Raw genomic sequence first — 55,981 nt, 5'->3', positions numbered from 1 at the left:
GGTCCTCTTCAACACCTGGCGCGGCACCGCGTTCTCGATGATGCTCTACTCCTCGGCGCTCCAGGCCGTCCCGCCGTCGCAGCTCGAATCCGCCCGCATGGTCGGGGCATCGGGTTGGCAGACCCTGCGCGACGTCGTGTTCCCGCACATCCGCGGCCACGTGCTGACCAACACGCTGCTGATCTCGCTGTGGACCGCGAACGACTTCTCGCCGTTCCTGCTCACCAAGGGCGGCCCGAACCACGAGTCCGAGACGGTCCCGGTCTACATCTACAACGTCGCGCTGCAGGGCGGTGAGCTCGGCTACTCGTCGGCGATCTCGTTCCTGCTGCTGATCGCGAACCTGCTGGTCGCGCTGCTCTACCTGCGACTGCTGAGGAGGCGCTCGTGAACCCCGCCGACGCGCTGAGGAGGCGCTCGTGAACCCGGCGTACGTCGTACGGCGGATCGGCTTCTACGTGCTGATCTGCGCGATCACGCTCTTCTTCGCGGTCCCGATGCTCTGGATCGCGTCGGCGCCGTTCGACGCCTCCCCCGGGCTCGGCGTCCGGTGGCCCGACTGGACGCTCGACAACGTCCGCAAGACCCTCGACCACCCGTACGCGCTGCACTCGATGGTGAACTCGCTGCTGATCTGCGTCACCACCGCGGTCGCGGTCACCGCCTTCGCGGCGCTGGCGTCGTACGCGCTGTCCCGGGTCCGCATCCCCGGCCGGGACGCCCTGCTGTACGGGCTGCTGCTGCTCTCGTCGGTCGTCACCGGCACCGCCGCGATGGTGCCGATCTTCGTGATGATGTTCCAGCTCAGGCTGATCGACTCCCGGTTCGGCGTCGCGCTGGTGATGACCGGCGGGTTGTTGCCGGCGGCAATCTTCATCCTGAAGGACTTCGTCGACGCCGTCCCGAAGTCGTACGAGGAGTCCGCCCGCGTCTTCGGCGCCTCGACCTCGCAGATCCTGCGCGACGTCGTACTGCCGGTGGCCCGGCCGGGCCTGGCGACGATCCTGGTCTGGGCGTTCGTGAACTCGTGGGGCAACTTCCTGGTGCCCTTCCTGCTGATCCGGTCGATCGACAAGCAGCCCGGCGCGGTGCTGCTGCAGACCTTCACCGACGAGGGCGGCAGCGCCAACCTCTCGGTGATCCCGGTCTTCTCGCTGCTGTTCTCGATCCCGGTCGTCGTGCTGTACCTGTTGGTGAACTCGAGGTACGGGTTCCGCTTCCACGGAGGAATCAAGAGCTGATGGCTGGCATCGACATCGAAGGCCTGGCGACCGTCTACCCGAACGGCGTCCGCGCCGTCGACGGACTGGACCTGAGCGTGGCCGACGGCGAGTTCTTCGCGCTGCTCGGCCCGTCCGGCTGCGGCAAGACGACGCTGCTGCGCACGATCGCCGGCCTGGAGAACGCCTCCGAGGGCACCGTCCGCATCGACGGCACGGACGTGACCCGGGTCGAGCCCGGCAAGCGCGGCGTCGCGATGGTCTTCCAGGACTACGCGCTGTTCCCGCACATGACGGTCTCGGAGAACATCACCTACCCGCTGAAGGTCCGCCGGGTCGCCGCGTCGACCCGCTCGACGGTCGCCGAGAAGACCGCCGGCGAGCTCTCGCTGCAGGGCTTGCTCGAACGGCGCCCCGGGCAACTGTCCGGCGGCCAGCAGCAGCGCGTCGCGCTGGCCCGCGCGATCGCCTCGGAGGGCAAGGTCCTCCTCCTCGACGAGCCGCTCTCGAACCTGGACGCGCGGCTGCGCCTGGAGGCTCGGACGTTCCTGAAGAAGCTCCAGCGCGACCTCGGCATCACCACGGTCTTCGTCACCCACGACCAGGCCGAAGCGCTCGCTCTGGCGGACAAGATCGCCGTCATGCAGACCGGCAAGCTGGTCCAGCTCGGCTCCCCGCGCGAGGTCTTCGCCCGCCCCGCCAACACCTTCGTCGCCAACTTCATCGGCTCCACCCCGATGAACCTGCTGGAGGGCGTCGTCGGCCCCGCCGACGACGGGTCCCACGGCGTCGTCGAAATCGCCGGCGGCCGCTTGCCGGTGGCAACCGGCTCGGTCCCCGCCGGCGCGAAGGTCACCGTCGGCGTCCGCCCGGAGTACCTGACTCTGTCTGTTGAACCGGCCGCCGGCCCATCGATCCCCGGCACGGTGGTCGTCGCCGAAAACCTGGGCACCTCGTCCCTGGTCTCCGTCGACTGCGCCGGCACCCTGATCGGCGTCACCGTCCCCGAGGAAGACGAACCGGCCCCCGGCACCCCGGTCGCCCTGACGGCTCCCGCCCAACGAGTCCTCCTGTACGACCGCGACACCGGCGAACTCCTCGCCCGCCAGCCCACACCGACCACCCAGAACATCTGATGGCTCTCACCTCCTTCAAGCGCACCTGGACGCTCGACGACCGCGCCGAGTCCGTCTGGCACTCCCTCCCCGTCGACATCCCCCCAGGCTGCGAGGGCCTGCTCGTCACCCTCACCGCCCCGGCCCTCGACAGCGTCGTCATCGACATCGGCTGCGAGGGCGCGGCCGGCTGGCGCGGCTGGTCCGGCGGCGCCCGCAACACCTTCGCAATCACCCCCGACGCCGCCACCCCCGGCTACGTCCCCGGCGAGCTCGAACCAGGCACCTGGTGGATCATCCTCGGCCTCCACCGCCTCCCGGTCGAAGGCGCCGAGCTCCTCGTCGAAGCAGTCACCGGCAAGGTCTCCACCATCCCTGGCCTCGCCGAGTACGCCGCCGCAACCGAAGCGGTCGTCGTACCGGCTCGTCCTCCGCGCCGAATCCTCCCCGCCTCCGACGGCCTGAAGTGGATCGCCGGCGACTTCCACGCCCACTCCCTGCACTCCGACGGCTCCACCCCGATCGCCAACCTCGCCGCCCTCGGCGTCGCCGCCGGCCTCGACGTCCTGGCCTGCACCGACCACAACACCGAGGCCCACCACCCCGAGCTCCCCGGCCTGAGCGACCGCTTCGGCATCGGCCTCATCCCCGGCCAGGAAGTCACCACCGAGTCCGGCCACGCCAACGCCTTCGGCCAGATCGGCGTCATCGACTTCCGCCGCTCCGCCCACGAGTGGATCCCCGAGGTAGCCACCCGAGGCGGCCTCCTCTCCATCAACCACCCCCTGAGCGGCGACTGCTCCTGGCGCCAACCCCTGTACGGCGTACACCCACCCCTGGCCGAAATCTGGCACTCCTCCTGGCTCGACCGCCGCTGGGGCGGCCCCATCGCCTGGTGGGAATCCTGGAGCCTCACCACAACCCCCATTGGCGGCAGCGACTGGCACAACCCGTCCTCCCTCTCCCTCCCCGGCACCCCCACCACCTGGCTGGCAGTAGACGCCACCGCCGAAACCCCCAACGAACTAGCCGAAGCCGCCCTAGAAGCCCTCTCCGCCGGCCGAACCTCAATCTCCGCCGACTACAACGCCCCCGTAGTCCTCCGCAACACCAACGAATTCGTAATCCTCAACGCCCCCAACACAGTCCTCATCTCCCCCGACGGCACCCGCCAAGCCGTCCGCACCGCCACCGAAACCCTCCCCGCCCTACACCCCGGCGGCCACGTCCTCGCCACCCACACCGGCGAATTCGTCTCGGTCACCCACTAGCCGGCGCATCCACCGCGCCCACTCGCGTCATCCACCAAACACCACGTAGCTTCACCACCCACACACCACTCCGCCAACCCGCCCCCGCACCACCGCGAGAGTCCCTCCGTCCGCTGGCATCACCGCGCGAGCGCCCCACTCTTCCTCTCTCCCGGCCGCCGCCACCTCAACCACCACCAACCGCCCCGGCCGCATCGTCACCAACCTCCACCCTCGCCGCCGCTGGCAACGCCCCTCGCCCACCAGCCCGCGTGTCCACCGCGCCCACGCACGTCATCCCCCAAGCGTCACGCAGCCTCACCACCCACCCGCCACCACCACCCAGGCTCACCACCCGCCTCGGCACCACTCCAACAACTTTCCACCGCACCCCGCCCTTTCCCGGCCGCAGCGACCTGACCACAGGCAACCCCACCGCCCGCATCACCACCAGCTCCAGCCAACGCCGATCAACCGACCGCTGGCAGCACCTCACGCGACCATCGGTCCGCGGCCTGTCCGTCCCACCTGAGTCGCCCGCCGTACAGAGCGGCTTCTATCAACCCCGTCCAGGACCCCTCATCTGCCTGCTGCAGAAGCGGTTGTGACGTCAGGTGCGAACCCGTCTCGAGCTGACCGCGGGGTGGGTGGATCGCGATCTGGTCGCAATCTGGTAGAGATACCGCGTTGATGTGGACGCCGTCCCGCGGGCGGCTCCATGATCTTCAACCGAAGTCCTGCTCATCCTCCCGGACGCACTTCCCCGGCGCCCGGACGGAACCCCGGAGGCTCGTTTGCCCGACCGCATCCGGCTGCTGCTGGTCGACGACCAGATCCTCAGCCGTGGCGTCCTCAGAAGCGGCCTCGAACGCGAACGCGACCTGGAGATCGTCGCCGAACTGAAGCGCACCGACGACGTCGTCGCCGCCGCGAAACGGCACCGCGCGAACATCGCCCTGCTCGACGCCGCCGGTTCCGGCCACGCCAGCATCACCGTCACCACCCAGCTGCGCTCGTCGATGCCCGAGTGCCGCGTCGTCATGCTCACGACGTACGGCCGCCCCGGCCACCTCCGCCGCGGCCTCGAAGCCGGCGCCAAGGGCATCGCCCTGAAGAACAGCCCCACCCCGCAACTCGCCGACGCCCTCCGCCGAGTCCACCTCGGCCTGCGCGTCGTCGACACCAACCTCGCCGCCGAGACCCTCCACTACACCCAGACCCCGCTCACCGAAGGCGAAACCACCACCCTCCGCGCCGCCCGCGAAGGCGGCACCGTCGCCACAATGGCCGAAAAACTCGCCGTCTCCGAACGCGTCGTCCGCACCCGCCTCTGGTCCGCCATCGGCAAAACCGGCGCCCGAACCCGAGCCGACGCCATCAAGATCGCCGACCAGAACGGCTGGCTGTACGACTAACCACCCGGCCACACCACCAACTACGACTGACCGCGCGACCGCCACCCCGCAAGCTCTACGACGAACCGCACGGTCGCCGCGCAGCGGCCTGTTCCACGACCAACACCCCGCTGTGCTCGGCTGTCGAACCGACGACAGCTGGTGCGGGCTGGCAACCGGCAACCTGATGCTGGCGGCGGCGGCCAGAGAGACCGGCATCGTCGCGCTGACCACAACCGAACGCCGCGACCACAACTCGTCGTCGCGGACCTGTGGGTTGCGGCCGGTTCGCCGTACCTGCCGTTCGCGCGGCGCAGCTCGGTCGTCACACGTCGGCTGCAACTAGGGCGCCGGCCAGCGGATCACGGTGCTGGTGGGCTTGGGTGGTGCCGGCGGTGGTTGCGGGGTCGGGGCAGTTGGGCAGCCTTGGGGTTGTGGTGGGTGTGCTGGCTGCGGCGTCCGGGGTGTGCTGGGTGGCTGCGTTGGTTCAGGTGGTAGTGGTTCCGCGGCGGCTTCGGGAGCGGGTTCGGTTACTTCGGGTCGATGAGGGCGTAGAGGGTGTTGGGGCCGGTGGTTCGGGCTCCTAGGGGTTCTACTCGGGCTCTCAGGCCTCGGTCTGCTGTGACGACGGTGACTTCGCGGTTCGGGGTTTGGGCGAAGGCGTCGGCTACTACGTCGACGATGGTGTCGTCGCCGGAGTGGGGGGCCAGGACTACCTGGAGGGTCGGGGTGGTGGGGATGGCGTCCGCGGCTGGGCGAGCCGCGCCTTCGAGGATGACGGCGATGTCGGTTTCGGCGCCTTCTGTCTGGTGGTAGGCCGCAAGGTTGGTGAGGAGGCGGCGGGCGGCACCGGCTCGGTCCTTCCACCAGCCGTCTGGGCGGGAGCCGATGACGTTCGCGGCATCGACTACCAGGAGAGGGCGCGTGCCCGAGGAGGCTGGACTGTTCTGCTCGGCTGAGGCCGCGGAACGCTCTTGGTCCGCAGCGTCGGCTTCGACAGCGCTGGTGAAATCGGGGGCCTGAAAGGTCGGGGTGGTTGGGGGTTTGGGATCGGAGGTCACCTCGTCAGTTTGCGCTCTGGGTGGGGGTCGTGGTGGGACCTGCTCGGGACGTGGTGGTGATGGTGGGGGTGCCGAGGACGCCCAGGTTCAGGGGGACGGCGACTTCGATGGTTGCTGTTTCGGGGGTGAGGGTGCAGGTGATGAGGGTTGCTTCGTTGCTGGTGGCGATGTCTCGGGCCAGCGCGCAGGGATCGGGTGAGCCGGACTGGAGTGCCTGGGCCGTGCTGAGGGCGGTCAGGTCTGCGGCTGCCTTGGCTCGGTGAGTGGCCAGGGAGACTGCCGACCAGAGGGTTGCCATGGTTCCTGCTGCGAAGAGGAGCACGGCGGTGCAGAGGACCAGGAGGGTCGCGCTGCCCTGTTCTGTGCGGGAGGTGGTCATGGTTCTCCTGGTTCGGATTGGAGGGTGGCTTCAGCCTCGACTGGGATGTTGGGTAGGGGTGCGAAGAGAGGCCAGTCGACGGCGCGGGCGGTCTTGACCGTGACTTGGATCTGGCCGTTGGTGGTCTGGATTTCGATGGTGGCGTTCTTGGGCGCTGCTTTCTTGCCGATGGATTGGGCTGCTGCTTCGGTCTCTCCTCTGGCTACGGCTCTTGCCACGTCGCGGGCGGCGTCGACGCAGCGGATGTTGGTGATGACCAGGCCGACGCACCACACGCCGGCGATGATCGTCGCCATCAGGACGGGGAAGAGCAGGGCGAACTCGGCGGTGACGGTGCCTTGGTCGGTACGACGGCGGGTGGGCATGGGTGCGGGGGCGGCCGGCCCGGACCGTCAGGGTCCGGGCCGGGGGCGCCTCAGACCTGAACGCCTTCGATTCCCGCGGACTGCAGAGCCCAGTTGATGATTGCCTTGAGCACCGACATCATCGCGTCGGACTTCAGCAGGGCGATCAGGATGCCGCCGAAGCTGCAGGCGGCGACGGTGGCGACGGCGTACTCGGCGGTGGCTGCTCCTCGTTCGGTACGGCGACGGCGGCGGAGGGCGGGGAGCTGGTGGGACATGAGGAATCTCCTGATCTGCGGCCGGGCTGTCCGGACGGCTTACTGAAAAGATGCCGTCGTCAGAGGCCTTGTAGAGAAGGAGATTCCGGGCTGGGGACAACTTCAGGTGATGGCGTCTAGTCGGCTCAGCTGGGTTGGGGTGAGCCAGAGATCGGCTGCGTTGGTGTTCTCGATCAGGTGGGTTTCGGAGCTGGCGCCGGTTTCGGTGGACAGGTCGGCCAGGAGCTTCGAGGAACCGTGGGTACCGCCCGCGATGGGGAGCCAAGGGACGAAGGTGATTCCTTCGGCTTCGCAGTACTTCGGTACGTCGTCGTGGTGGCGGTCGGTCAGGTTGTAGCGGCTCTGGACGCTGACGACGGCGGCCTGGCGGAGGTACTCGGGGCGGCCGACGGGCTTCCACTCCCCTGGTGACGGGCGGGTGTGGCCGATCTTGGTGGCGATCAGCAGGTGGTCGGCGTACGGGGAGGCCTCGGCGAGGAGCTCCTCGTTGGCGCCGACGCCGTACGCGTCGGCGGTGTCGATGAATGAAGTCGATGCCTAGGTCGATGGCTCGGCGGGGCTACCGGATGGCGGCGCTGCGGTCTGCGGCAGGGCGGTAGCCGGTGAGGCGCATGGCGCCGAAGCCGAGGCGGTGGATAGTGAGGTCGCCTAGCTGGGTGGTCTTCGTGGGCATGGTGCGGGGTTGGTGACGGGGCATCGGGTGGGGGCGGGTGGTGCTCGATGCGCGGACGCGGTTGGCGGAGGGGTTGTTGGGGTCAGGGGGTTAGGTCGGCGAAGACGGTGGAGAAGGTGGTGGCGACTGTGGGGACCACGCCCAGGAGGACGAAGGCGGGGAGGAAGCAGAGGCCCAGGGGGAGGACTGCTCGGGTTTCGACGGATCTGGCTTGTGCTTCGGCTTTCCAGTGACGGGCGTTGCGGAGGTCTTTGGCTTGGGACTCGAGAGTGGTGGCCAGGGGAGCGCCGGAGCGGAGGGCTCGTTGGACTGCTCTGGCGAAGGGGGCGCAGATGGGGTCTTGGCGGAGAGGCTCCCAGGCTTCGATGGGGTCTGTGCCTAGGGCCAGGCGGTGTTCCAGTTCGGTGAGGAGAGTTGAGAGCGGGCCGTCGATGGCTTGGCTGACGGTGGCGATGGCGGCTTGGGGTGGGCGGCCGGCTCTTAGGCAGGCGGCCAGTAGGTCTACTGCCATGGGGAGGTCGGCTGATAGGCGGGCGTTGCGTTTTCTGGTGGCGGCTGGTTCCAGGCGGCTGAGGATCGTTGGCGTTGCCAGGTAGATGGCGGTGGCGGGGATGAGGCTCCAGGGGAAGGGGGCTAGGAGGAGGGTTGCTGCTGCTAGGAGGGTGGCGGCGAGGCGGTGGAGGCGTTTGGTGCGGGGTGGGACGGGGTTGGGTTTGAGGCGGGCGGTTAGGCGTCGGTAGGTGGTGGGCGTTGGCCGGCGGAGGCGGTGGGGTCCGGGGCGGCCTCTGGTGAGGAGTGCGGCGGCGAGGGCGGCGCAGAGGGCGGCGGCGACGGTCGGCGCGGCAAGGGTGGGCACGCGAAGGCTCCTCGTACTACGGGGACTTGGTCAGGTGGTTGGTCCAGTGGAGGCCGGCTAGGGCTAGGGCTGTGCCTGTCAGGAGGCAGAGGGTGCCGGGGAGGGTGGTGGTCAGGAAGGTGATTGGGGTGGCTCCGAAGGATTGGCCTAGGAGGGTGGTGGCGATGGGGAGGATCGCTAGGAGGCGGGCTGTGGATTTGGCGGCTGAGGTGTTGGTTTGCCGTTGGTGATGGAGGGCTTGGTTGGCTCTGAGGGTTGTGGTCAGGCGGGTGAGGATGGTGGCCAGGGCGGCGCCGGAGTGGTCGGCGACTTGCCAGGCTGCGGCCAGGGGTTTCAGGGATTCGGCGCCTGGGGTTTCGGCGGCCAGGTGGAGGGTGGCGGGGACGTCGCCGCCCAGGCGGGCGGCGGCTGCGGCGGGGCGGAGGTCGGGGCAGGAATCGGCGGCGGCCGTCAGGGCTTCTTGGGGTGGGCGACCAGCGGTGAGGTCGGCGGCCAGGAGGTCGCAGGCTTCGATGATTTGGGATTGTTTTCGGGTCGCTTTGGAAGATTGGATTGATTTCTTGCGGTGGCTGAGGGTGGTGAGCAGGGCCGCGGAGAGGGCTGTGGTGGTGGCCAGGGCGTAGGGGCCGAAGGCGATGAGGATGCTCAGGGCAACTAAAAGGACGAGAGTCAGGTAGAGGAGTTTTCGGCGAGGTGGGCGGGAGGGTCGGGCGGTCAGGCGGTGTAGAGGGCGGGGGTTGTTGGGGAAGAGGGTGAGGGTTGCCAGGAGGGTGAAGGTGGCGGCGATGGCGAGGGTCATGCGGCTGCTCCTCTGGTGAGGAGTTGGGTCAGGTGGCGGGATGCGGGGCCTTCTTCGATGGCGCCGGTGGGGGTGAAGAGGACGGCCGGAGTGGTGGTGATGGTGCCGCGTGGGGTGAGGGTGACGGCTTGGATTTCGGTGATTCTGCGGCGGCCGGTGGGGTCTCGGGTCAGGTGGATCACGGCATGCAGGGCCGAGGCGATCTGGGATTGGATGGCTTGAGGGGTCAGGCCGGCCAGGGAGCCGAGGGCTTCCAGGCGGGTGGGGACGTCTGCTGCCGAGTTGGCGTGGACGGTGGCGCAGCCGCCTTCGTGGCCGGTGTTCAGGGCGATCAGGAGGTCCAGGACTTCCGGGCCTCGGACTTCGCCTACAACTAGGCGGTCTGGGCGCATGCGTAAGGCCTGGCGGACCAGGTCTCGCAGGGTGATCTCGCCGGTGCCTTCGTTGTTGGGTGGGCGGGATTCGAGGCGGACCACGTGCGGGTGAGCTGGGCGGAGCTCGCTGGCATCTTCGACGATGACCAGGCGTTCGGTGGTGGGGACGGTGGAGAGGAGCGAGTTGAGGAGGGTGGTCTTGCCGGTTCCGGTGCCGCCGCTGATGAGGAAGGCGAGGCGGGCGTCCAAGAGGTCTTGGAGGATGGCGACTCCGGATGGAGGTAGGGCTCCTGCGGTGACCAGGTCTTGCAGGGAAAGGACTTTGCGGGAGGGGACTCTGAGGGACAGGCAGGTGCCGGGGGACGCGATGGGGGCAAGGACGGCGTGGAAGCGGGTGCCGTCGGGGAGGCGGACGTCGACGTACGGCGTGGAGTCGTCGAGGCGGCGGCCGGCTGCTGCTGCCAGGCGGGTGGCCAGGCGGCGGACGGAGGGCTCGTCGCCGGTGCGGAGGGGGATGCGTTCGAGACCGGCACCGCGGTCCACGTAGACCTCGTTGGGGCCGTTGACGAGGACGTCGGTGATGCCTGGTTCGGTGAGGAGACGGTCGAGGGGGCCGGCGCCGATGGCCTCGCGGCGGAGCGCCTCGACGACTTCGAGGATGGTGGAGTCGCCGAAGACGGCGCCGTCGGCGCGGAGGGCTGCCGCGACGCGGGCGGGAGTCGGGTCGGCGCCCTGGCTGGCGAGGGTGCCGCGGACGCGGTCGAGGAGTTCGAGGGAGACGGTCATGCGGCCAGGAGTCCGTGCAGGTTGAAGAGGTCGAGGAGCTCGTTTGCCGTACGGCCGAGGGCTCCCCGTGGTCGGGGGTCGAAGCGGCCTCTGTCCATCAGAGCGGGGAGGTCACGGTCGAAGCGGAGCTTGGCTGCCAAGGGCAACGACAGGTGTTTGGCGACGTCGACTGCGGACAGGCCGCCCAGGCCAGGTTCGCGAGCGACGACGCGGAGGTCAGTGGCGACTTCGCGGAGTGGGCTGACCAAGCGAGCAGCGGCGGCGCAGGAGCGGACGTCCCGCGGTACGACGAGGAACGTCGCGGTCGAGCGAACCAAGGCCTCCTCGGCCGCAGGGTCCGTACGGCGGGGAAGGTCGATGACGACCAGGTCGCTGCTGCGCTGAGCGGCCCCGAGGACCGATCGCATCGCCTCGGGTGGCAACGCGGTGACATCGGAGCGGTCCCACGACAGCACGGCCAGGTCGTCGACCGTGGGCAGGGCGGCCCGGAGCGCGGCAGCGTTGACGCGGCCCGAGGCGTTCAGGAGGTCCGGCCAGCGGGCTCCCCCGCCGGTCTCGCTGCCGAGGGTGAGGTCGATGCCCCCGCCGAGCGGATCGCCGTCGATGAGCATCGTCCGGATGCCGCGGCGGCTCGCGGTCACGGCGACCGCCGCGGCCAAGGTGGTCGCGCCGGCGCCGCCGCAGCCGCCGACGAAGGTGAACGTGGTCGCGGCCCGCACTCCCCCGTCGAGTGTGTCGGCCAGCCGGTCGCCGAGGGCGGACTCGTCCCCCGGCAGCAGGTAGACGCCTTCGGCACCGATCGTCAGGGCGCGGCGGAACACCGAGCCGTCGTCGGGATCGGCGCCGACGACCACGACACCTGGCCGGCGGGTGGGCTGCGTCCGCGCCAGCGGGGTGACGAGATCCTGGCCCACCACGACCAGGCTCGCGGTCTGCCAGTGCCGGCGCAGGGCAAGCAGGTCGGACTCCAGGTGCGGTGTCAGTTCGGCGGCGGCGGACAGGCGGAGCAGGGCTTCGCGGAGGGCTTCGTCGGCGGTGGCGATCAGGACCGGGGTGAGGGGTGAGGTCTCCATACCCAGAAGGTGCCGTGAAAGCGTTCGCCGGGCCGATGTCAACGAAAGCCCTGTGGACAAAGGGATTGGCGGTTTCCCGTCAGCAGCGGCAACCCGCCAGCCCGAGCCGGAGACCGGCGGCGATCCAGGAGTTACCGTTCCTTTCGAAGCGTCTTTAACTAAATGCTTCCCGCTGGACACCCGTGCACTGCTTTCCGCTCCGGAGGACCGCCCATGCCTCGACTGCCTCTACTCGCCAGCACGGCGACAGTCGCCGCCACCGCCCTGATCGCCGCCGCGGGGATCTCGGTGGCGACCGCCCAACCACCAGGCCAGACCGCCGCCGCTCCCCAGGCGACCAGTGGTGGCGTGAAGACCGCGTACTTCGCCCAGTGGGGCATCTACGCCAACGCCTTCTACCCCAAGAACCTGTCCACCACCGGCGCCGCCGCGAAGCTCGACTTCGTCAACTACGCGTTCGCCAACGTCCACCCGACCAGCCACACCTGCTTCATGGCGAACAAGGCCGCCTCCCAGGACGAGAACAACCCGAACGCCGGTGACGGCGCCGGTGACGCGTTCGCCGACTACGGCAAGTCCTACGGCGCCGACATCAGCGTCGACGGGGTCGGCGACGTCTGGAACCAGCCGATCCAGGGCAACTTCAACCAGCTGAAGAAGCTCAAGGCCAAGCACCCGAACCTGAAGATCCTGATCTCGATCGGCGGCTGGACCTACTCGAAGTACTTCTCCGACGCGGCCTCGACCGACGCCAAGCGCAAGGCCTTCGTCAGCTCCTGCGTGGACATGTTCCTCAAGGGCAACCTGCCGGTGATCGACGGCTTCGGCGGCCCGGGCAGCGCGGCCGGGATCTTTGACGGGATCGACATCGACTGGGAGTACCCCGGTTCGCCGAACGGTCACGTCGGCAACCACTACAGCCCGGCCGACAAGCAGAACTTCACCCTGCTGCTGGCCGAGCTGCGCAGCCAGATCGATGCCTATGGCAACAGCATCGGGAAGAAGATGTGGCTGACCGCGGCCACCCCGGCCGGCCAGGACAAGATCGCGACGATCGAGACCAACAAGATCGGCCAGTACCTCGACTACAACAACGTGATGACGTACGACATGCACGGCGGCTGGGACGCCACCGGGCCGACCAACTTCCAGGACCCGCTCTACCAGGCCCCGAACGACCCCAGTACGCCGATCCCGCCCGGTACGGCGAAGTACTCGGTCGACGGCGCGGTGAAGGCGTGGACCACCGGCGACCCGGCGTACGGCATTCCCGGCGGCTTCCCGGCGAACAAGCTGACCATCGGCTACCCGTTCTACTACCGGGGCTGGAAGGGCGTCCCGGCGACGGCGAACGGCAAGTACCAGACCGCGACCGGACCGGCCGACGGTGGCGCCGCGAGCGGCAACGTGCCCGGCGTCTCGTTCTACAAGGAGCTCGTCGGCTTCGTCGACAACCCGGCGTACAGCTTCTTCGACGACACCACGAAGGCGTCCTGGTTCTACCGCAACGGCACCTTCTGGACCGGTGACAACGCCCAGTCGATCAAGGCGAAGGCCGACTACCAGCACTGCAACGGGCTGGCCGGCGCGATGATGTACTCGATGGAGGCGCTCGACCCGCAGGTCACGCTCTTCAACGCCGTCGTCGACGCGGTGAACGCGTCCACCCCCGGCTGCAGCGGCCCGAACCCGACGCCTACGCCGACCCCGACGCCGACGCCCACCCCGACGCCCACGCCGACCCCGACACCGACGCCGACTCCCACGCCGACGCCGACCCCGACGCCTCCGACGGCGACCCCCTGGGCCCCCGGTACGACGTACGCCACCGGCGCGCTGGTCTCGTACAACGGCGTCACCTACCGCTGCATCCAGGGCCACACCGCGCTGGCCGGCTGGGAGCCCCCGAACGTACCCGCCCTGTGGGGAAAGGTCTGATCGCCATGAAATCCAAGCGTCTGACAGTCGCCTTCGCGGCGGCCGTCGCAGTCATCGCCTCGTTCCTCACCGCCCAGGCGGCCCAGGCAGCACCTGTCACCGCGTCGTTCACCAAGGTGTCCGACTGGGGCAGCGGCTTCGAGGGCAAGGTGACCGTCACGAACGGCACCACCAGCCCGCTCAGCACCTGGTCGATCGCACTGGACTTCCCGTCCGGCTACTCCGTCAGCAGCTCCTGGGACGCCGTACGGTCCAGCAGCGGGCAGACGCACACGTTCACTCCGCCCAGCTGGGCCGGGCCGCTCGCTCCTGGTGCCAGCGTCACCTTCGGCTTCAACGGCAGCCCCGGCAACTTCCCGGGGATCGCAGCCTGCCGGCTCAACGGCGGCTCCTGCAGCGGCGGGGGTGGCGGCACTGTCCCGGGCGCACCCTCCGGCCTGACCGGTACGCCGGCCGCCACCTCCGTCAACCTCAGCTGGTCAGCAGCGAGTGGCGCGACCAGCTACAACGTCTACCGCAACGGTACGAAGGTCGGCAGCCCCTCCGGTACGTCGTACACGGACACCGGGCTGACGGCGAACACGACGTACAGCTACCAGGTCAGCGCCTCCAACAGCGTCGGTGAGGGCGCCAAGAGCAGCGCCGTCTCCATCAAGACCACTACTGGTGGCGGCACCGAGAACCCGGCCCGCCGGGCGGCGCCGTACCTCTACATGGGCTGGGGCAACCCGCCGAGCCCGACCACGGTCATGAACGCCACCGGCATCAAGTGGTTCACGATGGCGTTCATCCTGTCGTCCGGCGGCTGCAACCCGGCCTGGGACGGCGCCCGACCGCTGCAGGGCAGCGCCGACGCCACGGCGATCGCCCAGATCCGCGCGGCCGGTGGCGACATCGTCCCGTCGATCGGCGGCTGGAGCGGCAACAAGCTCGGCCCGAACTGCAGTACGCCGGAAGCACTGGCCGGCGCCTACCAGCAGGTGATCAACGCCTACAACCTGAAGGCGATCGACGTCGACATCGAGAACAGCGACGAGTTCGAGAACGAGGTGGTCCAGGACCGGATCCTGAACGCGCTGAAGATCGTCAAGCAGAACAACCCCGGGATCCAGACGATCCTGACCTTCGGCACCTCGACCACCGGGCCGAACTACTACGGCAACCGGCTGATCGAGCGCGCGCAGGCGCTCGGCGCGAACATCGACATCTTCACGCTGATGCCGTTCGACTTCGGCAGCTCGAACATCTACAACGACACGGTCGGCGCGTCGCAGGGCCTGAACAACAAGCTGAAGGCGACCTTCGGCTGGACCACCGCGCAGGCCTACGCCCACCAGGGCATCTCGGGCATGAACGGCCTGTCCGACCAGCAGGAGATGACCACCACGCAGACCTGGCAGAACATCACCAACTGGGCCAAGAGCAACGGCCTCGGCCGGCTCGCGTACTGGTCGGTGAACCGGGACCGCGGCTGCGCCGGCGGCGGTGTGGTCGCGCACTGCAGCGGCATCGCCCAGCCGGACTGGGAGTTCACCCGCATCACCGCGGGCTTCTAGACAACCGGTACGCACCGGGGCAGGAGAGAGGCACTCTTCTGCCCCGGTGCGGCGGTCTCGGCCGGGCGCCAATCTGGGGAGACCGTTGGCCCGGCCGCGTCGGAGGGTCAGCCCGCTTCGAGGCCCTGCACGATCAGCTCGTTGCGGGCGTTCTGGCCGAGCGGGACGGTGGTGTGCACCCCGTCGGGCTTCAGGTATGCCGTGAGCCGCGAGATCTTCGAGGCCAGGAACTCCGCCCAGTGCACCACCCGAAGGTTCGCGTGCCGGCGCTGCGCGTCGGCCAGCTGCAGGTTGATCCAGCCGCTGTTGCGCTGGTCCGCGACGCGGACCTCAGGAGCCAGCGCGTTCCGGGAGGCCTGCACGTTCACCCAGAACACCGTCCGGGCCGGCCCCACCAGCGCCATCGTGCGGTCCACCTCCGCCGCGAACACATTTGGCGTGAAGATGTCATTCGTTCCTGTTGCCATCAGGATCCGGGACGGCAACCCGTACGTCGCCTTCCACGACGCCAGGGCGTCGACGGCCGGCGGTGTCGGGCGGCCGGACCAGTTGTGCACGGCCAGCGGGACACCGAGCCGGGTCGCGATCAGGGTGGCCAGCGACTTGCCGTCCTGCACCGCGATGCTGTCGCCGAACATGAAGACGCCGTTGCGCTCCAGCGTTGTGGCAATGAGTTCTGGCGTCGCGATCGCCTTGCTCATCGACTGCCAGTCGCCGATGGCTCCTGACCCGTACCCGTCGGCGAACGCGCTCTCGGTGGACACCACAGAGGCGCCCGCCACCACCGCACCCGCCAGGAACAACTGCCGTCGACTCGGTCTCATGCGCGCAGCCTGGCAACCCTCGGAGGCTCCAGGCAACGCTTCTGCAGCTAGCTGCAGCGCTGGGGTGGCTGGTTACGCTAGTTGATATGCAAACGATCCACCTGCGGTACTACGGCGCGCTGGCCGCAGACAGCTCCGGTACGACGGACGACCGCCCCCCTCTGGTCCTGCTCCACGGCCTCGGTTTCGACCGTCGCCAGTGGGCTCCGGTGCTCCAGGAGCTCGCCGTGCTCGACCCGGACCGCCGGACGCTCGCCTTCGACCTGCCCGGTCACCGGGACTCCCCCAAGCAGCCGTCGTACGACCTCGGTGACGTGGCCGACCTGCTGCACGAAGCAGTGGTCGAGGCCGGGCTGCAGAAGCCGTTGCTGGTGGGCCACTCGATCAGTGGCGCGCTGGCGACGATCTACGCCGCCAGGTACCCGACCGCGGGCGTCGTCAACGTCGACCAGCCGCTGCTGGTCGGCCCGTTCAAGGATGTGCTCAACCAGCTTGAGCCGACGCTGCGCAGTCCGGCGTACGGCGAGGTGTGGGACCGGATGCTCGACGGGATGCTCATCGAGCAGCTGCCGCAGGAGGCGCAGGACCTGGTCAACGCCTCGACCAGGCCGACCCAGGAGATGCTGCTGGGCTACTGGCGCGAGGTGATGGAGTCACCGGCCGAGAAGCTCAAGGCCGATCGCGAGGCGGACCTGCGGTCGATCGACGTCCCCTATACCTACGTGACCGGCACCGAGCCGCCTCCGCCGTACCGGCAGTGGCTGGAGACCAACCGGCCGGGCATCACGATCATCGTGCTCCCCGGCAGCGGTCACTTCCCGCATCTGGCTCACCCCGGCGAGCTGGCGAAGTTGCTGGCCGGCTGAGCCACGACGAACGCCCGGAACCGCTCGGCAGCTGGTGACAGCGTCCCGCGCAGTCGCCAGCTGAGCCCGATGTCCCGCCGAGCCCGTACGCCGGCCAGCGGCACCGGCGTCGCTCCGCTCTCCGTCCCCCGCACCGCTCCACCAGGCAGTACGGCGACGCCCAGCCCCGCGCCGACGAGCCGGTCGACGATGGTCAGGTCGGTCGCCTCGAACGCCACCGACGGCGTGAACCCGGCGGCCTGACACAGCTCGTCGGTCAGCCGCCGGAACCCGAACTCCGGCCGCATCCCGATGAACGGCTCGTCCGCGGCCTCGGCCAGGTCGACCCGCTGCCGCTTGGCCAGCGGGTGTCCCGGCGGGACGTACAGGCACAGCCGCTGCCGCTGCAGCAGGTGCCAGCCGAACACCGCGGGATCGGGCCGCGGACCGGTGATCCCGAGCTCGGACTCGCCCGTCGAGAGGTCGAGCACGATGTCGTGCGACGGCTGCTCGCGCAGCGCGAAGCTGACCGTCGGGGCGACCTCCCGGAACGCCTTCAGCAGGTCCGGTACGACGCCGGTCGCGACCGAGTACAGGAACGCCAGCCGCACCGTCCCGGAGTCGGGATCGACGAGCGTGTCGATCCGCTGCCGCGCGGCATCGACCGCCGTCGTCGATGCCCGAGCTGCCTCGAGCACGATCCGGCCGTAGGGATTCAGCCGCAGTCCCCGGTGCTCGCGCTCGAACAACGGGACGCCGAACGCCGTCTCGACCCGGCGCAACGAGCGCGACAGATTCGGCTGGCTCGTGCCCAGCACGGCAGCGGCGGCCGTCAGGTGCTCAGCCTCGGCCAGCACCACGAACCAGCGCAGATCTTCGACATGCATGCAGAAAGCGTATCGATCACCGCTGGCCAAGACATTTTACGTATGCCAAACCGTCTGACACCGTCGTGAACATGCAGATCACGGCCCAGGGCCACCGGCCTGGTACGGCGGGCTACCGCAGAATCTCGACGGCTCTGTTCGCCGCGGGCCTGGCCACCTTCGCCATGCTCTACAGCACCCAGCCGCTGCTCCCCGCGCTCTCGACCGCCTTCGCCGTCTCCCCCAGCCAGAGCGCGATCAGCGTGTCGTTGGCCACACTCGGCCTCGGCATCGCCCTCCTGATCGCCGGCCCGGCCTCGGAGCTGCTCGGCCGTACGAAGCTGATGCGCTGGTCGGTCGTCGCAGCCGCGGTCATCGCCGTCCTCTGCGCGCTCGCACCCAACTGGCCGACGTTGCTGGTCCTCCGCGGACTCCAGGGCGTCGCTCTCGCCGGGCTGCCGGCCGTGGCGATGGCCTACCTCAGAGAAGAGGTGCACCCGGACAGCCATGCCCGATCCAGCGGCCTGTACGTCGCCGGTACGGCGGTAGGCGGCATGACCGGCCGCCTGGTCGGCGGTGGCCTCGCCGACCTGGGCGGATGGCGTACGGCGCTCGGCGGGATCGCCGTACTGGGCGTGGTCTGCGCGGTGCTGCTGCTGGTGCTCCTGCCCGAGTCCCGGAACTTCACGCCGACCAGGCCGAGCCTGAGCCAGGCCGGAACGGTGCTGAAGGACCCGGCGCTGCTGGCGCTCTACGGGATCGCGGCAACCTCCATGGGGGCGTTCGTCGGCGTCTACAACGCGACCGGCTTCCGGCTGGCGGCAGCGCCGTACGAGCTCGGCCCCGGACTGGCCAGCCTGGTCTTCCTCGTCTACCTCCTCGGCTCGGCCTCGTCGGCGACCGCCGGGCGACTGGCCGACACCTACGGCCGGCGGGCGGTGGTCCCGGTCGGGTGCCTGGTGACGCTGGCGGGCATCGCGATCACGCTGACTCACCAGCTCGCGCTGGTGATCGTCGGGCTCGCGGTGATGACCGCCGGGTTCTTCGCTGTGCACGGTGTCGCCAGCGGCTGGGTGCCCGCTCGGGCGCATGCGGCCAACGGCGGAACGGCCCAGGCGGCGAGCCTCTACCTGTTCGCCTACTACCTGGGCTCGTCGGTGTTCGGCGGACTCGCGGGAGTGGCCTGGACGCACGCTGCCTGGCCTGGAGTCGCAGCAGAAGCAGCAGCCCTGTCCGTCGTCACCCTGGCGTTGGCGCTGGCGCTGAGACGGGTGCCGATCCGGGTGAGAAGCTAGAAGCATGACGCGAGCGACCGAAGCGGCGGACACCCTGGGACTGGCCTACGAGGAGACCCGGCACGGCCGGGTGAACTCACTCGAGGAGGCCGCGGCCGCCCGCGGGATCGAGCCGGCCAAGCTGATCAAGACGATCGTGGTCCGGCTGGCCGACGACGACTACCGATTCGTCCTGGTCCCCGGCGACCGTGAGATCGCCTGGCCGAAGCTGCGCACGCTGCTCGGCGTGAACCGGATCTCGATGCCCAGCGCGGACACCGCGCTCGAGGTGACCGGCTACGTCCGCGGCACGATCACCCCGCTCGGCAGCACCCACGACTGGCCGGTGGTCGCCGACGAGCGGATCACCGGGACGATCTCGATCGGCGGCGGCGACCACGGCGTCGGCCTGACCGTCGACGCCGAGGCGCTCACCAAAGCACTGAACGCCACGGTCGCCGACGTCACGGAGTAAGCAGTCCCCGCTGACCCGCACGGAGCCCGGCCTGGAAGCGAGTCGTCGCATCCAGAGCCTTCAGGATCCGCTGCATCCTCCGCTCGACCGTCCGCTGGGCGACACCCAACCGCCGAGCGATCGCCTGATCGGTCAGCCCAGCAGCAGCCAGCGCCAGCAGCTGCTGGTCCTCAGCCGACAGCGGCCCATCAGACGGCTCGTAGATCAACGGAGTCGCCTGCTGCCACAACAGCTCGAACAGCCTCAGCAACCCATCCAGCAACGACGACGGCCCCAACTCGACCAGTACGTCGGCGCCAGTGTGCAGCAGCCCAGTACGCCCGTCCGCCACCAACAGCTTCAGCGGCACGTCGCGCAGCATCCGGAACGAGGTCCCGGCCGACCGGGCCGCAGTCAGCGACGCCGGGTCGACCAGTGCGGCCATGTCGTAGACCATCCGGTAGCCCACACCGAACGCCCGGCGCGGCTCCACCGGCAGTACGGCGTACGGCGGCTTGTCGAGCACCAGTACTTCGGTCTGCGCGCTCTGCTGCGCCTGGAAGTACCGCTGCGCGATCGCCTCGGCGCCACGGATCACCGTGAACGGACCGGACTCAGTGGCGGCCCGGAACTCCGCGGTGAGCACCGACGCCCCGACCCGGGCCTCGACGATCGCCGCCTGCCGCCGGAGCGCCAGCAGCTCGACTGCCGCCTCCGGGACGGCAGGCGTGTAGCGGGCCGGGCGGCCCGGCGTACGGGACGCCAGGCCGAGGCCGATCAGCGACCTCAGGTGGCGGGTGACCCGTGCGGCGGGCCAGCCGGTCGCCTCGGCCAGCTGCAGGGTCGTGGATTCCGGCCGGGCCAGAAGCGCCCGGTAGAGCTGCTCGTCCTCCGAGCAGACACCGAGAGCTTCCAGCACCGGGGCGGGGCGGTAGCTGTGCATCAGGGCAGCGAGTGGACGTGCGCGCCGACCTGGTTGGAGAACTGGTTGCCGTTGGTGGCGTCCCAGTTGGTCGACCAGGTCATGGCACCGCGCAGCGTCGGCCAGGTGGTGCTCGGCTTGAAGCTGCCGCAGTTGGTGCCCTTGGTCAGGCAGTCCAGCGCGTTGTTGACGATCGTCGGCGACACGTAGCCGCTGCCGGCTCCGCGGTTCGACGCCGGCAGGCCGAGTCCGACCTGGTCGGGCCGCAGGCCACCCTGCAGCATGATGCAGGCCTGGGCGGTGATGAAGTCCACCGAGCCCTGCGAGTAGACCTGTCCGTTGCAGCCGTTCATCGCGCCGGAGTTGTAGTACTGGACGTTGACCACGGTCAGGATGTCCTTGATCGCCAGCGCCAGCTTGAAGTACTCGAACTGCGGCGACTGCATGTCGATCGTCTGCGGCGCCATCGCGATGATCATCCCGGCGCCGAACTGGCTCTGCAGGCTGCGCAGCGCCTGGCCCATGTACTGGGCGTTGACGCCGTTCTCCAGGTCGATGTCGATCCCGTCGAAGCCGTACTCGCGCAGCACCGACAGGGCGGTCGAGGCGAAGTTGGCCGCGGCGGTCGCGTTGCCGACCGAGATGGTCCCACGCTCACCGCCGACAGACAGGATGACCCGCTTGCCGGCCGCCTTCTTCGCGGCGATGTCGGCCTTGAACTGGGCCACCGTGTAGCCGTTCAGCCCGGCGCTGTCCAGGTTGAAGGTGATGCCGCCCGGCCGGGAGGCGTCCGCGTCGGCGAAGGCCACCGCGATCAGGTCGTACGCCGCCGGCACGTCGGAGATCCGCTGCGCCGCGGCACCGTTGTTGAAGTTCTGCCAGTAGCCGGTGAGGATGTGCTTCGGCAGCGACGTCGGCGGCACGGTCGGCCCGCTGGAAGTGGTCCCCGACACCGAGGCGCCGTACGGCGAGCAGTTGCCCGACGGGTCGCAGGCGCGGACCTTGAAGCTGTAGCTGGTGCTCGGCGCCAGACCAGTCGCGGTCCACGTGGTCACGTTGCCGACAGAGACCGGAGCCTCGCTGCCCCGGACCACCTCGTAGTGGTCGATACCGGAAGCGTCCGTCGCGGCCGACCAGTTCAGCCGCAGCGAGCTCGACGTCGGGCTGCCGACGGTCAGGCCGCCCGGCGTCGACGGCGCGGTGGTGTCCGGCGGCGGGCCGGTCCCGCCCGGGCCGTCCAGCACGACGTCGTCCGCCTGGTACGCCGGTACGCCGTACCAGCCGTGCAGGTAGATCGTCGCGGTGGTCGCGCTCGCGCTGGTGGTGAACGTCGTGGTCAGCTGCGACCAGGTCGAGCTGGTCGTCCAGGTGCTGGCTCCACCGTCGGAGCCCAGGTAGACGTTCGAGCCCTTCACCCAGGCGGACAGCGTGTAGGTGGAGCTGGGCCGGACCGAGACGGTCTGGCTGCAGCGGGCGGTGTCACCGGACGTCGGGGTGCCCTGGAGGGCGTAGGTCCCGGTCCGGGCGTTGCCGCTGACGGCGGCTCCGGTCCCGGCCGAGCAGGACCAGCCGGCCAGCGAGCCGGTCTCGAAGGTCCCGTTGGTGACGAGGTTGGTGGCGGCCGAGCTGGTGCCTTGCACCAGCGTCAGGCCACCGAGGGCGAGCAGGACGGCTGAGGTGATCGCGGCCAGGGGGCGGCGGCTTCGCGAGCGGGTCATGTGACACAAAATGTGACCGCGTCACTACAATGTCAAGACCCTGCATAATGTGTAAACGCTCTCACGCTCACAAAAGATGAGGAATTTACAGAATTCGGCAACCAAAGGGCCGGATCATGCATCGGAGAGTCGAGAGAGACCTGTGCCGAGAAAGGCGACGGCCCCCGGCGGGGGGGTGACCGGGGGCCGTCTTCGGCCACGGGCTCGGGGGGAGGAGCCGGGGGCCGATCAGGAGGCGACAGTCTGCCACTGTCAGGGAGTATCTACCCCCCGAGGCCGGTCTTCACACATCTCAGTTGTGTTGCAGCCGAGATGGTGTCCACCGGGTGCCGAGACCCTCACCGAGGGTGCCCGAACCAGTGTCACTGTCACACTGCTCAACAGTCTAACGGGAGACCAGGCCACACGAAAGGCCGGGTACCCCGGCGTTTCGTGTGGACCCCGAAAGAATCCGGTCGGAACCGTCGGCGACGCCCCCTACACTCGCCGTATGGAGCCCCGGCCGGCCGCGTTCTTCGACCTCGACAAGACCATCATCGCCCGCTCCAGCACCCTGGCCTTCTCCCGGCCGTTCTACGCCGGCGGCCTGATCAACCGGCGGACCGTGCTGCGCAGCACCTACGCCCAGTTCGTCTACCTGCTCGGCGGCGCGGACCACGACCAGATGGAGCGGATGCGCGAGTACCTGTCCGCTATGTGCACAGGCTGGGACGTCCGGACCGTCCAGTCGATCGTCGCCGACACCCTGCACCACATCGTCGAGCCGATCGTGTACGACGAGGCGGTGACGCTGATCGAGCAGCACCACGCGGCCGGCCGGGACGTGGTGATCGTGTCCTCGTCCGGCGCCGAGGTGGTCGAGCCGATCGGCGAGCTGCTCGGCGCCGACCAGGTGATCGCCACCCGGATGGTAGTTGCCGATGGCAAGTACACCGGCGAGATCGAGGACTACGTCTACGGCCCGCACAAGGCGACCGCGATCACCGCGCTGGCCGCCGCGAAAGGCTATGACCTGCAGGGTTCCTACGCCTACTCCGACTCGATCACCGACGAGCCGATGCTGGCCGCGGTCGGTCACCCGTTCGCGGTCAACCCCGACAAGGCGCTGCGCCGGCTGGCGGCCGAACGCGACTGGCCGGTCCTCGACTTCAGCGAACCAGTGGCTCTCGCCGAGCGGACCAGTCGGCTCCACCGGGCCCGCCGCCCGGCCCTCGCGGCGACCGCGATCGGCGCCGGGCTGGCCGCCGGAGCCCTCCTGTACGCCGCCCGCCGGCGCTCCCGCGAGGCCGGGAAATGAACGTCACGCCAACTTTCTCAACTTGATCAAGGCGCCCCAAACTCTTCCCCCACAGGGGTTTGGGGAGTACAAAGGAATCAGCAAAGGGACCCCGGTCCCGGTAGAGAAAATTGCACGGCAGTCAGGTACCCACGCGGCGACCAGCCCATCCCAACCGGGCAGCTCGACCCAGGCTCGATCCTGTGGCGGCAGACAAGGTGCACGCCTGGTAACCAGAATGACGTGCCAGCGACGGCGCCCTCGCGAGAGGGCGCCGTTCGCGCGTCCGGGCCGAAAACCCTTACCGGCTTGGGATGTTGAGCGGTGAACGTTCCGCGGCCAGCGCGATCACCTCGCACTCGCGCAGCAACCAGCTCTGCACCCCGGTCACTCCGCGTACGGCGTAGTCGGTCAGACCACCCGGGTACGACGCCCCGAGCTCGAGGTGCCCGGTCTCGGGTACCGTGACCGCGACCTGATCGATGCCTCGGGCAACTAACAGGCAGCGCTCGGCGGCCCGGGCGACCAGCCCGTTCGCGGTCGGGAACGGCCGCAGCACGGCCAGCTCGGCGTGCACAACGGCCGCGACGACCAGGCCCGGCGCGGTGGTCGGGGTGGTCAGCGCCTTGGCCAGGCCGCTCAGCCGCTCCCACATCTCGTCGGCGGGCGGCGCCGGCGGCAGGCCGGGGATGTCGTCGGGCAGCGGCTCGCGACTGGTCCGCAGGTGGCCCAACTGGTCTGCCGGGCCGAGCTCGGCCGCCGCCAACTGGTGCAGTCTGGTCCAGACCTGGATCGGCGCGGTGTCCGCCTGCGGTGCCAGCGCCATCAGTTCGCCGGTCATCCGCACCGCACCGGCGGCCAGCGGGTCGCCGTCTCCCCGGCGTACCTCCTCCAGCGTCGACGGACTACCGGCGAGCGACGCGGAGGCCCACGCTCCCTGGAGCAGCGCCTCGGCCGTCACGTCCGACCCGACCCGCCGCAGCCCACGGTCCCGGAGCAGCACGTCGACCGCGTCCCGGGCCGCCCGGGCAGCCGACCCGACACCTTCCAACGCAGCCAGCGGCGCGAACACATCTACCGTCATGGACTAGACCCTAGGATGGCGTCCCATGGCCAGCAGCACCGACTCCGCTCCCCGGTTCAGCATCGTGGTTCCGTGCCACAACGTGCGGCCGTGGTTGCGGCCGTGCCTGGACTCGGTGCTCGGGCAGTCGTTCACCGACTTCGAGGTGATCGGGGTGGACGGTGCCAGCTCCGACGGCACCGGCCGGATCCTGGCCGAGTACGCCGCCGCGGACCCGCGGGTGCGGGTGGTCACGCTGACCGAGGACATCGGGCTCGGCCCGACCCGGAACGCCGGCATGAAGGAGTGCCGCGGCGACTACGTGCTCTTCCTGGACGCCGACGACCTCTACACCCCGGGCTCGCTGCAGGCGCTGGCCGAGCGGATCGACGCCACCGACCGCCCGGACCTGCTGATCTTCGACTACGAGCGGATCTTCTGGGACGGCCGCGTGGTCCGCAACCAGCGCCACGACGCGTTCGCCCGCGAGGGCGAGGGCGTCTTCACCGCCGCCGAACGCCCGGTCTTCCTGACCTTCCTCGAGCTGGTCTGGAACAAGGCCTACCGCCGCGACTTCCTCACCCTGCACGGCCTGGCCTTCACCGCCGGGTACTACGAGGACGCGCCCTGGACCTACTCGACGATGCTGGTCGCCGAGCGGATCGCCACCCTGGACCGGGTCGTCGTGCACTACCGCCAGCACCGCACCGGCGGCAACATCCACGGCACCCGGACCCGCCGCCAGTTCGACATCTTCGACCAGTACGACCGGGTGCACGCGTTCATCACCTCCGACCCGGAGCTGGCCGGCTGGCGCAAGTTCGCGTTCGACCGGTCGCTGGACCACATCCTGGCCGTGCTGGCCAAGCCGGAGCGCCTCGATCCGGAGGACCGGGCCGAGTTCTTCCACACCGCGCACGCCTTCGCCAAGCGCTGGAAGCCCGACGGGTACGCCGCCGACCGGACCAGCCGCGGGTTCAAGCGCTGGATGCTGATCCACGACGACTACGCGACGTACTCGACGCTCAAGGTGACCGGCAAGATGCTGCACGTGCCGAGCCCGCGCAAGGCGGTCGGCAAGCTCCTGCACCGCGGCGACCCGGACCCGAACCTGGCCCTGTACGGCGCCTACTGGTTCAAGCAGTTCGCCTGCAGCCCGCGGGCGATCTACGAGAAGGCCGCCGAGCTGGTCCCCCAGCTGCGCGGGGTCTGGGCGATCGACGCGGACCACGTGCAGGCGATCCCGGAGGGGGTCGAGTACGTGGTGGCCGGCTCCCCGGCGTACGAGAAGCTGGTGCACCGGGCCAAGTACTTCGTCAGCAACATGAACCTGCCGAAGGAGCTGGACAAGCGCGACGGGCAGGTCCACGTGCAGACCCAGCACGGGACGCCGCTGAAGACGATGGGCACCGATCTGCGGCACTACCCGCGGGCGGCCCAGGACCTCGACCTGGACGAGCTGATGCGCCAGGTCGACCGCTGGGACTTCAACATCTCCTCGAACCGGTACTCCTCGGAGATCTGGGAGCGCACCTACCCGGCGCATTTCGAGGAGCTGGAGACCGGCTTCCCGCGCAACGACCGGCTGCTCACCGCGACCCTCGACGAGGTCCGGGCGATCCGCGCCGGGTTCGGCTTCGACGACTCGAACCTGGTCGTCCTGTACGCCCCGACCTGGCGCGACGCCAAGGACGCGGTCCGTACGCCGTCCGGCCTGATCGACCTCGGCGGCGACGGCATCCACGTCGACCTCAACCGGCTGGCGGCGGCCGCCGGGGAGAACGGGCGGGTGCTGGTCCGGACCCACTACTCGCTGGCCAAGGGCGCGCCCGCGACGCACTCCGACCGGGTCGTCGACGTGTCCGAGCACCCGCGGGTCGAGGACCTGATGCTCGCGGCCGACGTCCTGATCTCGGACTACTCGTCGATCAGCTTCGACTACGCGAACCTGGACCGGCCGATCGTGCTGCTGGTCGACGACCTCGACTTCTACGACAACACCCGCGGGACCTACTTCGACATCACCGAGTTCCCGCCGGGGCTGGTCGCGCGCTCGGCCGACGAGCTGTTCTCGGCGCTGCAGACCGGGCGGTTCGCGGCGGCCGAGGCGGCCAAGCACCGGCAGCTGTTCCGGGAGCGGTTCTGCGAGTACGACGACGGGCTGGCCGCCGAGCGGGTGGTGCGGCGGGTGTTCCTCGGGGAGACCGAGCTGCCGGCGATCGTGCCGCTGGGCGAACGGAAACCCGCTCCCTCGGCGTACCGGGCGTAGGGCATACTGGGCGACATGTCGACGAGCCCGGTGACCGCGCGCGGTCGCCTCGGCCTGCGACGACGACGCACTGTCTGAACACCTCAGTCCTGTTCCGGTGCCTCGTTTCTCCAAGGATGTCTCGTGTCTGTTGTCGTCTCTGTTCTGTCTGCGCGGCTGTCTGCTGCGGCCTTCGCTGCGTTCGGGGTGAGTGTCGATCCCGAGCTGCGGGCCGCGACCAAGCCTGAGTTCGGGCACTTTCAGACGAGTTTGGCGTTGCGGTTGGCGAAGCAGCTGCAGCGGTCTCCGCGAGAGATCGCCGAGCAGCTGGTCGCACAGGTGGACGTGAGCGACCTGGGCCGACTTGAGATCGCAAGGCCGGGATTCGTCAACATCACGTTGTTGCCGGAGACATTGGCTGCAGGAGTCAACGACCTCGAGAAGAGTGAGCCGGGCAGCGGCAAGCGGGTCGTCGTCGACTACTCGCAGCCCAACGTCGCCAAGCAGATGCACGTCGGGCACCTCCGCTCGACGGTGATCGGCGACGCCCTCTGCAACGTGCTGACCTACGCCGGGTACGACGTCGTCCGGCAGAACCACGTCGGCGACTGGGGCACCCAGTTCGGGATGATGGTCGAGCAGCTCCTCGACGAGCAGGCTCCGGTCGAGGAGCTCGACCTGGACGAGATGCAGCTGCTCTACCAGCGGTCGCGGAGACACTTCGACAGCGACCCGGCGTTCGCCGACCTGGCCCGGCGGCGGGTTGTGCTGCTGCAGTCCGGCGACCCCGAGACCAGGGGCATCTGGCAACAGCTGGTGGACATCTCGCTGACCGAGTTCGACCGGGTCTACACGCTGCTCGGCTCACCGCTGACGCACGACGACGTGGTCGGCGAGAGCGCGTACAACGACGCGCTGCCGGGAGTGGTCGACGACCTGCAGCAGGCCGGGCTGCTCACCGAGTCCGACGGTGCCCAGTGCGCGTTCCTCGACGGGTTCACCGGGCGCGACGGGACTCCGTTGCCGGTGATCGTGCGGAAGTCCGACGGCGGCTTCGGCTACAGCGCGACCGACCTGGCCGCCGTACGGCACCGGGTCCGGGACCTGCACGCCGACCGGATCGTGTACGTCGTGGACCACCGGCAGTCGCTGCACTTCCAGCAGATCTTCGCGCTCGCCCGGGCCGCCCACTGGTTGCCTGACACAACAACGGCCGAGCACGTCGCGTTCGGCACCGTGCTCGGCCCGGACGGCAAGCCGTTCAAGACCCGGGACGGCGGCACGGTCTACCTGGTCTCCCTGCTCGACGCCGCCGTCGCCAAGGCCGCCACGCTACTCGCCGACCGGGACGGCATCGACCGGGACGCCGTGGCCCGGGCGGTCGGGATCGGCGCGGTGAAGTACGCCGACCTGTCCAGCGACCGGACCAACGACTACGTCTTCGACCTGGACCGGATGGTCGCGATGACCGGCAACACCGGCCCGTACCTGCAGTACGCGCATGCCCGGCTGACGAGACTGCTCACCAAGGCCGGTCACAGAGCAGACAAGGTCACCACACTGACCGAGCCCGCCGAGCAGCGGCTGGCTCTGCTGCTCACCGGGTTCGACGACGCCGTCCAGCAGGTGGCCGAGACCCTGCAGCCGCACCGGCTCTGCACCTACCTGTACGACGTGGCGACAGCGTTGTCGGCGTTCTACGAGTCCTGCCCGGTCCTCACCAGCGAGGGCGAGACCCGCAGCAGCCGGCTGGCGCTGTGCGCCGCGACGCGCGGCGTACTGCACGACGGTCTGGCCCTGCTGGGCATGACAGCGCCCGACGCGATGTGAGCGCTCAGAGCTTGCGGAGGGTCTGCAGCGCCTCGATCGAGTGCGCGACCAGATCCTGGTCGGTGATCCGGCGCTCGCCCTCGGGCAGCCCGGACCACTCGATCGCCAGGTCCTCGACGTACGCGAACCAGGCGTGCACCCGCATCCGCTCCTGCGCGGCCGGCTCGCGGTCGGCCTCGGGGACGTCGAGCAGCGCCAGCACCCGCTCGGCCATCGTGTCGCGGGTCTGCGCGTACACCTCGACGGCGTAGTCGTCACCGCCGGCGGCACCGCGGACGAACGAGATGTAGGCGCGCCGGCGGCGGGTGATGAACGCGACGAAGGCCAGCAGCATCTCGCGCAGCTGCTCGTCGCGCGGGCGGGAGGCGTCCGGCTTGGTCAGCCGCAGCAGCCGGCGGCCGGCCGCCGAGATCACGGCCAGGTAGTAGTCGTGCTTGCTCGGGAAGTACTGGAAGAGCAGGCTGCGGGAGATCCCGGCCTCGCTCACGATCGCGTCGATCGACAGCTCGTGGATCGGCTGCTCGCGCAGCATCATCAGGCCGATCCGGACCAGTTGCTTCTTGCGGTCCTCCGCCGACATTCCGTGATCCATTCGTCGAGCATTGCTCAAGAGCTATAGGGGGGTCAAGGCAGCCACCACGGGGTTGACCGGTAATTGAGGTGCTGCGGCACCGGCACCGCCTCTACCTTCGGGACATGGGTAACGACGAGGGGTGGCCGGCCGGGCTCGAGGCCCGGCCGATCGAGAAGGACGACGCGGCCGCGTGGGCCGAGCTGCTGGCGGCCAAGGAGAAGGTGGACGCCGAGGGGGAGAACTACAACGCCGACGACCTGCTCGAGGAGCTGGCCGACCCGAGCCTGGACGCGGCGCGCGACTCGATCGGTGTCTGGTCCGGCGAGCAGATGGTTGCGTACGGCGTCGTCCGGGCGCCGGACGAGGTGGTCGACGTGCACCGCGTCCGCACCGAGGGGACCGTGCACCCGGAGTGGCGTGGGCGCGGGATCGGCAGCGTGCTGGTGCCGTGGCTGAACCGCCGGGCCGCCGAGCTACACCAGGAGCGGCAGCCGGGCGCCGTGGGCGAGATCAACACCGGCGCGATCGAGACGAACACCAGCGCGCTCGACCTGCTGACCGGCTTCGGCTTCGAGCGCTGCCGGTACTTCTTCTCGATGGAGCGCGATCTGGCCAAGCCGGTCGAGGTGCCGCCGGTGCCGGAGGGGTTGCGGCTGGTCGCCTTCAGCCCGGCGTACGACGAGACGTTGCGGGTGGCGCACAACGAGGTGTTCATGGACCACTGGGGGTCCTCGCCGAAGAGCCCGGAGAGCTGGAAGACCTGGTTCACCGGCTCCCGCGCCTTCCGGCCGGCGCTCGCGTACCTGGTGATGGACGGTGACGAGGTGGTCGCCTACACGCTCGGCTACGAGTACGTCGCCGACACCGAGGCGACCGGGATCCGCGAGGTGTACGTCGGCCAGGTCGGCACCAAGCGGTCGCACCGGGGCCGCGGGCTGGCCGCGGTGGCGCTGGCCAAGGTGATGGCCGAGGCCGCTGCGGACGGGTTCCAGCGGGCGTCGCTCGGCGTCGACGCGGAGAACCCGACCGGCGCGCTCGGGCTGTACGAGCGGCTCGGGTACACGACCAAGAACACCTGGATCACCCACCGGCTTCCGCTGGGGTGAACGTCCACCACCCACTAACCTCCTGCGGCGGCCTGTTTGTAGGCCGCCGCAGGCGGGGCACGCAGTCCGCGGCGCAGGTTAGTGGGTGGTGGGCGTCCGTCAGAAGTGCGAGTCCACCGCGACCGGCTCTACCGCAGCCGGTTCGGTCGCGGTGCCGGGCCGCGTGCTGCGGCGACGGGTCCACGGCCGCACGCCGAGGACGATCACCAGCAGCGTCAGCGCGGCGTACACCGCCGAGCCGATGAACGCGGCGTGCACGCCGTCGGTGAGGATCTCGCGGGCCGCGTCGGCCGGGTTCGTCGTCGACGGGGTCGCGTTGCGGCTCGCCGTACCGAAGACGGTGACCAGGATGCCGAGGCCCAGCGCGCCGCCGACCTGCTGCAGTACGTTGAGCAGGCCCGAGGCGGCGCCCGCATCCTCCGCCGGTACGCCGGACAGCGCGCGCCCGGTCAGCGGGATGAAGATCAGCCCGGCGCCGGCGCCGAACAGGATCAGCGGCCCGACCACACCGCCCAGGTAGCTGCTGTCGATGGTGATCCGGGTCAGCCAGAGCATGCCGGCCGTCACCGAGACCGCACCGGCGATCATCATCAGCCCGTTGTCGATCCGGCCGGTCAGCCGCGGCACGATCCGCGACGACGCGAACAGCAGCCCGGTCATCGGCAGGAACGCGAGCCCGGCGGCCAGCGGGCTGAACTTCAGCACCCCCTGCAGGTACTGGGTGAGGAAGAAGAACATCCCGAACATCGTCCCGACCACCAGCAGCATCGTCAGGTACGACGCCACCCGGTCGGCGTTCCGGAACATCCGCAGCGGCACGATCGGGTGGCTGACCCGGCGCTCGACCAGCACGAAGACGACCAGCAGCGCGACCCCGGCCGCGAACGACGCGAGCACCTCGGGCGAGCTCCAGCCCTTCTCGGCGACCCGGATGAACCCGAAGACCAGCGCGGTGATGCCGACCGTCGAGGTGAGCGCGCCGGCCACGTCGAAGCGGCCCGGCTCGCGCGGCGTCTCGGTCAGGACGCGGCGGGCCACGATCACCAGCGCGATTCCGATCGGGATGTTGATGAACAGGCCCCAGCGCCACGACACCCAGTCGGTCAGCATGCCGCCGACGACCAGGCCGATGCTGGCGCCGCCGGAGGAGACCAGGCTGTAGAGGCCGAGCGCCTTCATCCGCTCCGGCCCTTCCTTGAAGGTGAGCATCAGCAGGGTGAGCGCGGCCGGCGCGGCGATCGCGCCGCCGATGCCCTGCAGGACCCGGGCGGCGAGCAGCAGCTCGGCGGTCGGGGCCAGTCCGCCGAGGGCGGAGGCGAGGGTGAAGACGCTGACGCCGGTGATGAAGACCCGGCGGCGGCCGAGCAGGTCGCCGGCCCGGGCGCCGAGCAGCAGCAGGCCGCCGAAGGCGAGCGCGTAGGCGTTCTGCACCCAGGACAGGTTGGCCGGGCTGAAGTCGAGGGCGGTCTGGATCTTGGGCATCGCGATGTTCACCACGGTGCCGTCGAGGATCACCATCAGCTGGGTGATCACGATCACCGCCAGGACGACACCGGGTCGTCTGGCGGGTGCGGCAGAGGTCGCTGACATGAAGAGCTCTTGCTCCTTACCCCGGAGGGGCTAGAGTTGGTTCCGAAGAAAGTGGAGTGTTCCTCCGGATACGATACGGAGGGCGCCTCCGGTTTTTCAAGGGCTTTTCCACGCCGAGATCCGAGGAGGTCGGATGAGCACGTCCGCGCAGCAGCGCCCCCCGCTGCCCGACCTGCGCCCGACCCGGGCCGACGCCCGGCGCAACTACGACCTGCTGGTCGCGGCCGCCCGCGAGGCGTTCGCCGAGACCGGCACCGACACCTCGCTGGAGGAGATCGCCCGCCGGGCCGGTGTCGGGATCGGGACGCTCTACCGGCGCTTCCCGAACCGGTGCGCCCTGCTCGAGGCGGTCTACGTCGACGAGATCCAGTCGGTCTGCGACCGGGCGTACGGGTTCCACGAGCAGCTCGCGCCGTTCGAGGCGCTGGCCTCCTGGATGCGCAGCTTCGTCGGCTACAACGTGTCGAAGAAGAGCCTGGCCCACGAGCTGACCAGCGCCCTGGGCAAGGACTCGGAGTTCTTCAAGGCCTGCAAGATGAACGTGAAGGACGCCGGCGGCCTGCTGATCGACACCGCCAAGGCGGCCGGCGCGGTCCGCGCCGACCTGGAGCTGATGGACGTGATGCGGCTGATCGGCAGCATCTCGTCGCTGCCCGGGATCGAGCCGGAGCAGGCCGAGCGGATGCTCGACATCGTGCTCGCGGGGATCAAGCCCCAGGCTTAGAGCGTCTTCAGGTAATCGGCCAGGGCTTCGCGCCAGTCGCGCATGGTGATCCCGGCCGACTCCAGCGCGGACAGGTCGAGTGCGCTGTTCGACGGCCGCGGCGCGATCGTCTTGCCCTGGGCGTACTCCTCGGAGCTGATCGGCCGCACCTTGCAGGAGCTGCCTTCGAGGATCGCCGCGGCGAAGTCGGCCCAGGAGACCACGTCACCCGCGCCGGTCGCGTGATACGTGCCGGACGGCGCACCGCTGTCCAGCAGCGCGACCAGCGCCGCCGCCAGGTCCACCGTGTACGTCGGCCGCCCGTACTGGTCGTCGACCACGGTCAGCTCGTCGCGGTCGGCGCCGAGCCGCAGCATCGTCTTCACGAAGTTCGGCCCGTCCCCGAAGACCCAGCTGGTCCGCACCACGTAGTACGCCGGGCTCAGCCGCGCCGCCAGCTCCCCGGCGGCCTTGGTGATCCCGTAGACGCCCTGCGGGTCGATCCGGTGCTCGGCGGCCAGGAACCCCTCGCCGTCGCCGAACACGTAGTCGGTGCTGACATGCACCAGCGGGACGTCCAGCCGGCGCGCCTCCCAGGCCAGGTTCGCGACCCCGTTGGCGTTCACGTTCCAGGCGGCCAGCGTGCTCTCGGCGTCCTCGGCCTTGTCGACCGCGGTCCACGCCGCGGCGTTCACGATCGCGGTGATCCCGGACCAGTCGAACGCGTCCAGCGCCTCACGCGACGTGATGTCCAGCTCGGCCGACGTCACCGCCGTTGCCTCAGGCAACTGGTGTGCCAGCGCCTTCCCGAGCTGGCCGCCGGCCCCGGTGATCAGGATCGTCATACGAGATCCCAGTCCACGCGGATCGGTTCGACGGTCTCCAGCATCGGGTGCCCGGCGTCCTTCTCGCTGTAGATCAGCTGATCCTTCGGCAGCGGCCACTGCACGTCCAGCTGCGGGTCGAACAGGTTCACCAGCGTGTACTTGGCGTCCGGCGACCAGTGTGCGTTGACCAGGTAGTTGTAGACCGTGTTCGGCTCCAGCGTGCAGAACGAGTTGCCGCAGCCGCGCGGGACGTACAGGCCCTGCCGCGGCGTCAGCTCGAAGGTCTCCAGCCGGCCGAAGCCGGGGCCCTCGCGCAGGTCGACGATCGCGGTGAACACCTTCCCGTACGCCGGGGAGATGTACTTGTCCCACGGCTCGGCGTGGATCCCGCGGGTGACACCGACCTCGGCGTTGAAGGAGACGTTGTTCTGCACTACCTCGAGGTGCGGCAGGCCGAGCTTCTCCAGCTTCTCGGCCTGGAAGCTCTCCTTGAACCAGCCGCGGCCGTCGTCGAAGACCTGCAGCTCGACGTGCAGCAGCCCCGGGATGCTGGTCTCGGTCAGGGTCGGTCCGGTCATCATCCTGCCTCGGTGAACTCGTAGACGGCGGCACTGCCGTTGCGGTAGCGCTCCTTGGCGAACGGCTCGAGCGTGTCCGCGTGCGGTCGGGTGAACTCGACGTAGATCCAGCGGACGCCGAGGTCCTTGAGCTGCTGGGCCTTGGCCGCGTCCGGCTGGGCGACGAAACTGTCGTTCAGCTGCAGGATCTCAGGCTTCCAGTAGTCGACGGTGATCGAGTCGCGGCCCTCGGGGCCGCGCTTGTTCGCCTCGACGGTCGGCGTCCAGGCCTCGACCAGCATCTGCCGCTCGGAGAACGCGCCGACCACGAACCGCCGGCTGTCGCACTTCTTCGGCTCGATCGGCGTCGTGCAGTGCCGGTTCGTCATCACCACGTCGTTCACGTCGGAGTGGTCGCGGATGAACCGGGCCGCGGCGATCTGCTCGGTGCCGACCGCCAGGTACGCCGTCGACTTCACCGGCCGCAGCGGCAGCACCGGCGTGGCCTCGATCTGGATCCGGGTCACCATCGTGACGCCGCCGGCCAGGATCGCGACCGTGATCGCGGCGAAGAACGCGGTGAACCGCATCCGCGGGGTGAGGAACCAGGCGACCGCGCCGGCCGCGACGAGCACGGCCAGGGCGACCACGATCATCTTGGTCATGTGGATCAGGCCGCCGTGGTTGGGCTGGATCAGCCCGATCGTCCAGATCGGCAGCAGGACGAAGAACGGGCCGAAGGCCAGGCCGATCAGCACCGCGCGCCACCAGCGGCTCTGCAGCTCGCGGACCATGGTGACCAGACCGACCGCGGAGCCGATCGCGAGCAGCGGGCCCGCCGTACGGGCGAAGTAGTACTGACTGGCGCCCGGGTGGCTGAAGACCGCGACCGCTGCGGCGCCGGCGAAGCCGCCGCCCAGCAGCAGCCAGGTCGCCGGGTCGCGGCGGCCCTCGGCGGTCTTGAGCCGCCAGAGCAGGCCGGTACCGCGCGCGAGGATCGCCAGTACGGCGACCAGCGACGAGAACGCCATCGAGGTGGTGGTGATGGCGCCGACCCGGGTGATCGCCGGGGTGGACATCGCCGCGTCGTGGAACTGGACGTGCAGCCCGGAATCCGAACCCTGGAACACCACGACCAGCGCGACGATCAGCGCGCCCGCGGTCAGTACGCCGTCCAGGAACAGACCCTTGAGCCGCGAGCGGTCGAACAGGATCATCACCACGAAGGCGAGCCCGACACCGGCCACGACCAGCGGCATCGTCGAGCCCTTGGTGCCCGACGCGGTCAGCGCCAGCAGCGGAATCAGCAGCAGGCCGACGCGGCCCATCTGGTTGCGCCAGCGGAAGACCAGCAGGATCACGATCGCGATCAGCAGCGGGACGGACGGCGCGAGGCTCGGCGACAGTGGAGCCATCGGGTAGCCCAGCGTGGTCAGGCCGAAGACGTTCAGCTCGGAGCCCGCGATGCACAGCAGGGCGGCGACCGGACCGGTCCACGCGACGCCGGTGATCCGAACCGCGGCGATCGCCACGACCAGCACGATGGCCAGCGGCATCAGTGCCGGCATGAAGCGGAACAGCACCTCGTCCAGACCGATGCCGGAGACCGTCGCCACCTGAGCGATCCATGCGTGGCTGAACCAGTGGTAGGCCATCGGGGCGTTCTCGACCCAGGGGAAGCTGATCGGGCCGCGGTGCTGCAGCTGCCCGGACATCGCCAGGTGCAGGTAAGCGTCGATGTACGGCGCCCGGAAGCCGCTGGCCCACTCGAGCGGCTCACGGTTGTAGTACTGCCGCAGGTCCTGCAGGCCGAACAGCGAGGTCGCTGCCACCGCAGGCATCCACCACAGCGGCAGGCTGCTCGTCCGCACCCGCCGGATCCGCGCCCGGCTGCGCGGAACCGCCAGCAGCACGACGGCCAGCAGCAGCGGCAACGTCGCCGACAGCCACGGCCACTGCAGCAGACCGGCCACGATCTGCGCCCCGATCGCCAGCATGAAGCCGACGGCCAGGCCCATCATCACGTCCTCGATCCACCAGCCCCGGTTGGGACGGACGCACCGCCACACCAGGACTCCCGGCAGCAACTGCGTCACCACGAGTCCCAGCAGGCCCAGAACTGCTGCGCTGGCAGGTAGATCGGCCCGGACGGCGGTGGTCAGGAAGAACGCGACCGCCAGCAGCAGCACCAGCGCACTGACCGCGGTGGAGGGCCACCGGCCGAACCGCGACTCGGTCTTCTTCTCCGGAGGTGTCGTCGCGGCAGGGGACGACAACTCGGCGGTCTGTGACATCAAAGCTCCTGACAAACGGGAATCACGCACAGTGCACGGGCCGGGGCGCGGCGGCCGGGTCGGGCAGCAGCATAGCCCCGTCGCCAGGGCAGCCAGACGCCGTCGGGGGGCATCTAACCCGCCGCGCTGGTAGGGTGACCCGCTGATGCGCGCACGGCGCACGCTTCCGAGGAGAGTTATCTTGTCCGACGATCCCCTCGCCCAAACCCCGCAGAGCGGCGAGCCGGACGGCACGTACGTGTCGAACTACTTCGAAACCCGTCTGGCGCACAACGCGAACCGGACGAAGATCTGGCAGCACCTGTGCAAGTACCTGCAGAAGTGGGTCAGCACGGACGCCGAGGTCCTCGAGCTCGGAGCGGGCTGGTGCGACTTCTCGAACAACGTGCAGGCCAAGCGCGTCGTCGCGATGGATCTCGACAGCACGGTGGACCGCGCCGCCGCCGCGCACGTCGAGCCGGTGATCGGTGACTGCACCGACCTGGGCAAGTTCGAGGACGCGACCTTCGACGTCGTGTTCGCCTCGAACCTGCTGGAGCACCTGGACCGGGACTCCTCGAACCGGCTGCTCGGTGAGGCCAAGCGGGTACTGCGGCCCGGCGGCCGGCTGATCCTGATGCAGCCGAACTTCCGGCTCAACCCGGGCCGGTACTTCGACGACTTCACCCACGTCGCGATCTTCACCGACCAGTCCCTGCAGGACTACCTGGTCGCCGAGGGCTGGAAGATCGACGCGGTCAAGGCGAAGTTCATGCCTTTGACGCTGAAGTCCAAAGGCGGCAACCTGACCTTCGTGGTGCCGTGGTACCTGCGCTCGCCGATCAAGCCGCTGGCCGGGCAGATGCTCGTCGTCGCGTCCCGCTGACCCGAATCCGGAAAATCCGATAGGTGCAGAAACGTGTTCAACGGTAAAACACTGTCCGTGGTCCTTCCGACCTACAACGAGAAGGACAGCATCGCCGACGTCATCCGCCGCTTCGACAAGCTCGGCGTGGTCGACGACATCCTGGTGATCAACAACAACGCGGCCGAGGGCACCTCCGAGGAGGTCGCCTCGACCAACGCGCGGGAGATCATCGAGACCACCCAGGGTTACGGGGCGGCGATCCGGCGCGGGCTGCGCGAGGTCGACACCGACCTGGTCTGCGTCTGCGAGCCGGACGGCACGTTCAACCCCGAGGACCTGCTGAAGCTGCTGTCGTTCTCGGCCGAGTGCGACGTCGTGGTCGGCTCCCGGACCGTCTCGAACTTCATCTGGGACGGCGCCAACATGGGCTGGTTCCTGCAGTTCGGCAACTGGGCCGTCGCCAAGATGCTCGAGGTGCTGTTCAACACCGCCTCGATGAGCGACGTCGGCTGCACCTTCCGGGTGATCACCCGCGAGCACGTCCGGACCATCTCGGACCGGGCCACGCTGAACGGCTCGGCCTTCGGCCTGGAGATGCTGCTGACCTCGGTCGTCACCCGGGCCCGGATGGTGCAGATCCCGGTGAACTACCACCCGCGGGTCGGTGTCTCCTCGGTGACCGGCGACTTCGGCAAGACCGTCTCGCTCGGCCTGGAGATGATCCGGCTGATCCTGAAGACCCGGCTGAAGACGATCGGCCGCCGCCCGCGCCGCGCGACGACCACGGCCAACGCCACCGTCTGACCCGGTCAGCACCTCGGCGCAGCACCTCGTAGCGTCCGAAGAAACTCGCAGCGTTCTTCGGACGCTACGGGGTCTTGGTGGCCTCGAGGAGGCGATACGCGAGGGTTTCGAGGGCGGTCCTGAGCTCCGGGGGTTCGACGACCTGGAACGGGACGCGGACGAAGGCCAGGCGTTCGGCGTACCAGTCGGGGTCGTCGGTGCTGCCGGTCAGGCGGGAACGGTTCGGGCCGAGCTCCTCGAGGCGGCCGAGGCTGCCGGGGATGCAGCGGGCGATCTGCTCGGCGCCTGCCTCGAAGACGACCTCGACCGGGTGCCGCCAGCCCGCCGAGAGGTGGTCCTGGACGGCCTGGGCCGGGTCGAGGTCGTCGGGCGGGGTGAAGGTGTCGGGCAGCGGCTCGGCGGAGACGATCCGGTCGATCCGGAGCACCCGCTGGGCGTCCTTGGTGTGCGACCAGCCCAGCAGGTACCAGCGGCCGTGCCGGACGCTGACCGCCCACGGGTCGATGTCCATGCCGAACGGCTCCGGGTCGCACTCGCCGCGGCGGTAGCCGAGCCGGAGCCGGTGGTGATCCGTGCACCCCCGTACGACGGCCGCCGTGATCTCCGGGTCCGGCATCGCGAGCCGCGTCGACGGCGGGATCATCGCGCGGATCGCGTCCGCCGGGCCGGCCACGTCGGTCGGCAGCACCCGGATGATCTTGGCCAGCGCGCTCCCGGCCGGCGCGGTCACGTCGGACACGCTGTGGTGCCCGCCGAGCGCGGCCATCATCAGCCCGAGCGCCTCGGCGGTCGAGAACATCAGCGGCGGCACCCGGAAGCCGCGGCCGATCCGGTAGCCGCCGTACCGGCCGGAGGTGGACTCGATCGGGATGCCGGCCTCGCGCAGGATCCCGACGTACCGGCGGGCCGCCCGGTCGGTGACACCGAGCCGGCGGCCGAGCCGCTCGCCGGTGATGCCCGGGCTGTTCTGGATCAGCTCCAGCGCCAGCAGCGCCTTGGCTGTCGGGCTCGCTTCCTCGTCCATCCCGATCCCCCTCCGCCAGCCCAGGTTAACGCGTGACCGGGCGGCGGGTGTCGAGCTGCGCCAGGTCGGCGGCGGTCAGGCCCGCGTGCCAGCCGGCGCCGTTGGTGATCCTGGTCCGGCGGGTGACCGTCTCGGGGAACAGCTTGGTGAACAGCGCGTCCACCTGCTGCTCACGGCGGCTCAGGACCGGGAGCAACCGGTCCTGGTCGGCCTCCGGTACGGCGGACCGCGCGGCGTCGGCGGTGGCCTGCAGGCGCTCGCCGATCCGCTGTGCGTAGGCCATCAGGAAGGACTGCCGGAACGAGCGGGTCCGGGACTCACCGCGATGCCCGAAGTGTTTGCCCGCGGCAAGCATCGCGCGGTTGGCCTGGACCAGCAGCGAGGTGGCCAGCAGCTCGGTCAGCTGCAGGTCGAGCTCGGCGCCGACGATCGTCACCACGGCGAGCTGGTCCATCGTCACGGTCCGGCAGCCGTTGGCATCGGCAACGACCCCGACGAGCTGCGCTTTCGCTGTCACGTAAGGGGTTTCGACCCAGATCCGGCGGGCGCCGGAGTCGTCGGGCAGGTCAAGGTCCGGGCCCGCGTCGAGCAGCGCGTGGTCGAGCGAGAACTTCGCCATCAGCTCCTGCGCCTTGCCCGACAGCGCCTCCGCCTCGTCCGGGAACTCGGTCGCCTCGGCCTTCGCCAGCAGCGCGCGGACGCGGGCAAGCATCTTCCGGTCGGTCCCGGATGTCTGCGGGCGCGCCGCTGCCTTCTGCTGGGGCGTGCCGGGCAACGGGAACAGCCGCGCCAGGGATGGCAGCCGGTACAGGAAATTCGCGATCCGGAGCGCCAGATCGAGCGTCAGGTACCGCCCGATCCGCTGCTCGGCCGCCCATGCGGTCAGATCGAGTTCGGCGAACGGGTGCACCAGCCCGAAATCGGCCAACTGCTCCGACCAGCGCGAGTCCAACGTCTTCGGCTTGTACGCCCGGTGCTCGGCGCCGATCACCGCGGTCAGCAGCGGCTCGACCGCCGGCTCCAGCTGCCGCCGGGCATGCTGTACGACGTCCGCCGGCGCCCAGCCACGCTCCCACGTCGTACGGGTGAGGTCGACGAGGTAGCCACGGACGACCCGGTCGACCAACTGCTGGTCCTGCTCGTCGTACCGGCCGAGCTCGGCGAGCTGCGCCTCGGGATCCTCAGAGACCGTCGCCACCTGCAGAACCTGCAGCACCTCCGCTTCGCTCACACCTGCCAGTCTCTCAGGCTGCCTGAAGAGCTGCCCTCGAGTCCTCGTTCTGCCCGGCTTCGCCACGTAAAGTAATGGGCACTCAATGCGGGAGGTGCGTGATGACACAGACTGCTGAGCGGGGAATCGGGGATCTGCGGGCGGCCGTGGGTGGAGTGGTGTTCACGCCGGGTGACGACGGGTACGACGACGCGCGGCGGGTGTGGAACGCGGGGATCGACCGGCGGCCGGGGGTGGTCGTGCGGTGCGCGAGCGTCGACGACGTGCGGGCGGCGCTGGCGTTCGCGGTGGGGAACGGGCTGGAGGTGTCGGTGCGTGGCGGCGCCCACAACGTCGCGGGTGGGGCGGTGGTCGACGACGGGGTGATGATCGATCTCAGCCTGCTCAACCAAGTCTCGGTCGACGCCGACGCGAAGCGGGCGAAGGTCGGCGGCGGGGCGCTGCTCGCGGATCTGGACGCCGCGACGCAGGCGCACGGGCTCGCCGTACCGGCCGGGATGGTCAGCCACACCGGCGTCGGCGGGCTCACGCTCGGCGGCGGGATGGGCTGGCTGTCGCGGATCGGTGGGCTGACGATCGACAACCTCGTCTCGGTGCAGCTCGTGACGGCAGACGGCCAGGTGCTGCGCGCGGCCGCGGACGAGAACGCCGACCTGTTCTGGGCGGTCCGCGGTGGCGGCGGCAACTTCGGCGTCGTCACCGAGTTCGAGTTCGCGCTGCACGCCGTCGGCCCGATGGTCCAGTACGGGCTGCTCTTCTGGGATGTTGCCCAGGGCACCGAAGTCCTGCGGCTCGCCCGGGACGTGATCCCCGCGCTGTCGCGCGAGTTCAACGTGGTGATCGCCGGGCTGAGCGCGCCGCCGCTGCCGTTCGTACCGGAGCAGCACCACTTCCGGACCGGCTACGCGCTGGTCGTCACCGGCTTCGGTTCGCCGGAGTCGCACGCCGAGGTGCTCGACCGGCTGCGGACCGCACTGCCGCCGCTGTTCGAGTTCGCGACACCGATGCCGTACGTCGCGCTGCAGCAGACGCTCGACGAGCCGAACGCGTGGGGCCACCACGTGTACGAGAAGACGGCGTACCTGGACGAGCTGACCGACGGCGCGATCGGCGTACTGGTGGAGCATCTCGGCCGCAAGCAGTCGCCGCTGTCGGTCAACCTGTTCTACCGGCTCGACGAGGCCTACTCCGAGGTCCCCGACGACGCCACGGCGTTCGCCGGCGGCCGCTCGCCGCGGTACGCGACGTTCATGGTCGGCGCCGCGCTCGCACCCGATCAGCTCGCGGCCGAGCGGGACTGGGTCAGGACGTTCTGGTCGGCGCTGCAGCCGCACGCGATCGCGGGCGAGGGCTACGTCAACGCGCTCGGTGCCGAAGGGCTCGACACCAGCACGCTGTACGGCGCGAAGTACGACCGGCTCGCGCGGATCAAGGCGTCGTACGACCCGGCGAACCTGTTCCACCGCAACACCAACATCACGCCGGCCTGACTGAAGGCGCCAGGCTCGGCGCGCGACCGGTCGCGGGAGCGAGGGCCACTGACACGACCAGCGGCCCGAGCTCCAGCGTCCGCCACTGCCCCGCGAAGTCCGCCGGTACGTCGAGGCCGTGCTGCGGCCACCAGGCCAGCATCGGTACGTCGGCGAGCTTGCACAGGCACTCCGAGCGGGTCCAGCGCTCCCAGAACTGCTCGGTGCCGAACCGCTCGGCCAGCGGCGCGGGGATCGCCTGGTCGGCGTACTCGGCGTCGACGACGACCGACCAGCCGTCCGGCGGTACGCCGTACCAGCCGACGCAGCGGAAGTCGGGCAGGTGCGAGCGGGTCAGTGCGTCCCGCATCTCGTCGGCCGAGCCCACCCGGAGGTGGGACTCGGCCCGGGCGAGCAGCTCAGATACCGGCGGCACCGTCGATGACGATCGCCTGGCCGTTGATGTTGGTGTTCTCCAGCAGCAGCATCCGGACCACCGGGACGACCTCGTCCGGCTCGGTCAGGTGACCGGTCGGCGTCCGCCGGACGATCTGGTCGAGCTGGGTCTGGCCGAGCACCGCGGACATGTCCGAGGCGAAGAAGCCCGGCGCGACCGAGTTCACCAGCACGCGGCCGCCGAGCTCACGGGCCATCGACCGGGTGGCCGAGTCCATCCCGCCCTTGGTGGCCGAGTAGGCGACCAGGCCCGGGAAACCGCGCTGCCCGCAGATCGAGGTGATGTTGACGACCCGGCCCTTGAGCCCCTTGGCCATCATCCGGCGCAGCACGTACCGGGTCAGCACCAGCGGCGCGGTCAGGTTGGTCTGGATGATCTGCGCGATCTGGTCCGCCGAGGTGTGCACGTGCAGCGAGTCCTGGCCGATCGCGGCGTTGTTCACCAGACCGTCGATCGGGCCGAGCTTGTCCTCGACCTCCTTGACGAAGGCCTGGGTGGCCTTCTCGTCGTTCAGGTCGACCGCACCGGCGTGCACCTGGTCGGGGTACTTCTCGGCCAGGGCGGCGATCTCCGGCGTCACCGAGCGGGCGAACGCCGCGACCTTCACGCCCGCGTCGATCAGCCCGGTGACGATGGCCAGGCCGAGGCCGCGGGAGCCGCCGGACACCAGCACGACGGTCGACGGCGGAACCAGAGTGACATCAGACATCGCTTTTCAGGGTCTCCTTCTGGGGAATCTCGGCCAGGAAGCGGATCCGGCGCGGTACGCCGTAGTCCGGCAGTCGGTTGGTCGACCACTGGACCAGGTCGGCGTCGGTGACCGGACCGAGGTCGGGGTTCAGCACCACCTCGGCGGCGACCATCCGGCCGACCAGCGGGGCCTTGCGGGCGAACACCCGGGCCCAGGCGACGGCCGGGTGGGCCATCAGCACGTTGCGGACCAGGCCCGCGGACACCTTCGAGCCGCCGACGTTGATCTCGTCGGTGTCGAGCCGGCCGGTGATCAGCACCCGGTCGCCAACGAACTCGACCCGGTCGCCGGTCCGGTGCGCGCCCTCGAGGCCGGCACCGTGGTGCGGGGAGGCGATCACCAGCTCGTCGCCGTCCACCGACAGCTTCGGGCGCTCGGACTCCGGGTCGGGGTCGCGGTCCAGCCAGGCCTTCGGGAAACCGGCCTTGCCGTCGTGCACGACGATCGACGCACCGACCTCGGAGGAGGCGTAGATCCAGGAGATCCGGGCCTGCGGGAACAGCTCGGCCAGCTGGTCCAGGATCGCCTGGTCCACCGGCTCGCCGCCGAGCGTGATCTGCTCCAGCGGGACCTTGGCCAGCGCCTCGGAGTCACGGAAGATCGTCTGCCGCCAGAAGGTCGGCGTACCGGAGGCGGCGGTGACGCCGTGCTCGGCCGCGATGTGCGGCCAGGTCTCCAGCTCCGACGGCTCGATGACGACCAGGCCCTGGTCGGCCTGGGTCAGGGAGATCGTGATCACCTGCCACCAGGCGTACGTACCCGGCGAGTACGGGACCAGCCAGGTGCGCGGCTGCTGCTTGCCGCGGACGGTGGTCAGCGACTCCAGCGTGTGGCCGATCCGCTTCGGGCGGCCGGTCGAGCCGGAGGTCAGCAGCCAGACCCGGCCGGACTCCTCGACCCGCTTCAGCTTCGCCGCGGTGACCGAGTGCTCGTCGCCGTTCGCGATCACCACCGCGAAACCGGACTCGCCGAGCTCCTCGCGCATCGCCAGGTCGACCCGCGACGACGTCGCCACCAGCAGCTCGGTGCCGTGCACGGCGTGGTGCCGTACGGCGGCCAGCGCGTCCGCGCCATTGTCGACCAGCACTGCGGCCGGCGACGGGAGCTGCGGCAGCTTGTGCAGGGTCCGCCAGGTCAGCTTCTTCCCGCCGACGACGACGGTGTTGTCGTCGCCGATCAGGGCGGTGCTGCGACGCCGGCCGGTCACGCCGACTGGAGCTGCTCGATGAAGTCCAGGACGTCGCCGACCTTGGCGATCTGCCGCAGTCCGGGAGCATCGAAGTTCAGCTCGTCACCGATCTCGTCCTCGACCCGCAGGGCCAGCTCGGAGAAGTCCAGGGAGCGGAAGCCGATCTCCCGCAGGTCGGCGCTGTCGTCGCCGGGCAGTTCCTTGCCCTGCGCCTTCATCACCTCGCCCATCAGGTCCCGGATCTGGGCGCGCGTCAACTCACTCATGGACCAAGACTCTAGCCTCCCACGCCTGCTGGAGACGACTCGCGTAACCCTCGCGGTGGTTGACGTCACTTTCTGATTCGCGCCGGGGGTGAGGATGCGCGAGCGTGCCAGGATGTCAGCCCCGGTCCAGCCGGTCATGCGATCGGTGGCTGGTACTTGTTGGGTTGGTTAGCGAGGGGCGCGTTGTTCTCCGGCCGGAAACGGCTTCGGAGGCGGCGGAGTCTGTCCTTGATCTCCCAGCCGATCAGGGCGATCAGTGGGGCTGCCGCGGCGGTGGCTGCGAGCAGGATCTCTTCCACGGGGAAACCGGCGATGTGCTGGGCGGGCATGCTGCCTCCCTGTCACTGGCGTTCACTCAGGGTAAGCGGCACAGGGCTTGAGGTAAACGGCTCAGCGACGCCGACTACCGTTGTCAGAGAACTTTTCGTCGCTCACGGGTCTCTCTCCGTGTGCAGGGACTGCGGAGGGAGCTGGGGTGGGTCGACCGGGGCGGGCGATGTCGGTGGCGGCGCTGGCGAGTCTGCCGGTGCTGCCGCTGGGGTGGTTCGTCGGGCTGCAGGCGCACCCGCCGTGGGTCGCGGCGGCGTACCTGGGCTACTTCCTGGCCGTGATCGCGGTCCCGGGGACCATGTTCTGGCGGCGCCTCACCGGCGGCTCCGGCTGGTTCGCGGTCGACGCCGTCCTCGGTACGACGTTCGGCCTGGCCTGCGAAGTGCTGCTCTACCCGCTCGGCCGCTGGCTCGACATCCCGCTGATCGCGCTGGTGATGCCCGCCCTCGCGCTCGGCATCTTCCTGGCGGTGCCCGGCCGGCCGCAGTCCACCAAGCCCACGCCCTGGTGGTCCGTGGCCGGCGTCATGGTCGTGGCCGGCGTAGTCGCCGCCTGGTTCGTCCGCGTCGGCTCCCGCGTCATCCCGCTCGACGGCCCGGCCGCCCTGCGCCCCAACTCGGACTCCCCCTTCCAGTTGTCGCTGGCGGCGGAGCTGACGCACCACTTCCCGCCGCAGGTCCCGTACGTCGCCGGTGAGCCGCTGACCTACCACTGGATGGCCTACAACCACATCGCCTCGGCGCACTGGATCACCGGCATCGAGCTGGACGTGCTGACCCAGCGAGTGGTCCCGTTCGCGTTCCTGCTGCTGACGACCCTGGCCGCGGCCGCTGTCGGCATGATCCTCACCGGCCGCGCAGTAGCCGCGCCGATCGCCGCCGGCCTCACCGTGCTCGCCGGAGACCTCGGCCCGTGGGGCTGGACGGTCACCAACACCCTGTACCACGACAGCCCGCTGTCGATGGGCCAGATGATCAGCCCGACCCAGGCGTTCTCCACGGTGATGATGCTGCCGCTGATCGCCGTCACCGCGCAGCTCCTGCGCCGTCCACCGGGCCAGACCCGGCGCCAGGTCGCAGGGCTGTTCGTGGTCGCCGGACTACTGATCAGCGTCCTGTCGATCAGCAAGGCCACCGCGCTACCTGTGTACGGCGCCGGCCTCGCCGCCGCGTGGATCTACCTGACGATCAAGGCCCGCCGCCTCAACCTGCGCGCACTGGTGCTCGGGGTGACCGTCGCAGCGACGTACGCGTTCAACTTCTTCGTCGTGCTGCGCGGCGCGAGCCACGGCATGGAGTACAAGCCGGCCGGTACGTACCGCACGATGCTGGACGGCATGCTGCGCGGCATTGACCCGTCCGTGCAGCCTGGTCACACAGTGCTGCTCATCGTGGCCGCGGCGGTCGCCGCCGGCTGGCTGATGCCTGCTGTCGGCGTACTGCTCATCAAGCGGCGGCTGCCCCGCGACCCGATGGTGGTGATGCTGCTGGCCGGGCTGGTCGGAGCAGTGGCAGCCGCCAGCCTGCTCTACCACTACAGCCAGGCACAGGTCTTCTTCGCCCGCACCGCCTTCGTCTACGGGGTTCTGCTCGCCGCCTGGGGTCTGGCCTCGCTGGAGCGCCGCCAGTACCTGGTGGTCGGCCCCGCGCTGGCCATCGGCGTCGGCGCGATCTACATGGGCCGCGCGCAGACCAAGACGCTGATCCGCGACTGCCAGGACACCGGCTGCCTGGAGCGGATCTTCTCCCGGCCGCTGATCGCCGCGCTGATCCTCACCGCGGCCGGCGTGATCATCTTCGGGCTGAGCATCCGCCGGCGCTCCCGGACCGGGCGGACCTGGGCGGTGATCGCCGTGTCCGCGCTGATCGGGCTGACCGTGTCACCGACCGTCGTCAGCCTGCGCCAGTTCGCGTTCCCGCCGCAGACGGCGTACGACTCGATCGCGCCCGGCGGGATCGAGGCGGCCCGGTTCATCCGCCGCCAGTCCGGTCCGGACGACCTGATCGCGACCAACATCCACTGCCACGCGCCGACCGGCCCGCGCTGCCACACCGGCTCGTTCTGGATTCCCGGGTACGCCGAGCGCCGGGTGCTCGTCGAGGGCTGGTCGTACACGGCCAAGGCCAACGACGTGCACAGCTCGACCGAAGCGTCGTACGGGCCGTTCTGGGACAAGGAGAAGCTGAAGGTCAACGACGAGGCGTTCACCGCCCCGACGCGCGAGGTGCTGGACCGGCTACGCACGCAGTACGGCGTGCGCTGGCTGCTGGCCGACGACCGGGTGAACCCCGCACCGGAAGAGCTGGAGAAGCTCGCCGAGCTCCGGTTCCAGTCGGGCACGGTCCGCGTCTACCAGCTCTACCCGCCCCGGGTCGGGGCGGGCTCCACTCCGATCAGCTAGTCCGCCTCGCCAGGTTGGCTTCGATCTCTCCCGGGCATGTGCTGTTTCGAGTCATGCCATCCACACGGATCGCCGGCCCTGCCGAGTTCACCGCACGGATGTGAGCCGAGCCACAAACCCGGCGACGGCCTCGGCGAACGCCTCGGGCTCCTCGACGTGGCCGAAATGGGCGCTGTGCTCCAGGAGGACCAGCTCGGCGCCCGGGATCAGGTTGGCGAGCTCCTCGCTCCAGCGCGGACCACAGATCGGGTCGAAGCGGCCGCCGATCACCAGGGCGGGCAGGTCGAGCCCGCCGAGCAGCGGGCGGTCGTCGATCGTCTCGGGCGTGCCGTCAGCCTCGACGGCGTCGACGTAGGTGCCGCCGACGCTCGCGCGCAGCTTCTCGTACTCCGGCTGCCGCAGCCCCCAGTAGTCCGCCAGGTACGCCGGAATGATGCCGCGGGCAACGGCCGCGAACTCCTCGTCGTTGCTGATGCCGCCGATCCCCTGGACGGCAGCCATCACCTCGGCCAGCTCGGGGTTGCCGGCGTTGCGGGCGGCGTACGCGGTGAAGTTTCGCCCGGCCTCCTCGCCGAACTCGGCCCCGGTCACCGGGGCGCTGTCGTAGAGGACGACGCCGGCCAGGCGGTCGGTGTGGTGCAGCGCGAAGTGCTGGGCGACGAAGCCGCCGTGCGAGTGCCCGAGCAGGTGGACCGGGCCGGCGCCGAGGTCGTCGATGACGGCGGCGAGCTGCTCGGCGTACCGGTCCCGGACGTAGCCGCGCGGATGGGAAGGGAGCCGGCCGGAGTCGCCGGTGCCGATCGGCTCGACGTACACGATCTGCAGGTGCTGCTCGAGGACGGGCATCCGCAGGTAGTCCCAGTTGATGCCGGGGCCGCCGGAGTGGGCGACGAGGATCGGGCCGGTGCCGTGCACGTGGTAGCGCTGCGTGAGGCCGTTGACCTCGATGGTGTGGGTTGTCATGCCGGCAAGACGGAGTACGACGGGGTTAGTTCACCGGCTCCGGTGTGAGCCCGGCCACAGGCTTCGGGTGGAACAGCCGGAGCTCCTGGACCCGTCCGCCCTGCAGGGACATCAGCCAGGTCACCGCGGGTGGGCAGTGGTCGGGGTTGTCCGGTGAGTTGAGCAGGTCCATCTCCCAGATGGCGAGGTCCCGGCTCGCCACCACGTGGCGGACCCGCTGCCGGACACCGGCGGTCAGGTCGGACTCCATACCCCGGTGGAGGAAGTCGTGACCGACGATCGGCCGCGGTCCGCTGAGCAGAGCCACTTCCGGCGACCAGCGCTCAGCCAGCACGGCCTGGAACTCACCGCGCTCCGCAGCTGCCAGCGTCTCCCGCGCCTCGCGCTCGCTGGCTGTTGCCAGAGCACCAGCGTCGTCGTGGGCTGTGTCGGCCGTCGCCAGGAGCGCTTCGGCCAGCCGGGCACGCCCGAGGCTGAGCCGGCTCCGGACGGTCCCCACCGGCACTCCACAGGCATCAGCGATCTGCTGGTACGACGTGACGCTGGTACTGAAGTGCCGCAGCATGATCGCCAGCCGGGTCTGCGGCGACAGCTCCTCCATCGCCGACCAGATCCAGTCGCGCAGGGCGTGCTGGTCGAGCATCTGCTCGGGGGTGAGGTCCAGTGAGGCCAGTGCGACCTCGTCGACGGACAGCGGGTAGGTCGTGCTGCGCAGCCGGGTCCGGCAGGCGTTGCGGACGACCATGCGCAGCCAGGCACCTACAGAAGCGGGCTCGCGGACATCACCGATCCGCCGGAGCGCCGTGAGCGAGGCGTCCTGCAGCACGTCCTCCACGTCCGGGCTGTTGCCCAGCAGGCTGAGCGCGACCGCCCGCATGCCGGCCTGGTGCCTGGCCAGCAGCGTCCCCAGAGCTGCAACGTCTCCAGCCTGGGCGCTGCGGGTCAGGGTTTCGTCCACGTCCTCCAGTATTGCTCGCTACCGGAGAACCGCCGCGGGCAGCGGGATGCTCTGGTTCCAGCTGCGGTCCAGTGCGGTCACCAGGTACAGGTAGTGGCGTCCGGCAACGGCTGTGGGGTCTGTCCAGGTCTGCTGGCCGGCTGTGGCGCGCAGGGTCGCGAGCAGGTTGCGGGCGTCGTTGTCGGCACACCAGTCGCCGGCGGTGAGGTCGCGGCGGTAGACGGCGTACGAGGTGGTGTCCTTGGAGGTCTGGCGCCAGGTCAGCTTGATGCCTCCGGTGGTGCGCGAGGCCTTCAGGGCGTGGACCGGGAGCGGCGGGCGGGCGTCGAGCGACGGCATCGCGGGGACCAGCGCCGGGCGGGTGTACCAGGTGCTGTTGAGCAGGCTGGTCGCGCCGAGGCGGTCGGCGCGGACGTCCTTCGCGGAGAAGTAGATGTCGCCCTTCACCTCGGGGATCGTGCTGTTGAAGGCCAGGTGGTCGCTCAGCTCGGCCGGGTCCGACCAGTCCGGCGACTGCGTCGACGTACCGACCTTGTACGTCGCCTGGCCGATGTAGAGGTGCACGTCGGTGCCGCGCACCTGGTCGGCCCACCAGGGCACGATCTTGTTGTAGTCGGCGGGCGCGAAACCGCCGGCCCAGTAGACCTGCGGGACGATGTAGTCGATCCACTCCTCGCGGACCCACTTGCGGGTGTCGGCGGCCAGGTCGTCGTACGTCTGAACGCCTGCGGTGGTGTCGGATCCCTCGGCGTCAGTGGCCTTGTTCCGCCAGACGGCGAAGGGGCTGATGCCGAACTTCACCCAGGGCTTGGCGGCCTTGATCTGGTGCTGCAGCTCCTGGATCAGCAGGTCGATGTTGTTGCGGCGCCAGTCCTGGAGGTTGGCGAAACCACCGCCGTACTGCGCGAAGGTCGCCGCGTCGTCGAAGGTCTGGCCGGCCACCGGGTACGGGTAGAAGTAGTCGTCGAAGTGCACGCCGTCGATGTCGTACTTGCCGACGGCATCCATGATCGCGCTCTCGACGAGCTTGCGGGCCGCGGGGATGCCGGGGTTGTAGTAGAGCTTGCCGCCGTACGTGACGACCCAGTCCGGGTGCTGCCGGGCCGGGTGTGTGGGGACAAGGGCGTTCAGGTTCGTGCCCATCGAGAGCCGGTACGGGTTGAACCAGGCGTGCAGCTCGAGGTTGCGCTTGTGCGCCTCGGCGACGGCGAAGGCCAGCGGGTCGTAGCCGGGGTCGCCGCCCTGCGTACCGGTCAGGTACTGCGACCAGGGCTCGACCGTTGACGGCCAGAACGCGTCGGCGGTCGGGCGGACCTGGAGCACGACGGCGTTGTGGCGCTGGCGGACGGCGTCGTCGTACCAGGTGAGCAGCTCGGCCTTCTGCTGCTCCGCGGTCAGACCGGTCCGCGACGGCCAGTCGATGTTGACCACCGACGAGACCCAGCTGGCCCGGAACTGCCGCAGCGGGGTCTTGCTGTCCGGAGCACAGCCGCTGGCGGGCGCTGCTGTCGCCGTACTGGTGAGACCGCTGACCAGCAGACCGACGGCCACCGCGAGGACTCCGACCACACGCCAGGCTCTCATGTCACTCTCCGACTACGCTCCGGGACGGGATCGAAAGATAGTTACACATTCGGCGGCGGCTTTGAAGGTGTCATACAGATCCCTGATCGGGCCATCGGATTCGCGTCTGGCCACCGGCTGCCGGGAGGCGGGCGCTGGCCGGTACCGTGGTGGCCGATCCAACCGGTGAAGCGAAAGGGCGAAATCAGGTGTTGCGCACGGCCACCGACGGTGACGTCGACATCATCCGGGAACTGCGCAACCAGCAGCCCAACCGCGACGTCAGCATCAACTCCCACGAGATCGGCGCCGACGAGCACCTGGCGTGGTGGAAGAAGGCCGGCGTCGACCCGACCCGCCGGGTGCTGATCTACGAACGCGACGGCGCCGTCGCGGGCGTGGTCAACTTCTTCGACCTGGAGCTCGACGGTTCGCCGCGGACCGGCGCCTGGGGATTCTTCCTGGACGCCGAAGGGCTGGCCGAGCGTGGCGAGACCCTGCCGGCCTGGATCGAGGTCATGAAGGACGCCACCGGCTACGCCTTCGACGAGCTCGGGCTCGACGACCTGTACGGCGAGGTGCTGGAGCACAACACCGTCGTCCGGCAGATGAACCGGCGGTTCCGGTTCGTCGAGGGCGAGCCGGAGACGCGGGTCAGCGACGGGCGCGAGATCACCGTGCTGCCGATCAGCTTGAACAAGAACAACCGGCGCAAGCCGAAGGGAAACTCATGAGCGCTGCAACGATCAACTTCGGTGACGTCCCGGTCGGTCCGGAGCACCAGCCGTTCGTCATCGCCGAGATGTCCGGCAACCACAACGGCGACATCGAGCGCGCCAAGGACATCGTCCGGGCGATGGCCGAGACCGGCGTCCAGGCACTGAAGCTGCAGACCTACACCGCCGACACGATCACCCTCGACGTCGACCTGCCGGCCTTCCGGCTGCCGTCGGAGCACGAGCTGTGGGGCGGCGCGCGGTTGTACGACCTGTACCAGGAGGCGCACACCCCGTGGGAGTGGCACGAGCCGATCTTCGAGCTCGCGAACTCGCTCGGCATGCTGGCCTTCTCCTCGCCGTTCGACCCGACCGCGATCGACTTCCTGGAGAAGCTGAACGTCCCGGCGTACAAGGTCGCCTCGAACGAGATCGGCGACCTGCCGCTGGTCCGCGGCATGGCCGAGACCGGCAAGCCGATCATCATCTCCACCGGTTCGGCGACCCTGATGGACATCGACGCGGCGGTCCGCGCGGCGCGCTCCACCGGCAACGAGCAGATCGTCGTGCTCTCCTGCACCGCGAGCTACCCGGCGCCGCCGGAGCAGTCGAACCTGCGCTCGATCCCGGTCCTGCGCGACGCCCTCGGCGTCCAGATCGGCCTGTCCGACCACACCATGGGCATCGGCGCCGCGATCGCCGCCGTCGCGCTCGGCGCCACGGTGATCGAGAAGCACGTCACGCTGTCCCGCGCCGACGGTGGTGTCGACTCGGCGTTCTCGCTGGAGCCTGATGAGGTCAAGGCGCTGGTCGAAGGCACGAAGGTCGCCCAGCAGGCCCTCGGCGAGCCGATCGTCGGCCCGAAGCAGGCAGAGCAGAACGTGCTCCGCTTCCGGCGGTCGCTGTACGTGACCCGCGATGTGAAGGCCGGCGAGAAGGTTGCTGCCGACAACGTCCGCTCGGTGCGCCCCGCGGGCGGGCTGCCGCCGGACGCGTTCACGTCGGTCGAGGGCCGGGAGTTCCGGCAGGACACCCCGAAGGGGACGCCGTTGACTTGGGACGTGCTGTAGGCAATCGCTGAAGGCCCCGGACCGTACGACGGTCCGGGGCCTTTGCGTTCAGCGGAGTTCGCGGACCGCGCTGGCGCGGACCTGGCGGGCGAACGCCAGGAACTGTTGCTCGGAGTTGTCGGTGCTGAAGACCCGCAGCTCGACCGCCGTCCGCGTGGTCTGCAACTGCAGCGTGCGCTCGATCCAGACGTGTCCACTCCGCGGGTACGTGCGTACGACGTACCGGGACGTGGAGCCGAACTCCGGCAGCGGACGCTCGACGATGGAGCCCCGCCCGGAGGCGCCCACGGTGAACTCCCGGCACTCGGGCGCGGGCTGCAGCACCTGCCGCTGGTACCGGACAGCCTCCGCGCCGGTCAGCTCGTACACGCGCACGTTCGCTACACCGTCCCCGGCAGGTGTCGGCAGAGTCACCGAGCCCATCACGGCCGGAGTGTCCGTGCGGAACCCGTCGATCCTGTTGTACACGCGACCGGCCGAACGTACCGCGACCCGGCAGGACTCCGGCTTGACCGGCTGCCCCGCGAAGAAGTCGTCGCGCCACGAGTAGCTCTCCAGCTCGATCAGGTACGTGAACCGATCCATCGCCCGCCCGCGGTAGGTGGGCGGCACCACGCGCACCAACTGGTCCTTCGTGTAGCGGAACGTCGCTGGCGAGCCGTCGACCGAGACGGTGCTGGTAGCCGTCGGAGTGATGGGAGCGGTCGGCAGCGGAGCGGTCGCCTGTGGGGTGCTCAACGCGGCCGGCGCCTCGGTGTGCGGCGTACAGCCCACCAACGCCAGCAGAGCCAGTGCTGACGACAACCTTCGCGCGGACCTACGCATCAACTGGGGTGTGGGACACGTCGCGGAAGGTCCAGAAGCGGTGGAGGAGGTAGCTCGCTACCGGGACCAGGAGGATGACCAGGCCCTGGGCGAGGAGGACCGGGGTGTGGAGGAGCTCGATCAGGAGGGGCATGCCGATCAGGGAGCAGGCCAGGCCGAAGAGGTAGACGGTGTAGAACTTGGCGAAACCGCGGAGCCAGCCGGTCTGAGAGCCGAAGACGAAGGTGCGGTACGCCGGGTACATGATCAGCGCGGTGGTGAAGTTGGCCAGGGCGGTGACCACCAGGTACGGCAAGCGGCCCTCGAGGAGGTGCCAGCCGAGCCAGAACAGGCCGAAGTACAGGACGTTCGTGCCGGCGCCGACGATCAGGTAGCGGACGCGGTGGTCGCGCAGGAGTTTGGCCGGCAGTTGCGCGACAGAAATGATCGTGCCTCTCAGCAGTGGGATAATCACAGCGGCGGACGCCCCGCCTCCTCACCTTCAGAAGGGCAAGCAGTGCTCGTCTCCGTCGTCGTGCCATGTTATCGGTCCGCCAAGACCCTTCCGCGCCTTGTCGAGGACCTGTCGCACGTGCTGCCGGAGGCGACCACCGGGTTCGAGATCGTGCTCGTCGTCGACGGCAGCCCGGACGACACCTGGCAGGTCGCCAGCGAGCTCGCGAACAAGTACCCGGAGACCCGCGCGCTGCGCCTGGCCCGCAACTACGGGCAGCACAACGCGATCATCGCCGGCGTCCGCAGCGCGCAGTACGAGGTGGTCGTCACGATGGACGACGACCTGCAGCACCCGGCCGACCAGGTCCCGGTCCTGCTGGCCGCGCTGACCGACGACATCGACCTCGTGTACGGCGTACCGAAGGAGGAGGAGCACGGCGTCGTCCGGTCCTTCTCGTCGCGCCTGGTGAAGGCCGCGATGGCCTCGACGCTGTCGGTGCAGAACGCGAAGTCGATCAGCGCGTTCCGGGCCTTCCGGACCTTCCTGCGGGACGGGTTCGACGGGCTCGACGGCCCGCACGCGTCGGTCGACGTCGCGCTGTCGTGGTCCACCACCCGGATCGCGCAGACCACGGTGCGGATGGAGGACCGGGCCGAGGGCCGGTCGAACTACACCACCTGGATGCTGATGAAGCACGCCCTGACGCTGATCACCGGCTACTCCACCGAGCCGCTGCGGCTGGTCGGCTACCTGGGCTTCATCTGCGCGGTCTTCGGCGTCGGCCTGTTCGGCGTGATCATCTACAAGTACGCCGTCGGCGCGACCACGGTCGCCGGGTTCACCACCATCGCGTCGATGGTGGCGCTGTTCTCCGGCGCCCAGATGCTCGCCCTCGGCGTCCTCGGCGAGTACGTCGGCCGCCTGCACTCCGGCTCGATGGGCCGGCCGACGTACGTGATCCGGGAGCGCACCGACACCGACGCGCACCCGGACATCACCACCGAGACCGACTGATCCCGTGTACCTGCTGTTCCCGGGCCGGCACCACGTCCTGACCCGCTTCCAGGCCGAGTTCCTGCGCGCGCAGGCCCCGGCCGGTACGACGGTCGTCTGGGCGGTGACGTCGGCGAACCACCACACCACCAAGCGGAACCCGATTCCGTTCGACCGCCGCGAGGCCGCGATCGAGCGGTTCAGCGTGGCGACCGGGCTGCGCTCACTGGTGGTCGGCGTCGTCGACACCCCGCCGACCGACGACTTCGCCGAGGTGACGGTGAAGGCGATCGAGGCCGGTACCGACGACACCGTGCGGCTGACGCCGGAGAACACGGTGGTCGCCTGCTCGACACCGGAGGTCGCGAAGCTGTACGAGCGCCTCGGCCACCAGGTGATCGGCGTCGAGCCCGACGGCACTGCGCGGCCGTGGGACGTGCTGCTGATGATTGCCTCAGGCAACGACGAGTGGCGCGAGCTGGCGCACCCGGCGACGGTCGACGTCTTCGACCGGTACCGGCTGGACGCGCAGGTCCGGCGCTGCGTCAACGACCCGGTGGTCGGCGACGACGGCGGGCTGACCACGACCCGCGACTACAAGACGTACGCCGACGCGTTCGAGACCGCCGCGGACCGGAAATGGGCGCAGATCAAGGACTTCGTCCGCCCCGGCCGGATCCTCGACATCGGTTGCGCGACCGGCGCGACCCTGCAGCTCGCCGACGCCGACCCGCGCTTCCACGAGTCCGACCTGATCGGCGTCGAGGTCGCCCGGCACCTGTACGCCGAGTGCGTGCACAAGAAGGAGCAGGGCTTCTTCCACAACCCGAACATCTACTTCTACCAGCGCAACATGCTCGGCGCGGCCGTCTTCCCGCCGCGCTCGATCGACAGCACGCTCACCCTCGCGCTGACCCACGAGATCTGGTCGTACGCCGACGGCTCCCGCGCGGCGACCGTGCAGCACTTCGTCGACCGCTTGTTCGCCCACACCGCGCCGGGCGGCGTCTGGATCAACTCCGACGTCTGCGGCCCGGCGGAGCCCGATCGGCCCGTCGTACTGGCTCTGGACGACTCGGACGGGGTGAACTCAGCGCCGACAGAGCTGGAGTCGCTGGAGGACCCCGCGGCCAACGTGAAGCGGCTGTCCACCCGGGCGCGGTTCTTCCAGTTCGCCCAGGACTTCCGACGCAACGCCCGAGTGCCGTTCGCCTACACGCTGCAAGGCGACAACCCGGTACTCCGCCTGGCCGACGCGATGGACTTCCTGACCCGCAAGGACTACGTCGACAACTGGCTCTCCGAGACCCACGAACAGTTCTGCGGCCTGACCTTCGCCGACTGGACGAGGATCGCCGAAACCGCCGGCTTCACGGTCGATCCCGCCTCGAAGGCGTGGCGTAACGACTGGGTGATCACCAACCGCATCGCGCCGGTCGCCTCGCTCACCACACCGGACGGCGATCCGGTCGACTGGCCGGACACGCACCAGCTCCTGATCGCACGCCGCGCGTAGAAACAGCAAAGCCGGCCTCCCCGCAGCGGGGAGACCGGCCACTGCCGGCTAGCCGATCTTGTTGCGGAGCTGGCGCTTCATCCGGCGCTTGACCTTGCCGGCGAA

The 55,981-nt window shown here is 69.6% G+C and carries 55 protein-coding genes (2 of these 55 cut by a window edge); 23 read left to right on the top strand and 32 right to left on the bottom strand.

Features of this window, described 5'->3' with window-relative positions; translation table 11 throughout:
• From AB0M01_RS31435 to AB0M01_RS31415, 5 genes are all read left to right on the top strand, one after another.
• Window positions 1-391: the 3' portion of a sugar ABC transporter permease gene (locus AB0M01_RS31435; protein ID WP_363675923.1), read on the top strand. The gene continues 533 nt to the left of window position 1, outside the view; the window shows 391 of its 924 coding nt (coding positions 534-924); its start codon lies beyond the left edge, outside the window; the stop codon is at window positions 389-391.
• A gap of 28 nt (window positions 392-419) precedes the next feature.
• Window positions 420-1,241: a carbohydrate ABC transporter permease gene (locus AB0M01_RS31430; RefSeq protein WP_363675921.1), complete on the top strand. Its 822-nt coding sequence runs from the start codon at window positions 420-422 to the stop codon at window positions 1,239-1,241.
• The gene (locus AB0M01_RS31425; RefSeq protein ID WP_363675920.1) at window positions 1,241-2,356 is read left to right on the top strand and encodes an ABC transporter ATP-binding protein; all 1,116 of its coding nucleotides are present in this window, start codon (window positions 1,241-1,243) and stop codon (window positions 2,354-2,356) included. The genes AB0M01_RS31430 and AB0M01_RS31425 overlap by 1 nt, the downstream gene beginning before the upstream one ends.
• A complete protein-coding gene (locus AB0M01_RS31420) occupies window positions 2,356-3,606 on the top strand; it encodes a CehA/McbA family metallohydrolase (RefSeq protein ID WP_363675918.1) in 1,251 nt (416 codons plus the stop codon). The genes AB0M01_RS31425 and AB0M01_RS31420 overlap by 1 nt, the downstream gene beginning before the upstream one ends.
• Window positions 3,607-4,379: 773 nt before the next feature.
• Window positions 4,380-5,000: a response regulator transcription factor gene (locus AB0M01_RS31415; RefSeq protein ID WP_363675916.1), complete on the top strand. Its 621-nt coding sequence runs from the start codon at window positions 4,380-4,382 to the stop codon at window positions 4,998-5,000.
• A gap of 509 nt (window positions 5,001-5,509) precedes the next feature.
• On the opposite strand, the gene AB0M01_RS31410 is transcribed toward AB0M01_RS31415, so the two are convergent.
• From AB0M01_RS31410 to ssd, 9 genes are all read right to left on the bottom strand, one after another.
• Window positions 5,510-6,040, bottom strand: coding sequence for an NYN domain-containing protein (locus AB0M01_RS31410; protein WP_363675914.1), 531 nt, complete (start codon window positions 6,038-6,040; stop codon window positions 5,510-5,512).
• Window positions 6,041-6,044: 4 nt separating this feature from the next.
• Entirely contained in the window at window positions 6,045-6,419 is a 375-nt protein-coding gene (locus tag AB0M01_RS31405; RefSeq protein WP_363675912.1) for an Rv3654c family TadE-like protein, read from the bottom strand.
• Window positions 6,416-6,784 carry a TadE family type IV pilus minor pilin gene (locus AB0M01_RS31400; protein WP_363675910.1) on the bottom strand — a complete coding sequence of 123 codons (369 nt, stop codon included), beginning with the start codon at window positions 6,782-6,784 and terminating at the stop codon, window positions 6,416-6,418. Before AB0M01_RS31400 ends, AB0M01_RS31405 begins: the two co-directional genes overlap by 4 nt.
• A 50-nt stretch (window positions 6,785-6,834) precedes the next feature.
• Complete coding sequence (locus AB0M01_RS31395) at window positions 6,835-7,041, bottom strand: DUF4244 domain-containing protein (protein ID WP_363675908.1); 207 nt, start codon at window positions 7,039-7,041, stop codon at window positions 6,835-6,837.
• 102 nt (window positions 7,042-7,143) lie between these two features.
• Window positions 7,144-7,563, bottom strand: coding sequence for a hypothetical protein (locus AB0M01_RS31390; RefSeq protein ID WP_363676013.1), 420 nt, complete (start codon window positions 7,561-7,563; stop codon window positions 7,144-7,146).
• Between the two features lie 233 nt (window positions 7,564-7,796).
• Window positions 7,797-8,570: a type II secretion system F family protein gene (locus AB0M01_RS31385; protein ID WP_363675906.1), complete on the bottom strand. Its 774-nt coding sequence runs from the start codon at window positions 8,568-8,570 to the stop codon at window positions 7,797-7,799.
• 16 nt (window positions 8,571-8,586) lie between these two features.
• Window positions 8,587-9,369 carry a type II secretion system F family protein gene (locus tag AB0M01_RS31380; RefSeq protein WP_363675904.1) on the bottom strand — a complete coding sequence of 261 codons (783 nt, stop codon included), beginning with the start codon at window positions 9,367-9,369 and terminating at the stop codon, window positions 8,587-8,589.
• Window positions 9,366-10,529: a TadA family conjugal transfer-associated ATPase gene (locus AB0M01_RS31375; RefSeq protein WP_363675902.1), complete on the bottom strand. Its 1,164-nt coding sequence runs from the start codon at window positions 10,527-10,529 to the stop codon at window positions 9,366-9,368. The genes AB0M01_RS31380 and AB0M01_RS31375 overlap by 4 nt, the downstream gene beginning before the upstream one ends.
• Complete coding sequence (gene ssd / locus AB0M01_RS31370) at window positions 10,526-11,602, bottom strand: septum site-determining protein Ssd (RefSeq protein WP_363675900.1); 1,077 nt, start codon at window positions 11,600-11,602, stop codon at window positions 10,526-10,528. The genes AB0M01_RS31375 and ssd overlap by 4 nt, the downstream gene beginning before the upstream one ends.
• Window positions 11,603-11,815: 213 nt before the next feature.
• On the opposite strand from ssd, the gene AB0M01_RS31365 reads away from it, so the two are divergent.
• Window positions 11,816-13,540, top strand: coding sequence for a glycosyl hydrolase family 18 protein (locus AB0M01_RS31365; protein WP_363675898.1), 1,725 nt, complete (start codon window positions 11,816-11,818; stop codon window positions 13,538-13,540).
• A gap of 5 nt (window positions 13,541-13,545) precedes the next feature.
• Window positions 13,546-15,096, top strand: a complete 1,551-nt coding sequence (locus AB0M01_RS31360) for a cellulose binding domain-containing protein (protein WP_363675896.1) — start codon at window positions 13,546-13,548, stop codon at window positions 15,094-15,096.
• A gap of 107 nt (window positions 15,097-15,203) precedes the next feature.
• On the opposite strand, the gene AB0M01_RS31355 is transcribed toward AB0M01_RS31360, so the two are convergent.
• Window positions 15,204-15,920: a hypothetical protein gene (locus tag AB0M01_RS31355; RefSeq protein ID WP_363675894.1), complete on the bottom strand. Its 717-nt coding sequence runs from the start codon at window positions 15,918-15,920 to the stop codon at window positions 15,204-15,206.
• 86 nt (window positions 15,921-16,006) lie between these two features.
• On the opposite strand from AB0M01_RS31355, the gene AB0M01_RS31350 reads away from it, so the two are divergent.
• Window positions 16,007-16,786 (top strand): alpha/beta hydrolase, encoded by a 780-nt coding sequence (locus AB0M01_RS31350; protein WP_363675892.1) that lies wholly within the window; start codon window positions 16,007-16,009, stop codon window positions 16,784-16,786.
• Here AB0M01_RS31350 and AB0M01_RS31345 read toward each other — a convergent pair.
• Complete coding sequence (locus tag AB0M01_RS31345; RefSeq protein ID WP_363675890.1) at window positions 16,750-17,652, bottom strand: LysR family transcriptional regulator; 903 nt, start codon at window positions 17,650-17,652, stop codon at window positions 16,750-16,752. The two genes, AB0M01_RS31350 and AB0M01_RS31345, sit on opposite strands and share 37 nt — an antisense overlap.
• Before the next feature lie 71 nt (window positions 17,653-17,723).
• Between AB0M01_RS31345 and AB0M01_RS31340 the strand changes: the two genes are divergently transcribed.
• Both AB0M01_RS31340 and AB0M01_RS31335 read left to right on the top strand, forming a co-directional pair.
• Window positions 17,724-18,926, top strand: a complete 1,203-nt coding sequence (locus tag AB0M01_RS31340) for an MFS transporter (RefSeq protein ID WP_363675888.1) — start codon at window positions 17,724-17,726, stop codon at window positions 18,924-18,926.
• Window positions 18,927-18,930: 4 nt separating this feature from the next.
• Entirely contained in the window at window positions 18,931-19,380 is a 450-nt protein-coding gene (locus tag AB0M01_RS31335; protein ID WP_363675886.1) for a YbaK/EbsC family protein, read from the top strand.
• Here the strand turns inward: AB0M01_RS31335 and AB0M01_RS31330 are convergent.
• Window positions 19,370-20,302: a helix-turn-helix domain-containing protein gene (locus tag AB0M01_RS31330; protein ID WP_363675884.1), complete on the bottom strand. Its 933-nt coding sequence runs from the start codon at window positions 20,300-20,302 to the stop codon at window positions 19,370-19,372. The genes AB0M01_RS31335 and AB0M01_RS31330 overlap by 11 nt on opposite strands.
• A complete protein-coding gene (locus AB0M01_RS31325; protein WP_363675882.1) occupies window positions 20,302-21,999 on the bottom strand; it encodes a glycosyl hydrolase family 18 protein in 1,698 nt (565 codons plus the stop codon). The genes AB0M01_RS31330 and AB0M01_RS31325 overlap by 1 nt, the downstream gene beginning before the upstream one ends.
• Before the next feature lie 490 nt (window positions 22,000-22,489).
• Between AB0M01_RS31325 and AB0M01_RS31320 the strand changes: the two genes are divergently transcribed.
• On the top strand, window positions 22,490-23,296 hold the full coding sequence (locus tag AB0M01_RS31320) for an HAD-IB family hydrolase (RefSeq protein ID WP_363675880.1): 807 nt from the start codon (window positions 22,490-22,492) through the stop codon (window positions 23,294-23,296).
• 280 nt (window positions 23,297-23,576) lie between these two features.
• Here AB0M01_RS31320 and AB0M01_RS31315 read toward each other — a convergent pair whose 3' ends face one another.
• Window positions 23,577-24,359, bottom strand: coding sequence for a cell filamentation protein Fic (locus tag AB0M01_RS31315; protein WP_363675878.1), 783 nt, complete (start codon window positions 24,357-24,359; stop codon window positions 23,577-23,579).
• A 25-nt stretch (window positions 24,360-24,384) separates the two neighbouring features.
• On the opposite strand from AB0M01_RS31315, the gene AB0M01_RS31310 reads away from it, so the two are divergent.
• Together AB0M01_RS31310 and argS are read left to right on the top strand one after the other, a co-directional pair.
• Entirely contained in the window at window positions 24,385-26,607 is a 2,223-nt protein-coding gene (locus tag AB0M01_RS31310) for a CDP-glycerol glycerophosphotransferase family protein (RefSeq protein ID WP_363675876.1), read from the top strand.
• Between the two features lie 144 nt (window positions 26,608-26,751).
• Window positions 26,752-28,416 carry an arginine--tRNA ligase gene (argS, locus tag AB0M01_RS31305; protein WP_363676011.1) on the top strand — a complete coding sequence of 555 codons (1,665 nt, stop codon included), beginning with the start codon at window positions 26,752-26,754 and terminating at the stop codon, window positions 28,414-28,416.
• 4 nt (window positions 28,417-28,420) lie between these two features.
• Here argS and AB0M01_RS31300 read toward each other — a convergent pair whose 3' ends face one another.
• Complete coding sequence (locus tag AB0M01_RS31300; protein WP_363675874.1) at window positions 28,421-29,008, bottom strand: TetR/AcrR family transcriptional regulator; 588 nt, start codon at window positions 29,006-29,008, stop codon at window positions 28,421-28,423.
• Window positions 29,009-29,112: 104 nt separating this feature from the next.
• Here AB0M01_RS31300 and AB0M01_RS31295 point away from each other — a divergent pair, with 104 nt between their 5' ends.
• Window positions 29,113-30,096, top strand: a complete 984-nt coding sequence (locus AB0M01_RS31295; RefSeq protein ID WP_363675872.1) for a GNAT family N-acetyltransferase — start codon at window positions 29,113-29,115, stop codon at window positions 30,094-30,096.
• Window positions 30,097-30,195: 99 nt separating this feature from the next.
• Here the strand turns inward: AB0M01_RS31295 and AB0M01_RS31290 are convergent, their stop codons facing one another.
• Entirely contained in the window at window positions 30,196-31,686 is a 1,491-nt protein-coding gene (locus AB0M01_RS31290) for an MFS transporter (RefSeq protein WP_363675870.1), read from the bottom strand.
• Between the two features lie 133 nt (window positions 31,687-31,819).
• On the opposite strand from AB0M01_RS31290, the gene AB0M01_RS31285 reads away from it, so the two are divergent.
• On the top strand, window positions 31,820-32,410 hold the full coding sequence (locus AB0M01_RS31285) for a helix-turn-helix domain-containing protein (RefSeq protein WP_363675868.1): 591 nt from the start codon (window positions 31,820-31,822) through the stop codon (window positions 32,408-32,410).
• Here AB0M01_RS31285 and rfbD read toward each other — a convergent pair.
• The 3 genes from rfbD to AB0M01_RS31270 are packed head-to-tail and all read right to left on the bottom strand — an operon-like array spanning window position 32,407 to window position 36,067.
• Entirely contained in the window at window positions 32,407-33,234 is an 828-nt protein-coding gene (rfbD, locus tag AB0M01_RS31280) for a dTDP-4-dehydrorhamnose reductase (RefSeq protein ID WP_363675866.1), read from the bottom strand. The genes AB0M01_RS31285 and rfbD overlap by 4 nt on opposite strands.
• Entirely contained in the window at window positions 33,231-33,794 is a 564-nt protein-coding gene (locus AB0M01_RS31275) for a dTDP-4-dehydrorhamnose 3,5-epimerase family protein (protein WP_363675864.1), read from the bottom strand. Before AB0M01_RS31275 ends, rfbD begins: the two co-directional genes overlap by 4 nt.
• Complete coding sequence (locus AB0M01_RS31270; protein ID WP_363675862.1) at window positions 33,794-36,067, bottom strand: hypothetical protein; 2,274 nt, start codon at window positions 36,065-36,067, stop codon at window positions 33,794-33,796. The genes AB0M01_RS31275 and AB0M01_RS31270 overlap by 1 nt, the downstream gene beginning before the upstream one ends.
• Before the next feature lie 181 nt (window positions 36,068-36,248).
• On the opposite strand from AB0M01_RS31270, the gene AB0M01_RS31265 reads away from it, so the two are divergent.
• Both AB0M01_RS31265 and AB0M01_RS31260 read left to right on the top strand, forming a co-directional pair.
• On the top strand, window positions 36,249-36,932 hold the full coding sequence (locus tag AB0M01_RS31265) for a class I SAM-dependent methyltransferase (RefSeq protein ID WP_363675860.1): 684 nt from the start codon (window positions 36,249-36,251) through the stop codon (window positions 36,930-36,932).
• 57 nt (window positions 36,933-36,989) lie between these two features.
• Window positions 36,990-37,718, top strand: coding sequence for a glycosyltransferase family 2 protein (locus AB0M01_RS31260; protein ID WP_363675859.1), 729 nt, complete (start codon window positions 36,990-36,992; stop codon window positions 37,716-37,718).
• Window positions 37,719-37,782: 64 nt separating this feature from the next.
• Here AB0M01_RS31260 and AB0M01_RS31255 read toward each other — a convergent pair whose 3' ends face one another.
• Window positions 37,783-38,742: a YafY family protein gene (locus tag AB0M01_RS31255; protein ID WP_363675857.1), complete on the bottom strand. Its 960-nt coding sequence runs from the start codon at window positions 38,740-38,742 to the stop codon at window positions 37,783-37,785.
• Window positions 38,743-38,767: 25 nt separating this feature from the next.
• The gene (locus AB0M01_RS31250; protein ID WP_363675855.1) at window positions 38,768-39,973 is read right to left on the bottom strand and encodes a DUF2786 domain-containing protein; all 1,206 of its coding nucleotides are present in this window, start codon (window positions 39,971-39,973) and stop codon (window positions 38,768-38,770) included.
• Window positions 39,974-40,074: 101 nt separating this feature from the next.
• Here AB0M01_RS31250 and AB0M01_RS31245 point away from each other — a divergent pair, with 101 nt between their 5' ends.
• A complete protein-coding gene (locus tag AB0M01_RS31245; RefSeq protein WP_363675853.1) occupies window positions 40,075-41,463 on the top strand; it encodes an FAD-binding oxidoreductase in 1,389 nt (462 codons plus the stop codon).
• On the opposite strand, the gene AB0M01_RS31240 is transcribed toward AB0M01_RS31245, so the two are convergent.
• The 5 genes from AB0M01_RS31240 to AB0M01_RS31220 form a co-directional block, all read right to left on the bottom strand.
• The gene (locus AB0M01_RS31240; protein ID WP_363675851.1) at window positions 41,450-41,878 is read right to left on the bottom strand and encodes a hypothetical protein; all 429 of its coding nucleotides are present in this window, start codon (window positions 41,876-41,878) and stop codon (window positions 41,450-41,452) included. The genes AB0M01_RS31245 and AB0M01_RS31240 overlap by 14 nt on opposite strands.
• Window positions 41,862-42,608, bottom strand: coding sequence for an SDR family NAD(P)-dependent oxidoreductase (locus AB0M01_RS31235; protein WP_363675849.1), 747 nt, complete (start codon window positions 42,606-42,608; stop codon window positions 41,862-41,864). Before AB0M01_RS31235 ends, AB0M01_RS31240 begins: the two co-directional genes overlap by 17 nt.
• Window positions 42,601-43,857, bottom strand: coding sequence for an AMP-binding protein (locus AB0M01_RS31230; RefSeq protein WP_363675847.1), 1,257 nt, complete (start codon window positions 43,855-43,857; stop codon window positions 42,601-42,603). Before AB0M01_RS31230 ends, AB0M01_RS31235 begins: the two co-directional genes overlap by 8 nt.
• Window positions 43,854-44,105, bottom strand: coding sequence for an acyl carrier protein (locus AB0M01_RS31225; RefSeq protein ID WP_184801737.1), 252 nt, complete (start codon window positions 44,103-44,105; stop codon window positions 43,854-43,856). The genes AB0M01_RS31230 and AB0M01_RS31225 overlap by 4 nt, the downstream gene beginning before the upstream one ends.
• Before the next feature lie 134 nt (window positions 44,106-44,239).
• Complete coding sequence (locus AB0M01_RS31220) at window positions 44,240-44,434, bottom strand: hypothetical protein (RefSeq protein WP_363675844.1); 195 nt, start codon at window positions 44,432-44,434, stop codon at window positions 44,240-44,242.
• 146 nt (window positions 44,435-44,580) lie between these two features.
• Between AB0M01_RS31220 and AB0M01_RS31215 the strand changes: the two genes are divergently transcribed.
• Window positions 44,581-46,836: a hypothetical protein gene (locus AB0M01_RS31215; RefSeq protein ID WP_363675842.1), complete on the top strand. Its 2,256-nt coding sequence runs from the start codon at window positions 44,581-44,583 to the stop codon at window positions 46,834-46,836.
• 87 nt (window positions 46,837-46,923) lie between these two features.
• Here the strand turns inward: AB0M01_RS31215 and AB0M01_RS31210 are convergent, their stop codons facing one another.
• The 3 genes from AB0M01_RS31210 to AB0M01_RS31200 are packed head-to-tail and all read right to left on the bottom strand — an operon-like array spanning window position 46,924 to window position 50,341.
• Window positions 46,924-47,799: an alpha/beta hydrolase gene (locus tag AB0M01_RS31210; protein WP_363675840.1), complete on the bottom strand. Its 876-nt coding sequence runs from the start codon at window positions 47,797-47,799 to the stop codon at window positions 46,924-46,926.
• Window positions 47,800-47,824: 25 nt separating this feature from the next.
• Complete coding sequence (locus tag AB0M01_RS31205) at window positions 47,825-48,757, bottom strand: sigma-70 family RNA polymerase sigma factor (protein WP_363675838.1); 933 nt, start codon at window positions 48,755-48,757, stop codon at window positions 47,825-47,827.
• 18 nt (window positions 48,758-48,775) lie between these two features.
• Window positions 48,776-50,341, bottom strand: a complete 1,566-nt coding sequence (locus AB0M01_RS31200; RefSeq protein WP_363675836.1) for a family 10 glycosylhydrolase — start codon at window positions 50,339-50,341, stop codon at window positions 48,776-48,778.
• Window positions 50,342-50,529: 188 nt separating this feature from the next.
• Here AB0M01_RS31200 and AB0M01_RS31195 point away from each other — a divergent pair, with 188 nt between their 5' ends.
• Together AB0M01_RS31195 and pseI are read left to right on the top strand one after the other, a co-directional pair.
• The gene (locus AB0M01_RS31195; RefSeq protein WP_363675834.1) at window positions 50,530-51,054 is read left to right on the top strand and encodes a GNAT family N-acetyltransferase; all 525 of its coding nucleotides are present in this window, start codon (window positions 50,530-50,532) and stop codon (window positions 51,052-51,054) included.
• The gene (gene pseI / locus AB0M01_RS31190; protein WP_363675832.1) at window positions 51,051-52,106 is read left to right on the top strand and encodes a pseudaminic acid synthase; all 1,056 of its coding nucleotides are present in this window, start codon (window positions 51,051-51,053) and stop codon (window positions 52,104-52,106) included. The genes AB0M01_RS31195 and pseI overlap by 4 nt, the downstream gene beginning before the upstream one ends.
• Before the next feature lie 48 nt (window positions 52,107-52,154).
• Here pseI and AB0M01_RS31185 read toward each other — a convergent pair whose 3' ends face one another.
• Together AB0M01_RS31185 and AB0M01_RS31180 are read right to left on the bottom strand one after the other, a co-directional pair.
• Entirely contained in the window at window positions 52,155-52,931 is a 777-nt protein-coding gene (locus AB0M01_RS31185; protein ID WP_363675830.1) for a hypothetical protein, read from the bottom strand.
• Window positions 52,924-53,385 carry a GtrA family protein gene (locus AB0M01_RS31180; RefSeq protein WP_363675828.1) on the bottom strand — a complete coding sequence of 154 codons (462 nt, stop codon included), beginning with the start codon at window positions 53,383-53,385 and terminating at the stop codon, window positions 52,924-52,926. The genes AB0M01_RS31185 and AB0M01_RS31180 overlap by 8 nt, the downstream gene beginning before the upstream one ends.
• 42 nt (window positions 53,386-53,427) lie before the next feature.
• Here AB0M01_RS31180 and AB0M01_RS31175 point away from each other — a divergent pair, with 42 nt between their 5' ends.
• Together AB0M01_RS31175 and AB0M01_RS31170 are read left to right on the top strand one after the other, a co-directional pair.
• Window positions 53,428-54,381 carry a glycosyltransferase family 2 protein gene (locus tag AB0M01_RS31175; RefSeq protein ID WP_363675826.1) on the top strand — a complete coding sequence of 318 codons (954 nt, stop codon included), beginning with the start codon at window positions 53,428-53,430 and terminating at the stop codon, window positions 54,379-54,381.
• A gap of 4 nt (window positions 54,382-54,385) precedes the next feature.
• A complete protein-coding gene (locus tag AB0M01_RS31170) occupies window positions 54,386-55,876 on the top strand; it encodes a class I SAM-dependent methyltransferase (protein ID WP_363675824.1) in 1,491 nt (496 codons plus the stop codon).
• A gap of 48 nt (window positions 55,877-55,924) precedes the next feature.
• Here AB0M01_RS31170 and AB0M01_RS31165 read toward each other — a convergent pair whose 3' ends face one another.
• A protein-coding gene (locus AB0M01_RS31165; protein ID WP_363675823.1) for a hypothetical protein crosses the window boundary here: on the bottom strand, window positions 55,925-55,981 show its 3' portion. 1,740 nt of this gene lie beyond the right edge of the window; 57 of the gene's 1,797 nt are visible here — the last part of the coding sequence; its start codon lies beyond the right edge, outside the window — the gene reads right to left on this strand; the stop codon is at window positions 55,925-55,927.

It is taken from the genome of Kribbella sp. NPDC051770 (assembly GCF_040681455.1).
Classification (GTDB): domain Bacteria; phylum Actinomycetota; class Actinomycetes; order Propionibacteriales; family Kribbellaceae; genus Kribbella.
This window is presented reverse-complemented; position numbering and strand designations above follow the sequence as displayed.

Bases quoted from the DNA above. Each gene is read 5' to 3' on its own strand.
- AB0M01_RS31270 (WP_363675862.1), bottom strand. From the start codon at position 36,067: ATGTCACAGACCGCCGAGTTGTCGTCCCCTGCCGCGACGACACCTCCG.
- AB0M01_RS31375 (WP_363675902.1), bottom strand. From the start codon at position 10,529: ATGACCGTCTCCCTCGAACTCCTCGACCGCGTCCGCGGCACCCTCGCC.
- AB0M01_RS31345 (WP_363675890.1), bottom strand. From the start codon at position 17,652: ATGCATGTCGAAGATCTGCGCTGGTTCGTGGTGCTGGCCGAGGCTGAG.
- AB0M01_RS31335 (WP_363675886.1), top strand. From the start codon at position 18,931: ATGACGCGAGCGACCGAAGCGGCGGACACCCTGGGACTGGCCTACGAG.
- AB0M01_RS31420 (WP_363675918.1), top strand. From the start codon at position 2,356: ATGGCTCTCACCTCCTTCAAGCGCACCTGGACGCTCGACGACCGCGCC.
- AB0M01_RS31320 (WP_363675880.1), top strand. From the start codon at position 22,490: ATGGAGCCCCGGCCGGCCGCGTTCTTCGACCTCGACAAGACCATCATC.
- AB0M01_RS31400 (WP_363675910.1), bottom strand. From the start codon at position 6,784: ATGCCCACCCGCCGTCGTACCGACCAAGGCACCGTCACCGCCGAGTTC.
- AB0M01_RS31340 (WP_363675888.1), top strand. From the start codon at position 17,724: ATGCAGATCACGGCCCAGGGCCACCGGCCTGGTACGGCGGGCTACCGC.
- AB0M01_RS31365 (WP_363675898.1), top strand. From the start codon at position 11,816: ATGCCTCGACTGCCTCTACTCGCCAGCACGGCGACAGTCGCCGCCACC.
- AB0M01_RS31295 (WP_363675872.1), top strand. From the start codon at position 29,113: ATGGGTAACGACGAGGGGTGGCCGGCCGGGCTCGAGGCCCGGCCGATC.
- AB0M01_RS31360 (WP_363675896.1), top strand. From the start codon at position 13,546: ATGAAATCCAAGCGTCTGACAGTCGCCTTCGCGGCGGCCGTCGCAGTC.
- AB0M01_RS31275 (WP_363675864.1), bottom strand. From the start codon at position 33,794: ATGACCGGACCGACCCTGACCGAGACCAGCATCCCGGGGCTGCTGCAC.
- AB0M01_RS31185 (WP_363675830.1), bottom strand. From the start codon at position 52,931: ATGCGTAGGTCCGCGCGAAGGTTGTCGTCAGCACTGGCTCTGCTGGCG.
- AB0M01_RS31220 (WP_363675844.1), bottom strand. From the start codon at position 44,434: ATGCCCGCCCAGCACATCGCCGGTTTCCCCGTGGAAGAGATCCTGCTC.
- AB0M01_RS31210 (WP_363675840.1), bottom strand. From the start codon at position 47,799: ATGACAACCCACACCATCGAGGTCAACGGCCTCACGCAGCGCTACCAC.
- AB0M01_RS31380 (WP_363675904.1), bottom strand. From the start codon at position 9,369: ATGACCCTCGCCATCGCCGCCACCTTCACCCTCCTGGCAACCCTCACC.
- AB0M01_RS31425 (WP_363675920.1), top strand. From the start codon at position 1,241: ATGGCTGGCATCGACATCGAAGGCCTGGCGACCGTCTACCCGAACGGC.
- AB0M01_RS31395 (WP_363675908.1), bottom strand. From the start codon at position 7,041: ATGTCCCACCAGCTCCCCGCCCTCCGCCGCCGTCGCCGTACCGAACGA.
- AB0M01_RS31290 (WP_363675870.1), bottom strand. From the start codon at position 31,686: ATGTCAGCGACCTCTGCCGCACCCGCCAGACGACCCGGTGTCGTCCTG.
- rfbD (WP_363675866.1), bottom strand. From the start codon at position 33,234: ATGACGATCCTGATCACCGGGGCCGGCGGCCAGCTCGGGAAGGCGCTG.
- AB0M01_RS31330 (WP_363675884.1), bottom strand. From the start codon at position 20,302: ATGCACAGCTACCGCCCCGCCCCGGTGCTGGAAGCTCTCGGTGTCTGC.
- AB0M01_RS31245 (WP_363675853.1), top strand. From the start codon at position 40,075: ATGACACAGACTGCTGAGCGGGGAATCGGGGATCTGCGGGCGGCCGTG.
- AB0M01_RS31225 (WP_184801737.1), bottom strand. From the start codon at position 44,105: ATGAGTGAGTTGACGCGCGCCCAGATCCGGGACCTGATGGGCGAGGTG.
- AB0M01_RS31405 (WP_363675912.1), bottom strand. From the start codon at position 6,419: ATGACCACCTCCCGCACAGAACAGGGCAGCGCGACCCTCCTGGTCCTC.
- AB0M01_RS31310 (WP_363675876.1), top strand. From the start codon at position 24,385: ATGGCCAGCAGCACCGACTCCGCTCCCCGGTTCAGCATCGTGGTTCCG.
- AB0M01_RS31325 (WP_363675882.1), bottom strand. From the start codon at position 21,999: ATGACCCGCTCGCGAAGCCGCCGCCCCCTGGCCGCGATCACCTCAGCC.
- AB0M01_RS31300 (WP_363675874.1), bottom strand. From the start codon at position 29,008: ATGGATCACGGAATGTCGGCGGAGGACCGCAAGAAGCAACTGGTCCGG.
- AB0M01_RS31235 (WP_363675849.1), bottom strand. From the start codon at position 42,608: ATGTCTGATGTCACTCTGGTTCCGCCGTCGACCGTCGTGCTGGTGTCC.
- pseI (WP_363675832.1), top strand. From the start codon at position 51,051: ATGAGCGCTGCAACGATCAACTTCGGTGACGTCCCGGTCGGTCCGGAG.
- AB0M01_RS31285 (WP_363675868.1), top strand. From the start codon at position 31,820: ATGAGCACGTCCGCGCAGCAGCGCCCCCCGCTGCCCGACCTGCGCCCG.
- AB0M01_RS31350 (WP_363675892.1), top strand. From the start codon at position 16,007: ATGCAAACGATCCACCTGCGGTACTACGGCGCGCTGGCCGCAGACAGC.
- AB0M01_RS31255 (WP_363675857.1), bottom strand. From the start codon at position 38,742: ATGGACGAGGAAGCGAGCCCGACAGCCAAGGCGCTGCTGGCGCTGGAG.
- AB0M01_RS31355 (WP_363675894.1), bottom strand. From the start codon at position 15,920: ATGAGACCGAGTCGACGGCAGTTGTTCCTGGCGGGTGCGGTGGTGGCG.
- ssd (WP_363675900.1), bottom strand. From the start codon at position 11,602: ATGGAGACCTCACCCCTCACCCCGGTCCTGATCGCCACCGCCGACGAA.
- AB0M01_RS31315 (WP_363675878.1), bottom strand. From the start codon at position 24,359: ATGACGGTAGATGTGTTCGCGCCGCTGGCTGCGTTGGAAGGTGTCGGG.
- AB0M01_RS31200 (WP_363675836.1), bottom strand. From the start codon at position 50,341: ATGAGAGCCTGGCGTGTGGTCGGAGTCCTCGCGGTGGCCGTCGGTCTG.